This window comes from Streptomyces sp. NPDC059477 (assembly GCF_042749375.1).
In the GTDB taxonomy this organism is placed as follows: Bacteria; Actinomycetota; Actinomycetes; order Streptomycetales; family Streptomycetaceae; genus Streptomyces.
Genome location: NZ_JBHYUG010000021.1, coordinates 30,982 through 82,113, shown reverse-complemented (window position 1 = coordinate 82,113; position 51,132 = coordinate 30,982). Strand labels below are relative to the sequence as shown.

Annotated in this window: 48 protein-coding genes; 35 read left to right on the top strand and 13 right to left on the bottom strand. The window is 71.6% G+C overall.

Translation table 11 applies throughout. The annotated features are described in order from the left end of the window. The first annotated feature begins 313 nt into the window (after positions 1 to 313). The 11 genes from ACFXAZ_RS14015 to ACFXAZ_RS13965 all read left to right on the top strand — a co-directional run bounded on the left by ACFXAZ_RS14015 (position 314) and on the right by ACFXAZ_RS13965 (position 12,971). Complete coding sequence (locus ACFXAZ_RS14015) at positions 314 to 1,147, top strand: IclR family transcriptional regulator (RefSeq protein WP_384589352.1); 834 nt, start codon at positions 314 to 316, stop codon at positions 1,145 to 1,147. Positions 1,148 to 1,437: 290 nt separating this feature from the next. Continuing rightward, positions 1,438 to 2,208, top strand: a complete 771-nt coding sequence (locus ACFXAZ_RS14010) for an aspartate/glutamate racemase family protein (protein ID WP_384589349.1) — start codon at positions 1,438 to 1,440, stop codon at positions 2,206 to 2,208. Positions 2,209 to 2,315: 107 nt separating this feature from the next. Beyond that, positions 2,316 to 3,299 carry a membrane dipeptidase gene (locus ACFXAZ_RS14005; protein WP_384589345.1) on the top strand — a complete coding sequence of 328 codons (984 nt, stop codon included), beginning with the start codon at positions 2,316 to 2,318 and terminating at the stop codon, positions 3,297 to 3,299. Between the two features lie 15 nt (positions 3,300 to 3,314). Continuing rightward, positions 3,315 to 4,955 (top strand): phytoene desaturase family protein, encoded by a 1,641-nt coding sequence (locus ACFXAZ_RS14000; protein WP_384589342.1) that lies wholly within the window; start codon positions 3,315 to 3,317, stop codon positions 4,953 to 4,955. 189 nt (positions 4,956 to 5,144) lie between these two features. Continuing rightward, the gene (locus ACFXAZ_RS13995) at positions 5,145 to 6,887 is read left to right on the top strand and encodes an ABC transporter substrate-binding protein (protein ID WP_384589339.1); all 1,743 of its coding nucleotides are present in this window, start codon (positions 5,145 to 5,147) and stop codon (positions 6,885 to 6,887) included. Positions 6,888 to 6,900: 13 nt separating this feature from the next. Continuing rightward, positions 6,901 to 7,968: an ABC transporter permease gene (locus ACFXAZ_RS13990; RefSeq protein WP_384589336.1), complete on the top strand. Its 1,068-nt coding sequence runs from the start codon at positions 6,901 to 6,903 to the stop codon at positions 7,966 to 7,968. Further along, positions 7,962 to 8,912: an ABC transporter permease gene (locus ACFXAZ_RS13985; RefSeq protein ID WP_384589333.1), complete on the top strand. Its 951-nt coding sequence runs from the start codon at positions 7,962 to 7,964 to the stop codon at positions 8,910 to 8,912. Before ACFXAZ_RS13990 ends, ACFXAZ_RS13985 begins: the two co-directional genes overlap by 7 nt. Positions 8,913 to 8,926: 14 nt before the next feature. After that, the gene (locus ACFXAZ_RS13980; RefSeq protein ID WP_384589330.1) at positions 8,927 to 9,961 is read left to right on the top strand and encodes an ABC transporter ATP-binding protein; all 1,035 of its coding nucleotides are present in this window, start codon (positions 8,927 to 8,929) and stop codon (positions 9,959 to 9,961) included. Next, complete coding sequence (locus ACFXAZ_RS13975; protein ID WP_384589327.1) at positions 9,958 to 11,067, top strand: ABC transporter ATP-binding protein; 1,110 nt, start codon at positions 9,958 to 9,960, stop codon at positions 11,065 to 11,067. The genes ACFXAZ_RS13980 and ACFXAZ_RS13975 overlap by 4 nt, the downstream gene beginning before the upstream one ends. Then, positions 11,064 to 12,578, top strand: a complete 1,515-nt coding sequence (locus ACFXAZ_RS13970) for an aldehyde dehydrogenase family protein (protein WP_384589324.1) — start codon at positions 11,064 to 11,066, stop codon at positions 12,576 to 12,578. Before ACFXAZ_RS13975 ends, ACFXAZ_RS13970 begins: the two co-directional genes overlap by 4 nt. 63 nt (positions 12,579 to 12,641) lie before the next feature. Beyond that, positions 12,642 to 12,971 carry a muconolactone Delta-isomerase gene (locus ACFXAZ_RS13965; RefSeq protein ID WP_384589321.1) on the top strand — a complete coding sequence of 110 codons (330 nt, stop codon included), beginning with the start codon at positions 12,642 to 12,644 and terminating at the stop codon, positions 12,969 to 12,971. A 15-nt stretch (positions 12,972 to 12,986) separates the two neighbouring features. On the opposite strand, the gene ACFXAZ_RS13960 is transcribed toward ACFXAZ_RS13965, so the two are convergent. Continuing rightward, a complete protein-coding gene (locus ACFXAZ_RS13960) occupies positions 12,987 to 13,718 on the bottom strand; it encodes a DUF4232 domain-containing protein (protein WP_384589319.1) in 732 nt (243 codons plus the stop codon). Between the two features lie 483 nt (positions 13,719 to 14,201). Here ACFXAZ_RS13960 and ACFXAZ_RS13955 point away from each other — a divergent pair, with 483 nt between their 5' ends. Next, on the top strand, positions 14,202 to 15,962 hold the full coding sequence (locus tag ACFXAZ_RS13955; protein ID WP_384589316.1) for an alpha/beta hydrolase: 1,761 nt from the start codon (positions 14,202 to 14,204) through the stop codon (positions 15,960 to 15,962). A gap of 69 nt (positions 15,963 to 16,031) precedes the next feature. Here the strand turns inward: ACFXAZ_RS13955 and ACFXAZ_RS13950 are convergent, their stop codons facing one another. Together ACFXAZ_RS13950 and ACFXAZ_RS13945 are read right to left on the bottom strand one after the other, a co-directional pair. Then, a complete protein-coding gene (locus ACFXAZ_RS13950) occupies positions 16,032 to 16,178 on the bottom strand; it encodes a hypothetical protein (protein WP_384589313.1) in 147 nt (48 codons plus the stop codon). Positions 16,179 to 16,873: 695 nt separating this feature from the next. Continuing rightward, positions 16,874 to 17,095 carry a hypothetical protein gene (locus tag ACFXAZ_RS13945; RefSeq protein ID WP_382680729.1) on the bottom strand — a complete coding sequence of 74 codons (222 nt, stop codon included), beginning with the start codon at positions 17,093 to 17,095 and terminating at the stop codon, positions 16,874 to 16,876. 140 nt (positions 17,096 to 17,235) lie between these two features. Here ACFXAZ_RS13945 and ACFXAZ_RS13940 point away from each other — a divergent pair, with 140 nt between their 5' ends. Next, positions 17,236 to 18,438 carry an MFS transporter gene (locus ACFXAZ_RS13940; protein ID WP_384589310.1) on the top strand — a complete coding sequence of 401 codons (1,203 nt, stop codon included), beginning with the start codon at positions 17,236 to 17,238 and terminating at the stop codon, positions 18,436 to 18,438. An 84-nt stretch (positions 18,439 to 18,522) separates the two neighbouring features. Here the strand turns inward: ACFXAZ_RS13940 and ACFXAZ_RS13935 are convergent, their stop codons facing one another. After that, positions 18,523 to 18,678, bottom strand: a complete 156-nt coding sequence (locus ACFXAZ_RS13935; RefSeq protein WP_384589307.1) for a hypothetical protein — start codon at positions 18,676 to 18,678, stop codon at positions 18,523 to 18,525. 294 nt (positions 18,679 to 18,972) lie between these two features. Between ACFXAZ_RS13935 and ACFXAZ_RS13930 the strand changes: the two genes are divergently transcribed. Together ACFXAZ_RS13930 and ACFXAZ_RS13925 are read left to right on the top strand one after the other, a co-directional pair. Continuing rightward, positions 18,973 to 19,281, top strand: a complete 309-nt coding sequence (locus ACFXAZ_RS13930) for a chaplin family protein (RefSeq protein ID WP_384589304.1) — start codon at positions 18,973 to 18,975, stop codon at positions 19,279 to 19,281. Between the two features lie 32 nt (positions 19,282 to 19,313). Continuing rightward, on the top strand, positions 19,314 to 20,567 hold the full coding sequence (locus ACFXAZ_RS13925) for a hypothetical protein (RefSeq protein WP_384589301.1): 1,254 nt from the start codon (positions 19,314 to 19,316) through the stop codon (positions 20,565 to 20,567). A gap of 252 nt (positions 20,568 to 20,819) precedes the next feature. Here the strand turns inward: ACFXAZ_RS13925 and ACFXAZ_RS13920 are convergent, their stop codons facing one another. After that, the gene (locus ACFXAZ_RS13920) at positions 20,820 to 21,686 is read right to left on the bottom strand and encodes a DUF2637 domain-containing protein (RefSeq protein ID WP_384589298.1); all 867 of its coding nucleotides are present in this window, start codon (positions 21,684 to 21,686) and stop codon (positions 20,820 to 20,822) included. A gap of 563 nt (positions 21,687 to 22,249) precedes the next feature. On the opposite strand from ACFXAZ_RS13920, the gene cseB reads away from it, so the two are divergent. The 4 genes from cseB to ACFXAZ_RS13900 all read left to right on the top strand — a co-directional run bounded on the left by cseB (position 22,250) and on the right by ACFXAZ_RS13900 (position 26,513). Next, positions 22,250 to 22,921 carry a two-component system response regulator CseB gene (gene cseB, locus ACFXAZ_RS13915; protein ID WP_384589411.1) on the top strand — a complete coding sequence of 224 codons (672 nt, stop codon included), beginning with the start codon at positions 22,250 to 22,252 and terminating at the stop codon, positions 22,919 to 22,921. Between the two features lie 56 nt (positions 22,922 to 22,977). Beyond that, on the top strand, positions 22,978 to 24,249 hold the full coding sequence (locus ACFXAZ_RS13910; RefSeq protein WP_384589296.1) for an ATP-binding protein: 1,272 nt from the start codon (positions 22,978 to 22,980) through the stop codon (positions 24,247 to 24,249). A 240-nt stretch (positions 24,250 to 24,489) separates the two neighbouring features. Beyond that, positions 24,490 to 25,476 (top strand): D-alanyl-D-alanine carboxypeptidase family protein, encoded by a 987-nt coding sequence (locus ACFXAZ_RS13905; protein ID WP_384589293.1) that lies wholly within the window; start codon positions 24,490 to 24,492, stop codon positions 25,474 to 25,476. Continuing rightward, on the top strand, positions 25,473 to 26,513 hold the full coding sequence (locus ACFXAZ_RS13900) for an endonuclease/exonuclease/phosphatase family protein (protein WP_384589290.1): 1,041 nt from the start codon (positions 25,473 to 25,475) through the stop codon (positions 26,511 to 26,513). The genes ACFXAZ_RS13905 and ACFXAZ_RS13900 overlap by 4 nt, the downstream gene beginning before the upstream one ends. On the opposite strand, the gene ACFXAZ_RS13895 is transcribed toward ACFXAZ_RS13900, so the two are convergent. The 4 genes from ACFXAZ_RS13895 to ACFXAZ_RS13880 are packed head-to-tail and all read right to left on the bottom strand — an operon-like array spanning position 26,503 to position 30,539. Further along, positions 26,503 to 27,777, bottom strand: coding sequence for an FAD-dependent oxidoreductase (locus ACFXAZ_RS13895; RefSeq protein WP_384589287.1), 1,275 nt, complete (start codon positions 27,775 to 27,777; stop codon positions 26,503 to 26,505). The two genes, ACFXAZ_RS13900 and ACFXAZ_RS13895, sit on opposite strands and share 11 nt — an antisense overlap. Before the next feature lie 43 nt (positions 27,778 to 27,820). After that, positions 27,821 to 28,519 carry a maleylpyruvate isomerase N-terminal domain-containing protein gene (locus tag ACFXAZ_RS13890; RefSeq protein WP_384589284.1) on the bottom strand — a complete coding sequence of 233 codons (699 nt, stop codon included), beginning with the start codon at positions 28,517 to 28,519 and terminating at the stop codon, positions 27,821 to 27,823. Beyond that, entirely contained in the window at positions 28,516 to 29,355 is an 840-nt protein-coding gene (locus tag ACFXAZ_RS13885) for a fumarylacetoacetate hydrolase family protein (protein ID WP_384589281.1), read from the bottom strand. The genes ACFXAZ_RS13890 and ACFXAZ_RS13885 overlap by 4 nt, the downstream gene beginning before the upstream one ends. Then, positions 29,352 to 30,539: a cupin domain-containing protein gene (locus ACFXAZ_RS13880; RefSeq protein WP_384589278.1), complete on the bottom strand. Its 1,188-nt coding sequence runs from the start codon at positions 30,537 to 30,539 to the stop codon at positions 29,352 to 29,354. The genes ACFXAZ_RS13885 and ACFXAZ_RS13880 overlap by 4 nt, the downstream gene beginning before the upstream one ends. A gap of 74 nt (positions 30,540 to 30,613) precedes the next feature. On the opposite strand from ACFXAZ_RS13880, the gene ACFXAZ_RS13875 reads away from it, so the two are divergent. Further along, positions 30,614 to 31,396: an IclR family transcriptional regulator gene (locus ACFXAZ_RS13875; protein WP_384589275.1), complete on the top strand. Its 783-nt coding sequence runs from the start codon at positions 30,614 to 30,616 to the stop codon at positions 31,394 to 31,396. A gap of 97 nt (positions 31,397 to 31,493) precedes the next feature. Here ACFXAZ_RS13875 and ACFXAZ_RS13870 read toward each other — a convergent pair whose 3' ends face one another. Next, positions 31,494 to 32,288 carry an IclR family transcriptional regulator gene (locus ACFXAZ_RS13870; RefSeq protein WP_384589272.1) on the bottom strand — a complete coding sequence of 265 codons (795 nt, stop codon included), beginning with the start codon at positions 32,286 to 32,288 and terminating at the stop codon, positions 31,494 to 31,496. A 112-nt stretch (positions 32,289 to 32,400) separates the two neighbouring features. On the opposite strand from ACFXAZ_RS13870, the gene ACFXAZ_RS13865 reads away from it, so the two are divergent. From ACFXAZ_RS13865 to ACFXAZ_RS13830, 8 genes are all read left to right on the top strand, one after another. Then, positions 32,401 to 33,813 (top strand): Rieske 2Fe-2S domain-containing protein, encoded by a 1,413-nt coding sequence (locus tag ACFXAZ_RS13865; protein ID WP_384589269.1) that lies wholly within the window; start codon positions 32,401 to 32,403, stop codon positions 33,811 to 33,813. Continuing rightward, positions 33,810 to 34,454, top strand: a complete 645-nt coding sequence (locus ACFXAZ_RS13860) for a 3-phenylpropionate/cinnamic acid dioxygenase subunit beta (protein ID WP_384589266.1) — start codon at positions 33,810 to 33,812, stop codon at positions 34,452 to 34,454. Before ACFXAZ_RS13865 ends, ACFXAZ_RS13860 begins: the two co-directional genes overlap by 4 nt. After that, positions 34,451 to 34,759, top strand: coding sequence for a hypothetical protein (locus ACFXAZ_RS13855; protein ID WP_384589263.1), 309 nt, complete (start codon positions 34,451 to 34,453; stop codon positions 34,757 to 34,759). Before ACFXAZ_RS13860 ends, ACFXAZ_RS13855 begins: the two co-directional genes overlap by 4 nt. After that, positions 34,756 to 35,541 carry a 3-(cis-5,6-dihydroxycyclohexa-1,3-dien-1-yl)propanoate dehydrogenase gene (hcaB, locus tag ACFXAZ_RS13850; protein ID WP_384589260.1) on the top strand — a complete coding sequence of 262 codons (786 nt, stop codon included), beginning with the start codon at positions 34,756 to 34,758 and terminating at the stop codon, positions 35,539 to 35,541. Before ACFXAZ_RS13855 ends, hcaB begins: the two co-directional genes overlap by 4 nt. Positions 35,542 to 35,606: 65 nt before the next feature. After that, positions 35,607 to 35,804 carry a ferredoxin gene (locus tag ACFXAZ_RS13845; RefSeq protein WP_384589257.1) on the top strand — a complete coding sequence of 66 codons (198 nt, stop codon included), beginning with the start codon at positions 35,607 to 35,609 and terminating at the stop codon, positions 35,802 to 35,804. Further along, on the top strand, positions 35,801 to 37,081 hold the full coding sequence (locus ACFXAZ_RS13840) for an NAD(P)/FAD-dependent oxidoreductase (protein ID WP_384589254.1): 1,281 nt from the start codon (positions 35,801 to 35,803) through the stop codon (positions 37,079 to 37,081). The genes ACFXAZ_RS13845 and ACFXAZ_RS13840 overlap by 4 nt, the downstream gene beginning before the upstream one ends. After that, on the top strand, positions 37,078 to 37,842 hold the full coding sequence (locus tag ACFXAZ_RS13835) for a class II aldolase/adducin family protein (RefSeq protein WP_384589251.1): 765 nt from the start codon (positions 37,078 to 37,080) through the stop codon (positions 37,840 to 37,842). Before ACFXAZ_RS13840 ends, ACFXAZ_RS13835 begins: the two co-directional genes overlap by 4 nt. A 33-nt stretch (positions 37,843 to 37,875) precedes the next feature. Then, positions 37,876 to 38,331, top strand: a complete 456-nt coding sequence (locus tag ACFXAZ_RS13830) for a VOC family protein (RefSeq protein WP_384589248.1) — start codon at positions 37,876 to 37,878, stop codon at positions 38,329 to 38,331. A 117-nt stretch (positions 38,332 to 38,448) separates the two neighbouring features. On the opposite strand, the gene ACFXAZ_RS13825 is transcribed toward ACFXAZ_RS13830, so the two are convergent. Further along, entirely contained in the window at positions 38,449 to 39,846 is a 1,398-nt protein-coding gene (locus ACFXAZ_RS13825; RefSeq protein WP_384589245.1) for an MFS transporter, read from the bottom strand. Positions 39,847 to 40,077: 231 nt separating this feature from the next. Between ACFXAZ_RS13825 and ACFXAZ_RS13820 the strand changes: the two genes are divergently transcribed. Beyond that, positions 40,078 to 41,061, top strand: coding sequence for a TAXI family TRAP transporter solute-binding subunit (locus ACFXAZ_RS13820; RefSeq protein ID WP_384589242.1), 984 nt, complete (start codon positions 40,078 to 40,080; stop codon positions 41,059 to 41,061). A 238-nt stretch (positions 41,062 to 41,299) separates the two neighbouring features. Next, a complete protein-coding gene (locus ACFXAZ_RS13815) occupies positions 41,300 to 42,196 on the top strand; it encodes a hypothetical protein (RefSeq protein ID WP_384589239.1) in 897 nt (298 codons plus the stop codon). 143 nt (positions 42,197 to 42,339) lie between these two features. On the opposite strand, the gene ACFXAZ_RS13810 is transcribed toward ACFXAZ_RS13815, so the two are convergent. Next, positions 42,340 to 44,874, bottom strand: coding sequence for an SdrD B-like domain-containing protein (locus ACFXAZ_RS13810; protein ID WP_384589236.1), 2,535 nt, complete (start codon positions 44,872 to 44,874; stop codon positions 42,340 to 42,342). A 142-nt stretch (positions 44,875 to 45,016) separates the two neighbouring features. Between ACFXAZ_RS13810 and ACFXAZ_RS13805 the strand changes: the two genes are divergently transcribed. Continuing rightward, positions 45,017 to 45,898 carry a hypothetical protein gene (locus ACFXAZ_RS13805; protein WP_384589233.1) on the top strand — a complete coding sequence of 294 codons (882 nt, stop codon included), beginning with the start codon at positions 45,017 to 45,019 and terminating at the stop codon, positions 45,896 to 45,898. Between the two features lie 7 nt (positions 45,899 to 45,905). On the opposite strand, the gene ACFXAZ_RS13800 is transcribed toward ACFXAZ_RS13805, so the two are convergent. After that, entirely contained in the window at positions 45,906 to 47,264 is a 1,359-nt protein-coding gene (locus tag ACFXAZ_RS13800) for a right-handed parallel beta-helix repeat-containing protein (protein ID WP_384589230.1), read from the bottom strand. Between the two features lie 108 nt (positions 47,265 to 47,372). Between ACFXAZ_RS13800 and ACFXAZ_RS13795 the strand changes: the two genes are divergently transcribed. From ACFXAZ_RS13795 to ACFXAZ_RS13780, 4 genes are all read left to right on the top strand, one after another. Continuing rightward, on the top strand, positions 47,373 to 48,548 hold the full coding sequence (locus ACFXAZ_RS13795) for a Dyp-type peroxidase (protein WP_384589227.1): 1,176 nt from the start codon (positions 47,373 to 47,375) through the stop codon (positions 48,546 to 48,548). A gap of 244 nt (positions 48,549 to 48,792) precedes the next feature. Continuing rightward, entirely contained in the window at positions 48,793 to 49,308 is a 516-nt protein-coding gene (locus ACFXAZ_RS13790) for a SigE family RNA polymerase sigma factor (protein ID WP_384589224.1), read from the top strand. Between the two features lie 77 nt (positions 49,309 to 49,385). Then, positions 49,386 to 50,252, top strand: a complete 867-nt coding sequence (locus ACFXAZ_RS13785; RefSeq protein WP_384589221.1) for a hypothetical protein — start codon at positions 49,386 to 49,388, stop codon at positions 50,250 to 50,252. Between the two features lie 416 nt (positions 50,253 to 50,668). Beyond that, positions 50,669 to 51,079, top strand: a complete 411-nt coding sequence (locus ACFXAZ_RS13780; RefSeq protein ID WP_384589218.1) for a hypothetical protein — start codon at positions 50,669 to 50,671, stop codon at positions 51,077 to 51,079. The last annotated feature ends 53 nt before the right edge of the window (positions 51,080 to 51,132 follow it).

Below are 51,132 nucleotides of genomic sequence, written 5' to 3'. Positions count from 1 at the left end.
GGGGGGGGGGGGGCCTGCCCCCCGGCGGCCTCTCGCGCGGGCTTTCTCGCACCCTCGCGGGGGGGGGGGGGGGGGGGCGCCCCCCCCCCCCGCGCCCCCCCCCCCCCCCGCGTCCGCAGTCGCGGTACGAACCTCGGCCCCGCCCACCCCCGCCCGTATCCCGCCCGCCCCGGCCGCTGTTGCCCCCCGCCGGAGTGCCTGTGTGATACTGCCGTTTCGGTGAATCACGGAGCCGGCGTACCACCCGCGTCCGCCACCGCGGCGCACCCGGTCGTGTTCCTGACCCTGCTCATGAGGGAGATTGCCGCGTTCCATGGCGACTGCACCTGATTCCGCGGCCCCCACCGGGGCGGGCTCTCAGCCCGTCGGTCCCGACGACGACCGGCCCGGCGCCGGTACGCGGCCGGTGGGCACCGTGCAGATCGTCGATCACGCCATCCAGGTGCTCAAGGCCATCGCCGAGGCGGACCGGCCGCGCGGTGTCCGGGAACTGAGCCGCGACCTCGGCATCAGCAAGAGTTCGGTGCAGCGCATCCTCGCCTCCCTGGAGCGTGAGGGGCTCGCCGTCGCCGACGAGGGCACGCGCAAGTACGTCATCGGACCCGCCGCCCTCACCCTCGCCTGGAAGCACACCGCCAACAGCGACCTCGTCGGCGCCTCCTCGGCCACCGCTTCCCGCATCGCGGCCCTGACCGGGGAGACGGCGTGCGTCTCCACGGTCGTCGACGGGCGCCGGGTCACCGTCTACGAGGCGGAGAGCCCCCAGCCGCTGCGGCTGATCACCGGCGTGGGCCGTCCCTACTCCCTCTTCTCCGGCGCCACCGGCCGCGTGCTGCTGTCGATGCTGCCCCCCGAGCAGCTCGGCCAACTGGTGCGGGAGCACACGGCCGCCGACGCCGACGCCGAGTCTCTCCTCCTCGGCCGGATCGACGGGGCACGTCAGCAGGGGTACGCCATCAGCCGCGAGGAGTGGATCCCGGGCGGCTGCGGGGTGGCCGTCCCCATCGGGACACAGGGCCGCGTCGTCGCCGCGCTGAGCATCTACGGTCCCCAGGCCCGCCTGACCGACGAGCGCACGGCCGAACTCGTCCCCGTGCTGCGGGCCGCCGCCGCGGAGATCACCGTCCGCTGGCGGCAGCCGGTCTGAGCGGCGCGTAGGCCCACCGGCCACCGGTCGCCAACTCCTGGCCACCGGCCGCCGGCTACCCGCTACCCCCACCCCGGGGGTAGCGGGCTTTTCGCGTTCAGTGCGGTCCCGGCGACCCACCCATGGCCAGAACGCACCCCCCATATGGCGTGTTCAGCGCTTCCCCTCCACCCCATTGACCTGTCTCCACCGTCGTGGGTACGTTGTCCCAACCGATCTGGTCCACTGTCCCAGATTCGGATTCGGGCCGCCGGAGAGTGCGGTGGCCGTACCAGAAAGAGAGATTTCGTATGCTACTCGGCTGGCGTGCCCGTATTGGGCAGATACGTCCCGCGACGGCGATCGAGGGCGCCGAGGAATGGCGTTCCGTCGCCCCGACCGGCGTGGCCTTCGCCGACGCGCGGACCATCGTCCCCCGGGTCGACGCCGACGGGCTGAAGACGATGATGGCGCAGGTCCTGGAGGCATCGCGGCAGCTCGCCACCGCCAAGGTCGACCTCATCGTCCAGTGCGGTGCCCCCGGCACCTTCATCCCCGGGCCGGGCACCGACGAGAAGGTCACCGACGAGATCACCGCGGAAACCGGAATCCCCGCCATCACCATGATGCAGGCCCAGGTGGACGCCCTGCGCGCGGTCGGCGCGAGGTCCGTCGCCGTCGGCAGCATCTACACCGACGAGGTCAATGACGCACTGCGCGACTACCTCATCGCCGTCGGCTTCGAGGTCCCGGTCATCGAGGGGCTCCAGATCACCGACCCGTACGAGGCCAGCGTCCACGACGCCGACAGCGCCTACCGGCTCGGCCGCAGCCTGCACCGGGCCGCCCCGGACGCCGACGCCCTGCTGATCTCCTGCGGCACCTTCCGGACCTTCGAGGTGCTGCCCTACCTGGAGATGGACACCGGTCTGCCCGTCGTCACCAGCAACCAGGCGTCCCTGTGGCGGGCCCTGCGCCACCTCGGTCTGCGGGACGAGATCCCGGCGCTCGGCCGACTCGGCCAGATCCATCAGATCGACCAGATCGACCAGGTCGGTCAGGCCGGTCAGGCCGCGGGCTGATGAGCGCTCACCCCGAACCCGGCGCCGAACCCGGCGCCGGACCTGGCCCCGGACCTGGCTCCGAACCTGGCCCCGGCCCCGACTCCGACCCCAAGGAGACCGCCCCCGTGCTCGTCGACGCCCTGCAATTCGTCAAGCCCTCCCGCCCCCGCTTCGAGGAGTGGCACACCGCCGGCATCACCGCGATCCACGCCACGGTGGCCATCTGGGAGGACTCCACCGAGACCATGCGCGAGGTGGGCCGCTGGCAGCGGCTGCTGGCCGAGCACGCCGACCTGCTGCGCGAGGGCCGCTCCGCCGACGACATCCGCCGGGCCGGGGAGGAGGGACGTACCGCGGTCGTCCTCGGCTTCCAGAACAGCAGTCCCTTCGAGGACGACCTCGACCTCGTGGGCGCCTTCCACCAGGCCGGGGTGCGGATCGCCCAGCTCACCTACAACACCCAGAACTCCGCCGGAGCCGGCTGCTGGGAGGGCGAGGACGCCGGACTCTCCCGCACCTACGGGCGCAATCTCATCCGCGAGATGAACCAGGTCGGCATGCTCGTCGACATCTCGCACTGCAACGAACGCACCTCCCTGGAGGCCATCGAGGCCTCGGAGCGGCCCGTCGCCGTCACCCACGCCAACCCTCGCGCGTTCGTCGGCGAGGACGTCGAACTGGCCCTGCGGAACAAGTCCGACACCGTCCTCAAGCAGACCGCCGAGTCGGGCGGCGTGGTCGGGCTGAGCATGTACCCGAGGATCGCCCCCGACGGCGTCGACTGCACCGTGGACCGCTTCTGCGACATGGTCGCCTACACCGCCGAACTCATCGGCGTCGACCACGTCGGACTGGGCTCCGACTACTACGCCGGCCAGGGCGACGAGGAACTGCACTGGTGGCGCCAGGGCCGGTGGAGCCGCAGCCCGATGGTGCCGATCTCCGGCCCGGTCGAGTTCCCGGACTGGTTCGCCGCCGGGCGCGGCTACGGGACCGTACGCGAGCGGCTGCTCGACCGGGGCTTCACGGCCACCGAGGTCGAGCGGATGTCCGGCGGCAACTGGGTGGACCTGTTCGAGGACGCCTTCACCGCCGCCCCCCGTACCTGAGAGGCACGGCACCACATGAGACGCCCACAGCCCAGCCGTCACCACTACGACGCGGTGATCGTCGGCGGCGGCCACAACGGACTGGTGACCGCCGCCTATCTCGGGCGCGCGGGGCTGCGGGTGGCCCTGCTGGAGTCCCGGCCGGGACTCGGCGGCCCCTGCGGCGCGTACGAGTTCCTGCCCGGCCGCCGGCTGGCCTTCACCAACTCGCCCGGCTCCCTCAACCCGGCCGTCGTCGCCGAACTCGAACTCGCCCGGCACGGCCTGCGGTTCGTCAGGGTCGACCCGACCGTGGTCCACCGCTTCGACGAGGGCTGCTTCATCGGCTGGCGCGACCCCGCCCGCGTCGACGCCCAACTCGACGCCTTCGCCCCCGGCGAGGCGGCCCGCTACCGCGGACTGATCGGCGGCCTGGAGCGGCTGGGCGCCCGGCTCGGGGTCCATCTGGACCGCACACCGCCCGCCCTCGACGTACTGAAGAAACGATTGACCGGGGCCGCGGACCGACGGCTGTTCGAGCTGGTCTTCGAGGGCGGTCTCACCGCGCTCCTCGATGCCCACCTGGTCTCCGACCGGGCGAAGGCGCTGCTCATGCTGCTCGCGCTCAACGCGCAGCTCGTCCCGCCGTCCACGCCGGGCACGGCCGTGGGGCTGATGATGCGGCCCTTCGCGCTCGCCGCCACCGCCGCGGGGAGCCCGTACGCCGGGAGCCCCGACGGTGCCGAACGCCTCGCCCTGCGCGGCTCCACCGGCCTGCCCGTCGGCTCGATGAGCGCCATCGTCGACGCCCTGGAGAGCGCCTGCCGGGCGCACGGCGTGCGGGTGCGCACCGGCACCCCGGTGGCACGGGTCCTGCACGGCCCCGACGGGGTACGCGGTGTGGTCACCCCCACCGGCGAGGAGTTCCTGGCCCCGCGCGTGATCTCCACCGTCAACCCCCACCATCTCTTCCGTGACCTCCTCGACGCGGAGGCGATGGACCCCGGCATCGGGGACGCCGTCCTCGCGACACCGATGCGCGGCTCCGCCTTCAAGGTGGTCCTGGAGGTCGACTCGCTCCCGTCCTACGCGGGACTGCCGGACGACGCCGACCCCGAGGCGGTACGCGCCTGCCAGTTCCGGTTCGGGTCCGCGCCCAAGACCATCGAGGCGGCGATCTCCGCCGCGCTGGAAGGCCGTACCGGTGACGAGATCCTGATGTGGGGACTCACCCCCACCCTCACCTCGCCCGGACTCACCCCCGGCACCACCCACCTGATCAGCCTGAACGCCTGGCACGCGCCCTACCGGCCGCACGACGGCCCCTGGGACACCGCGCGGACCGAGCGTTTCGGCCGGCGCTGCGTCGAGCAGCTGGGCCTGCTGATGCCGGGCATCGCCGACCGGATCGTGGACCACCGCTTCATGAACCCGGTGGAGATGGAACGCGAACTCGGCCTGGCCGGAAGCAACATCACCCACGGCGACATGCTCCCGGCCGGTCTCTTCGGCGCCCGCCCGCACCCCGCCCTCGCCGGTTACCGGACCCCGCTGCCCGGCTTCTACGTCAGCGGCAGCGGCACCTGGCCCGGCGGATACGTCACCGGCACCCCCGGCAGAAACGCCGCCACGACGGTACTGCGCGACCTCGGACAGGAACGGGGGGTGCGCCCATGACACCCCGGAAACAGGGCGCGGCACGCAGGACACCCGCACGCATGACACCCGCACGCACGGCACCTGTGCGTACGACACCCGCAAGCACGGCACCTGTGCGCACCACACCCAGGCGCACAACACCCGCGCCCCTCACCCCCCGCACACACAGACCGCACCCATGAGACTCCCCGAACAAAGGCCGCACTCATGAGGCTCACCCACCCACCCGGGTCACCACCGGGCCCACCCGCCGCGCCCCGTCCGCCGCGCGCACCGCGCGCACCGCGCGCACCGCGCGCAGGCGTCCGCGTCACCCTGCGCCGCACCGCCGGCACCCTGCTCGCCGGCGCCCTGCTGCTCACCGGCTGTGCCTCGCCGCCGAGCTTCGGACGCGACCCGGACACCCTGGTCATCGGCGCCGAGGGCGAGATACCCGTACTCGATCCGCAGCGCCTCTCCGGCACCGTGGGGCTGCGGGTCGTGGACGCGCTCTTCGACCCCCTCATCCGGGAGGACCTCGGCACCAGGACCGACCGGGCGCCCGAGCTGCGCCCCGGCCTCGCCACCTCCTGGGAGGCGTCCCCGGACGCCCTCACCTACACCCTCGGCCTGCGCACCGGCGTCACCTTCGCCGACGGCACCCGCTTCGACGCCGACGCCGTCAAGCTCAACTTCGACCGGATCAGCGACGAGAAGTCCCCGGTGTACGACGCCACCGCCGCCGGCAACATGAAGTTCCTCACCCGCTGGATCGAACGCGTCGAGGTCCGCGGACCGCACACCGTCGCCCTGCGGCTCACCAAGCCGTACGCCGGTCTGCCCCGCGTGCTCACCGACCGGCGGATGTCCCTCATCAGCCCGGCGGTGCTGCGCGCCCACGACCCCGACGAAGTGGGGCTGCACCCCGTCGGCACCGGGCCCTACCGGCAGCGGGCCGCCGACCACGGCAAGCGGGTCGAGCTGACCCGCAACCCGGACTACTGGGGCGGTGTGCCGAAGACCGGGTCCATCATCGTGGAGTCGGTCAGCGACCCGACCACGCTGGCCATCGCCGCCCAGACCGGCGAGGTCGACGCGATCCTCAGCGCGGGCGCCCAGCAGGTACGCCAGCTCGCCGGGCAGGGCACCATGACGGTCCAGTACCCGGAGCCCGCCAACCAGTACTTCCTGCGGCTCAACACCCGTACCGCCCCCACGGACAACGCCGTCTTCCGGCAGGCGCTCAACCACGCCGTGGACCGGGAGGCCATCGCCACCCTCACCGCCGACCAGGTCACCCCGTCGCACGGCCCGCTGCCCCGCGGCAACGAGGCGTACCAGCAGGACCCACAAGGCCAGCAGGACCAGCCGGACCAGCTTGACCAGGGGAGCGCCACGGACGACGGCCGCTACGCCCACGACCCCGCCCTGGCCAGACGCCTGATCGCCGAGAGCGGCGTACCCACCCCCGTACGGCTGCGTCTGCTCGCGCCCGACAGCGGGCCCGGCTTCTCCCAGGCCACCGAGATCATGTCGCTGATCCAGCAGGACCTCAAAGCGGTCGGTGTGCGGTTGGAGGTCCAGTACATGGAGTTCGCCTCGCTCGTCGCCGAGGAGGGCGCCGGATACAAGGACGGCGTCCACGGCTCCTTCAACGGCTGGACCACCGGCGCCGACGCCGGTGACTTCCTGGAGCGGATGTTCAGCGGGGACCTGCATCCCCCCGACGGCGTGAACCGCGGCTGGTACCGCAACCCGGCCGTCGACGCCCTGCTCGACCGGGCCCGCGCCGAACCCCGGGAGACGACCCGGATGGAGCTGTACCGCCGGGCGGCGGACACCATCGCCGCCGACGCGCCCTGGGTCTTCCTCTACCAGGACCGGCTGCCCCGGCTGCTCAGCCGCAAGGTCGAGGGCGTCGTCGCGGCACCGTCCGTCTACATCGACTACACCACCATCCGCCGCCGGTGAGGAGGTTCCTGCCATGAAGGCCACTGTGCCCACCGCACCCGCTGCGGCACCCGCTCCCGTACCACCCCCCGCTTCACGGGCCGCCGCCCGTGTCACCCTGCGCCAATTGCTGCGCGCGGCCCGCGGCGGCAACACCACGGCGGTCATCGGCGGCGCCATCGTCGCCGTCACCGTCCTGGTCGCGCTGCTCGCCCCCTGGATCGCCCCCGCCGACCCGCTCGCCACCGACCCGGCGGCCATCGGTCTGGGCCCCTTCAGCAGCGGCCATCCGCTGGGCACCGACGAGGTCGGCCGGGACATCCTCAGCCGGCTGATGCACGGCAGCAGGCTCGCCCTGCTGGTCGCGGTCGTGCCCACCCTGATCGCCCTGCTGATCGGCGGACTGCTCGGCCTGGTCTCCGGCTACGTCGGCGGCTGGCTGGACAGCGTCCTGATGCGTTTCTTCGACGTGATGTTCTCCTTCCCCGGCATCCTGCTCGCCCTCGGCATCGGGGTCGCCCTCGGGCCCGGACTGACCTCCATGGTGATCGCCATGGTCGTGGTCACCGTCCCCGAGTTCGGCCGGATCGTGCGCGGCAGCGTCGTGTCCCTGCGGCAGGAGCAGTACGTGGAGGCCGCCGGGGTCCTGGGCTACGGGCACCGCCGGATCGCCCTGCGGCACATCGTGCCCAACCTGCTCGGCGGGCTGGTCGTCTTCGCCACCCTCCAGACCGGCCGGAACGTCATCCTCGGCTCCAGCCTCGCCTTCCTCGGCCTCGGCGCCCAGCCGCCCGCGCCCGACTGGGGCCAGATGCTCAGCGGCGGCCGGGCCCTGCTGGTCACCTCGCCCCATGTGGCGACCATCCCCGGCCTGGTGATCGTCGTCCTGGCCATCGGCTTCAACCTGCTCGGCGACGGCGTACGGGACCGGCTCGACCCGCGCAGCCGGACCGGCCGCCCCGGGCGCAAGGGCCGGCTGCGCGCCGCGCTCGGCGGGGGTACCGGTGGAGCGGCCCCGGCCTCCGTCCCCGCCCCGGCTTCCGCTGCGGCTTCGGCCCCCGCCCGCCCGGTCAGGAACAGCCCAGGAGACACACCATGCTGACCTTCACCCTGCGCCGGGCGCTCCAGATGATCCCCGTCGTCCTCGGGGTGACCATCGCCACCTTCGGGCTCGGCCAGATCATCCCCGGGGACCAGGCGACCGCCCTGCTCGGCCCCACCTCCTCCGAGGAGGACCGGCAGGCGCTGCGCGCGGACCTCGGGCTCGACGAGCCCGCCATCTCCCGCTACTTCACCTACCTCGGCAATCTGCTCGGCGGCGATCTCGGCCGCTCGCTCTCCTTCGGCCGCCCCGTCTCGGAGGTGCTCTCCGACCGGCTCCTGAACACCTTCCTGCTCTCCGGCACCGCGATCGTGGTCGCGGCCCTCGCCGGGGTGGCGATCGGCACCTGGGCCGCCATGAAGCCGGGCTCCGCGCGGGACCGGGGGCTGACGGTCGGTGTGCTGTTCCTCAACTCCGTGCCGTCGTTCTGGTTCGGCCTCGTACTGATCGTCGTCTTCTCGCTCCAGCTGCGGATGCTCCCCGCGACCGGCATGACCTCCATCGGCGGGGGCGGCGGAGCCCTGGACGTCGCCGCGCACATGGTGCTGCCGGTGATCACCCTGTCGGCGTGGTCGCTGGCGGTGATCGCCCGGATGACCCGGTCGGCGGTGCTGGAGGTGATCGGCAACGACTATGTCCGCACCGCCCGTTCCCGGGGCATCGGCGAGCTGCGGGTCATCACCCGGCATGTGCTGCCCAACGCGATGCCCTCGGTCGTCACCGTGATCGGACTCCAGGCCGGGTTCCTGCTCAGCGGGGCGGTGCTCACCGAGACGGTGTTCTCCTGGCCCGGCATCGGCCTGGCGCTCCATCAGGCCATCTCCAGCCGGGACATCCCTCTCGTCCAGGGCGGAATCCTGATGATCGCCGTCGCCTTCGTCCTCATCAACTTCCTGGTCGATGTGGTGCAGGCGTACTTCAACCCCAAGATCAAGCTCGCGTAGCGGGAGGCACCAGCGTGTCCGTTCTCGAAGTGGAACACCTCCGGGTCGCCTACCCGGACCGCGCCGGCTCACCATCGGGCCCCTCGCCCGGTGCGAGCTCCGTGGAGACCGTCAGGGACGTGTCCTTCAGCGTCGCCGAGGGCGAGGCCCTCGGGGTCGTCGGCGAATCGGGGTGCGGCAAGAGCCAGACCATGCTGGCCGTGCTCGGCCTGCTCGGGCACGAGGGCGCCGAGGTCCATGGCCGGATCGCCTTCGAGGGGCGGGACCTGACCCGGCTCGGACGGCGGCAGTTGCGGCAGGTCCGGGGCAGCGGCATCGCGCTCGTCTCCCAGGACGCGCTCTCCGCGCTCAACCCGGCCATGACCATCGGCGCCCAGATGGCCGAACCCCTCGTCCGCTACGACGGACACAACCGCCGCCGGGCCAAGGACAAGTGCGCGGAACTGCTCGACCTGGTCGGCATCCCCGGCCCCCGCGACCGGCTCGGCAACTACCCGCACGAACTGTCCGGCGGGATGCGCCAGCGCGTCCTCATCGCCATGGCGGTCAGCCGTGAACCCCGGCTGCTGATCGCCGACGAACCCACCACCGCCCTGGACGTCACCATCCAGTCCCAGGTCCTCGGCCTGATCGACCGCCTCCGCCGCGAACTGCGGATGGCCCTGGTCCTGATCACCCACGACCTGGGGGTCGTCGCCGGGGTCACCGACCGGATCGCGGTCATGTACGGCGGCCGGATCGTCGAGACCGCCCCCACCACCGCCCTCTTCGACGCCCCCGGCCATCCCTACACCCGCGCCCTGATGGCCGCCGTCCCCCGCCTGGACCGCCAGGTCGACCGCCTCCCCGCCATCCCCGGTTTCCCGCCCCATCCGGCGGACCCACCCCCCGGCTGCGCCTTCCAGCCCCGCTGCACGATGGCCCGCCCCGAGTGCGGCGACGCCGTACCCGAACTCCTCCACCCACCCGGCGCGCACCCCGAGCACACGGTCCGCTGCCCCCATCCGGCACCGGCCGGCGAACCGCACACCGAGAGGGTGCCCGCATGAGCACGGAGACGGCCCCGGCCATCGACCCGACCTCCACCACCCCGCCCGACGCGGTGACGGTGACGGACCTCCAGGTCCACTTCCCCCTGCGCACCGGGGTACTGCGCCGGGTGACCGGCAGCGCCCGCGCGGTGGACGGCGTCTCCTTCACGGTGCCCGCGCGCAGCATCGTCACCATCGTCGGCGAGAGCGGCAGCGGCAAGACCACCACCGGACGGGCCCTGGTGGGCCTGTCCCCGGTCGTCGCCGGAGAGATCCTGATCGAGGGCCGCCCGCTGGCCGGGCTGCGCGCCGACAGGTCGCTGCCCCGGGTCGCCCAGATCGTCCACCAGGACCCGTACGCGAGCCTCAACCCGCGGATGACCATCGGGGCGATGATCCGCGAGGTCGTCCAGGTCCACCGCACGGTCCCCCGGGAGCAGGCGGGCGAACGGGCCGCGCAACTGCTCGCCCAGGTCGGTCTCGCCCCCGAACTGGCGGACCGCCACCCGCACGAACTGTCCGGCGGACAGCGCCAGCGTGCCGCCATCGCGCGGGCGCTCGCGGTCGAGCCCCGGTTCATCGTCTGCGACGAGATCGTCTCGGCCCTCGACGTCAGTGTGCAGGGCCAGATCGTCAATCTCCTCAAGGATCTGCGCCGGGACAGCGAGGTGAGTTTCCTCTTCATCTCCCACGACATGAGCGTGGTCCGGCACATCTCCGACCGGGTCGTCGTGATGTACGGGGGCCGGATCATGGAGAGCGGGCCGTGCGCCGAGGTCTTCGCCTCGCCCCGCCATCCGTACACCCACTCCCTGCTCGCCGCCGTCCCGGTGCCCGACCCGAGAGCCCCGTTGCCGGGGGCCGGTACCCGGTCGCGCGCCGAGCCCCCGGACCCGGCCGACCCGCCGCCCGGCTGCCGCTTCCAGCGGGCGTGCCCCTTCGCCACCGAGCTGTGCCGCACCGAGCCGCCGCCGACCACGCAGGTGGCCGGACCCGGCACCCGTACGGACCGGTCCGGCCCCCCTGACCACCCCGATCACCCCGCCCACACCATCGCCTGCCATCACCACGACGAGCCCGCCGTACGCGCCGCGCTCAGCACCGAGAGGACCGCACACCCATGACCTCGCCCACCACCGGGGCCACCACCAGGCCCGCCACCCGGGCCGGCACACCCCTGCCGGTGTGGACCTCGTTCATCGGCGACCGCGCGACGCCCCCCGCCGGCACCGAGGTCCCCCTCCTGGACCCGGCCACGGGCGCCCACTGGGCCACGGCCCACCAGGACCCCGAGGCGGTGACCGAGGCGGTGGCGGCGGCCCGTACGGCACTGCGCACCTGGTCGGCCCTTCCGCAGCACACCCGGGCCGACCTCCTCCACCGCCTGGGCGACGTCCTCGCCGCCCACGGCGACGAACTCGCGGCCCTGGAGACCCGGGCCAACGGCAAACCCCTCGCGGCGACCCGGGCGGAGGTTGCCGCACTGGTCCGCTGGTACCGCTACTTCGCGGCGGTCGCGGAGACCCTGGAGGACCGTTCCCGCACCCTGAGCGCGAGCGCCAGCGCGGTGATCCGCCAGGAACCGCTGGGGGTGGTCGCCGCGCTGACCCCCTTCAACGGCGCGCTGTCCCTGGGCTCCTGGAAGCTGGCCCCGGCGCTGGCCGCGGGCAACACGGTCATCCTCAAGCCCCCGCCCCAGGCACCGGCCTCCTCCGTCCGGCTCGCCGAACTCGCGCTGGAGGCGGGGTTCCCGCCGGGCGTCGTCACCACCGTCATCGGCGGGGCCGCGGAGGCACGGTTGCTGACCGAGCACCCGGACGTCGCCATGGTCACCTTCACCGGCAGCACCGCGGTCGCCCGGGAGATCGGAGCGCGGGCCGCGTCCCGGATGAAACGCTTCGTGTGCGAGGCGGGCGGCAAGTCGGCCCATGTCGTCTTCGCCGACGCCGACCTGGACGCGGCCGTGGCCGCCGCCCGCCAGGGCGCCTTCTCCGCCGCGGGCCAGACCTGCGTGGCCGGCTCCCGGCTCCTGGTCCAGGACGAGGTGTACGAGGAGTTCCTGACCCGCTTCGCCCGGTCCGTGGACCGGCTCCGGGTGGGCGACCCGCGCGACCCGGACACCCAGATCGGCCCGCTGGCCTCGGCGGCGGCGCTGACCCGGGTCGAGTCCTATGTGTCCGACGCGGTACGGGCGGGCGCCCGCGCCCTGACCGGCGCCCGCCGCCCCGAGCCGGCCGGCGGCACGGAGGGCGGCTACTGGTACCTGCCGACGGTACTGGCCGACGTACGCCCCGACATGGCGGTGTGCCGGGAGGAGATCTTCGGCCCCGTCGTCACCGTGCAGCCCTTCGGCACGGAGGACGAGGCGGTGGCCGTGGCCAACTCTCTGGAGTACGGCCTGGCCGCGGGCCTGTGGACCCGTGACGCGTCCCGCGCGCACCGTCTCACCGCCCGCCTGGACGCCGGGGTCGTCTGGGTGAACACCTACCGCCTCCTGCACTGGTCCGTCCCCTTCGGCGGCCACAAACAGTCGGGCCTGGGCCGCGAGAACGGCGTCGAGGCCGTCCAGGAATTTCTCCAGACCAAGTCGGTCATCACGGAGTACGGCATCCCGGCGGACCCGTTCGGCGACTAGCCGGACCGGCGGAACCGAACCGTACCCAGCACACCGCGCGAACTAAGGAACCCGGAAAGAACGATGGAATTCCTCGTCAACATCCAGATCGCCTGGCCTCATGACATGGACCCGGCTCACAAGGACGCGGTCTCCACCGCCGAGCGCGCCCACGCCGCCGATCTGGCCGCGTCGGGTCATCTCGTCCGTATGTGGCGGGTACCCGGCCGGATGGAGAACTGGGGCCTGTGGCAGGCGCCCGACGCCACCGAACTGCACGCCATCATCTCCTCCCTCCCGGTCTGGCCCTGGATGACCGTCACGGTCCACCCCCTCGCCGTCCACCCGGTCGATCCACGGCCGCCGGTACCGGTGGGGACGGCTGCGCGACGCGTGCACGCGGAGTCGTCCTGACCCCGGCGGGTCCGGTCAGCCGAAGGGGACGGCGTCGGCGGGGTCGGTGTGCCAGTTGGTGACGATGGGGTCCTCGACGGTGATGGTGCCGACGGGCAGGGAGACGGGGTTGGGGTCGTCGTCGCCGACGCCGACGATGATGAAGTCGAGTTCCTTGCCGGTGTCGGTGTTGGTGGTCTTGGGGTTCACACCGGCGTAGGCGGTGGTGTCGCCGCTGAGTTCGATCTGGGGCCCGGCGGCCTGTTCGGCGGGGCCGGCCTGGGTGCCGTCGGAGCCGAAGGCGACGGTCGGCAGACCGGCGGGCAGATAGCAGCTGATCCCGTCCTTGGCCTGGGCGATGACGAGGATGTAGCCACCGGCCTGGCTCTCGGAACGGGTGCTCCAGGAAATGTCATTGGCACCGCAGACCTGCCCGACACCATCGCCGCCGTCGGCGTACTCGGCGTCCCCGGTACCCCCGGCCTCCTCTGCCTCCTGTGCCTCCTCGACGGGCACGCGCTCGCCGTCGCCGAGGTCGGCACCCGAGCCGGGCGCGTCGTCGCTTCCGTCACCGGTGACGCCGGAGCCCTGGTCACCGGCCTGGTCCTTGTCCTGGCCGCCGTCGTTGGGGGTGGACGCGTTGCCCACGGGGACGGCGGCGGGGTCCTGCGCGGCACCGGTGTCCGAGTTCTGGCAGGCGGTCATCATCAGGGCGCCGCTCACGAGGGCCGCGGACAGAAGGAGGGCCTTGCGACGGTTGCCGGACATGAATTCCCCCAGGGAGATCGGTGATCGGTGATCGGTCATCAGTGCTTGCTCGATGACTATGAGGGGACAACGGGCCAGGAAGATCCCCCGCCTTCGTTCCAGGACAACGCTGTCACCGCCCGGTGACATCCGTGACAGCGGATGGCCCAAGCAGAACGGTTTCCCTGGTGAATCTCGGAGCGGGGGAACGCGGACAGAAGACGGATGGCAGTGCCATCGGCAGATGCATAGCCCCATGGGTGACCCTGACGCACTGTCCGTCCTCGCCCCCCCTTGCCCCTCTCTGCCCTCCCCGCCGTCCCCTCCCGACCCGGAGCCCCCCGTGGCCGAAAGTGAATCAACCACCTACAACTCCGGTACGAGCGGGGACAGTTGTCTCCTTCCCGAGGGGGAGGGAGACGCGCCCGACTGAGGGATCCGTCCCGTGGCCGACTGCTGAAGGATCCTTCCTGTCCCGAACATGAGACCGGAAGGATCAATATTGTGCGTAGACGACATCTCGCGCCCCTGCTGGCCGTGAGTCTCACGGCAACGCTGGCTCCCGTGCTCGCCACTTCGACGGCCACCGCCGCCGAGGCAACCATCGCCTCGGCGATCTCCGCCGCGCAGGTCTCCCCCTCCGCCACCCAGCCCGCGCTGACCTGGTTCACACAGCAGAAACCGCGGTGGAAGCGGTGCGCACCCGACACCCCGGCGGAGTTCGAGTGCGCCACGATCAAGGTCCCGCTGGACTACCGGGCCCCCGGGGGCGAGCGGATCGACCTGGCGATATCCCGGATCAGGACCACCGCGCCCGGCGAGCGGCACGGTGTCCTGTTCTCCAACCCGGGCGGCCCGGGCGGCCCGGGGCTCTTCATGCCGCTGGACATGCGGGAGGCCCTCCCCCGGTCCGTACAGCGGCAGTACGACCTCATCGGCTTCGACCCGCGCGGTGTGGGACGGAGCAGCCCGGTCTCCTGTGATCTGACGCTGGAGGAGGAGGACTGGCTGCGGCCGTACAAGGAGGAGACGTTCGACAAGGACATCGACTGGGCACGCGGCGTCGCCGACAAGTGCGAGGAGACGGCGGGGGACACACTCGCGCACATCACCACGCGCAACACCGCGCGGGACATGGACCTGCTCCGGGCGATCCTCGGCGAGAAGAAGATCTCGTACGTGGGGTACTCGTACGGCACCTACCTGGGCGCCGTCTACACCCAGCTCTTCCCGGGCCGGGCCGACCGGTTCGTCCTGGACAGCGGGGTCGATCCGGCGCGGGCCTGGCGGGGGATGATCCAGTGGTGGGCGGAGGGCGCGGAGCCGGCGTTCGACCGCTGGACGCGGTGGGCGGCGGAGCGCGCGGATCGGTACGGCCTCGGTGACACCCCGAAGGAGGTCGACGCGACCTTCTGGGACCTGGTCGCGCGGGCCGAGGAGGAGCCCATCGAGCTGGGCGGGCAGCCGATCACCGGGGACGGGATCCGCATCGGTATGCGCCAGCTGGTCTTCACGCCGGAAGTGGCCTCCGAGGCGATCGTGGAGCTGAGGAAGGCGGCGGAGGGCCGCCCCGCCTCGGACGAGAGCCTCACGGCGTTCACCGGATCCGGAACGACCGGGGCGCCTAGGGCCACTGGGGCGAGCGGGGCGACAGGGGCGACCGGGGCGACCGGAGTGAGCGGGGCGACCGGAGTGAGCGGGGCGACCGGGGTGAGCGGGGCGACCGCAGCCACCGAGCCCCCGGCCGACAACATGATGGCGAGCTTCTGGGCCGTGGTGTGCGGCGACAACTCGGCCGCGTGGTCCCGGGACCCCGAGAGCTACCGGCAGGACGCCATCGAGGACAAGGCCCGGTACCCGCTGTTCGGTGACTTCGCGTCCAGCGTCAAGCCCTGCGCGTTCTGGGACGAATCACTCGAACCGGCAACGAAGGTGCGCAACAACGTGGGCGCCCTGATCGTCCAGAACGAGTGGGACTCGCAGACCCCGCTGCCCAGTGGCCAGGCCCTGCACGCCGATCTGAGGGGCTCGAAGTTGCTCACCGTCCGAGGCGGCGAGGGCCACGGCGTCTACCCGAGCGGCAACGCCTGCACGGACGGCACCGTCACCGGCTACCTGCTCACCGGCAGGCTCCCGGCGAAGGACATCACCTGCGAGGCGACCCCCGGCTCGAACGCGCAGGCGAGGCAGAACCAGCAGCCGGACTCCCAGCCGGACACCCTCCCCGGATCCCCCCTCCCGAACCGGGCCCCGGACCGCTTCTGACCCCGTCCGCGACAACCCTGACGACCCTCTGAAAGGCGGGGGCGGGATCTCCGGGCGGGTCCCGCTCCCTCACCACGGCGGGATCTGCCCTCGCCACCACGCCGCGTCCGGACTGTCGGCCGGGATGACCTCGGCTCTGGCCAGGATCTTCCTGTCGAGATCGCGGACGAGGGCGCGCAGTTCACGCGCGCTCTTCGTCGGCAGGGCGTGAAGCACGGTTTCGAGGTGGCCGCGGAAGTCGACTTCGTAGCACCCGCACGCGAGGATGCCGCAATCAGCACCCGCGAAGGAGTTCGCCAGCTCTCTGAGAGGGCCGTGGGCCAGGACCCTCCAGTGCCAGAACGCTTCCTCTGTGGCTTCGGGCCAGAAGCGGGTCCGCTCAAGCCGACGGAGGTCGGCCGCGCAGGATCCTGAGAGCCGATCGATGGACGGATACCGTCGCCGTCTCGGCCGCCGGGCCGGGCGATCGCCCCGAAGGGCTGATGGGCGCCTACGCGGCATTGCCCCTTTGGCTGTCGGTCATCGGGGCAACGTACAGAACGACGTGCCCGGTGGGCCACCGGATATCCGGTGGCCGAGGCCCTGGATCCTGCTCGGTGACCGGTCCAGGGTCCCCGACACGGCATGGATCGGGGACCGGAAGCCACCGTGCCGCGCCGACGCTAGACCCCCTCGCCTCGAACCGAACCCATGTCCGAGAAGGACGACAGCGCCTCCTCGGTCAGGAAGTCGTCGTCCTCCCCGAGATCCGGGGCCTGGAACGGGTTCGTCGCCGGTGGCGGTGATGCCGCGTTGGCGTAGCGGGGCGCCTCTGTCGGGGCGGAGAACAGCGAAGTCGAGTCGATGAGAGGTTTTCCAATCGTTACAGGGCGGTGGTGGGAGCCGGCGGGCGGCGACCGGGCACAGCGGTCCTACAGCTTGGTCATCTTGGTGTACGGGCTCAGGATCCGCTCACGTGACGAGCCGAAATCCACGAGCGCCGCGATCCCGTCCTCGATGCTGATGACCCGGCCGAGGCCGTAGATGTCGTGTGTGACCTGGTCGCCCACGGCGATCTGCTTGGGAGCCGGCGCGACCGGGGCCTTGAAGGGGCTGGTAGGCAAATGACGCTTCGGTGCAGTGGGCTTTGTCATTGCCCCCAGTATGCGCCCGAGAGTGTCCCCTTCGCTGCGCCCGTCCACGTACGGATCGATCCGGGCCCCGACGGAAGGGGCCGGCCGCGGTGGCGTGCCGCACCCGGATACGGGTGGGGGTGCGGGTTACGGTCGGCGGCGTGGACGGTGGGTATCGGCGGTGGCGCGCGTGTTCGCTCGGTGGGGCGGTGTTCGCCGTGTGCATGGCCGGCACCACCCTGCCGACCCCCCTGTACCCCCTCTACCAGGAAAAGTTCGGGTTCTCCGATCTGACGGTCACCGTGGTGTACGCCGTCTACGCCTTCGGGGTCATCGGCGTACTGCTGCTCGCGGGCAATGTCTCGGACGCCGTGGGCAGGCGGGCGGTGCTGCTGTGCGGGCTGGGGTTCGCGGCGGCCAGCGCGGTCTGCTTCCTGTCCGCCACCGGGCTGGGCTGGCTGTACACGGGGCGGCTGCTGTCGGGACTGTCCGCCGGGCTGTTCACCGGGGCCGCCACGGCGTACGTGATGGAACTGGCGCCGCGGGGCGGGACCTCGCGGGCCACGTTCGTGGCGACGGCCGCCAATATGGGCGGGCTGGGCTGCGGTCCGCTGCTCGCCGGGGTGCTCGCGCAGTACGCCGCCTGGCCGCTGTACCTGCCGTTCGCCGTGCATCTCGTGCTGGTGGCAGGCGCCGCCGCCGTACTGCTGCGGCTCCCGGAGACCGTACGGGAACGGCTGCCGCTGAGCACCGTACGGCCCCGGCGGCCCGCGCTGCCCCCGAGCGTGCGGGCGGTGTTCGCGCCCGCGGCGGTCGCCTCGTTCGTGGGGTTCGCGCTGTTCGGGGTCTTCACCTCGGTCAGCCCGGAGTTCCTCGCCGACTCCCTGCGGGTGGCGAACCACGCCGTGAGCGGGCTGGTCGTCGCGCTGGCCTTCTTCGCCTCGGTCGCCGGGCAACTGGCGGTCGGCCCGTTCGGCGTGGCGCGGTCCCTGCCGCTGGGCTGTGCCGTACTGCTCGCCGCGCTCGCGCTGCTGGCGGGGGCGCTGCGGTGGGACCTGATGTGGCTGCTGGTGCTGAGCGCGCTGGCCGGCGGGGCCGGGCAGGGGCTGGCGTTCCGTGGTGCGCTGTCCGCCGTGGCCGAGGCGTCTCCGGCGGACCGGCGCGCGTCGGTGATCTCCTCGCTGTTCGTGGTGGCCTACGCGGGCATCTCGCTGCCGGTGATCGGGGTCGGGCTGCTGACGGGCCCGCTCGGCCTGGAGGACGCGGGGCTGATCTTCATCGCGTGCATGGCCGTCCTGGTGTCGACCGCGGCCGTCTATCTGCTCCGGTATCCGCTCCGGTCCGAGGCGAAGGCCGGCTCGTAGGCACCGCACGGGGGATCCGTGTGAGGTGACTCACATGCGACACATGCGACCGGCCGATCTCGTCTCGCCTCCCCCACGCGTCCGTCAGAGGGCCTGGATCAGGCCGACGCCGAGGGCGATGAGGGCTGCGGCGATGAGGACGGCGCCGGCGCGGGTGACGTGGGTGCCGACGGAGGACCGGCCCTCGGCGCCGAGAGCGAGGTGGAGGAAGAAGCCGCCGGACCGGGCGAGCGCGCCCACGCTCGCGCAGGGGCGTGAGCATGCCCTGGCGCGTGGTGATGAACCCGAGCAGCGCGTCGCCGCCGAACTCCACTGTGACCAGCAGGGGTCCTTCCGGTCATGGTGATCAGGTCGGTCGCGACGATCACGCTGGTGGGGGTGACCAGGGGCGGTCCGGGTGACCCGGGGTGGTCAGGGTGACGCTCTCGTGTCGGGAGGCGGGCTTCTTCGTTGGGGGGAGTGCGGTCGGGGTTTGTCCGGCTTGCGTGGTCTGTGTGGGTGCCGGGACACGGTGCCGGGCGAAGGAGGAGCGCGATGGGTGTCGAGACGCGGAGCACGGGTGGCGGCGCGGGACGTGTGGGTGTGCGGGCCGTGGTGCTGGGTGCGGTGGCCGGGGCGGCGCTGGTCCCGGCCGGTGCCGCGCACGCGAATGTGATCGGGATCGGGAACGCGGTGTTCGGCAACACCTGTGTCAGCCACGGCGGCGCCCGGACCGCGGGCGCCACGGTGGGCGGGAGCGGGGTGGCGAGCGGCAACCAGGCCGGTCTGCCGCTGAGCCTGCCGCGTAACCACTGCGGCAACAGCGGCATCATCTGCACCGCCCTGATCCCCGCAAGCGTGTGAACCGCGCCGGCGAGCGGGCCGGTGAGCGGCGCATGACCGACCCGAAGACGCTGGAGCAGCGGGCGGTGCGGGCCCTGCTGTCCCTGAGCGGGCGGACGCTGCCGTCGCTGCGCGAGTGGGTCGGTGCGGACCCGGGCTGTGGTGTGGCGCGGGCGCTGCTGGCGCTGGCGACGGGTGACCGGTGGGACGACGCCGTGCTGAAGGAGCAGCTGGCGCTCGCGCATCGGGACGCGCTGGGCGCCGGTGAGCGCGAGGCGAGCCTGGTGTACGGGGTGTTCCTCCACACCCACCGGCAGTACCGGCTGACGGCCGATCACCTGACCGGGCACTTCGCCCGCTGGCCCGCCGACGAGCTGGCCGGGCTGATGCTCGGCGCGTTCTGGGCCTGCGAGGACGCCGACTACCGCACCCACGGCGACACCCTGACGGAGGAGCAGGCGGCGGTGGCGGGCCCGGAGAACTGGCCGTGGACCAGCTGGCTGGCCGCCACCCGGGCGGAACAGGGCCGGACGCGCGAGGCGTACGAACTCGCCGAGCGCGCACTGGGCCTGCATCCCCGCTCGGGCGTCGCCGCCCACGCCCTCGCCCACGCCGGGCACGAACTGGGCACCGGCCCCGCCGGCACCGCCTTCCTCGACCAGTGGCTGCGGGCGGACCCGCAGGCGGTGCAGTCACGGCACCTGAACTGGCACGCCGCCCTCCAGTCCCTCGCCTGCGGCGACTTCCCCGACGCCCGCAGGCGCGCGGACACGGCACTGGCCCGTACGGATGTCGGTATGCGGGCCGCGACGAACTGGCGGCTGCTCCTCATCGGGGAGTCACCGGCCGGTCGCAGCGACCCCGGCCACGTACGGGAACTGCTCGCCGCGCCGGGCGGGACGGCGGAGATCTTCCACACCTTCAACCTGGCCCTGGCCCTGGCCGTGGAGGCGGCCACCGACGACCTGCACGCCCTGGCCCGCCGGGCCGCCACCGATGAACGCCCCGACTACCGCGATGTCCTGGCGCCCGTCGTCCAGGCACTGGCCGAGATCACCGCGGGCCGCCCCCGCGCGGCGGTGGACCTGCTGACGGCGCTGGGCGAGCGGGCGGAACGGATCGGCGGGGTACGGGTCGAACGCGAGATCATCCAGGACACCCTCGCCCGCGCCCTCGTCGACGCGGGCGAACCCGTCCGCGCGGCCGGCCTGCTGCACCACCGCACCACCACCCGCCACCACCACACCTACGAAGACCTCCTCCTCACCGCGCACACCCCGGCCGGCGAGCACCCCAGCACGGGTTGAGGCGATGCCAGGTGCCGTACGGGGACGGAGTTGTCCCGGGCTCAGGGGGTCTCGGCGAGTGTCGCCCGGGTGAGGGCGGCGGAGCGGCACCGCCCGGCGTCGCGGTGGGCGGCCGAGTCGCGTAGCACCGTCAGTCCATGGGCGGAGTTCCCCGTACGTGGGTCGAGGGATACCCCGCATCAGAACAAAGTCGTGCCCGCGTTGAAAGCCCGGGGCCGCGCCACCGCTCGTACCCGACCCGCCGGGGTGTGGCTAATGCCGATGACGGGACGCGCTCTTGCGTGGCGGCAGGGTCAAGGTGATCTGCCGCACAAGCTGCTGGAAGCACGCCAGGGACGCGAGAGCAGGCAGGGCCGCTCCGGCGATACCGGCGATGGTCCGCTCGGCCTGAGTGACGCACAGCATCATCGCGACGGCGGAGAAAATGAGGACGACGGACCAGGAGTGCAGCGCCCGGCGCCGATGCAGGGCGGTGCGCAGAATGGAGAGCGAGCCGACAATCCAGGGGCCATAGACGAGAAGGGGCCACCAGGGAATTTCCCCGCCTTCGGCGTCGGACGTGATGCGCTGGAGAGGCCCGTAGGCCGCCATGGCACCGAAGACGCTCACCGTCGCCACGATGACGGCGACGCAGGCGACGATCACAAAGCTGCCGGTCTGCAACCACTTGAAGCGCGGTTTGCGGGTGCGGGTCTTGCGATGTCCCATCGCGGAGCGTCTCGTGGCGGAGCGCCGAATGGGCGGCAACTGCGCCGTGATCTGGACCAGATTCTCCAGCGATTCGGAGAAATCGGCGCCGGACGACGGCTCGCTGTGCGGCGGCGGGACGACGTGCGGCGGTGGGACGGCATGCGAATGCGGTACCGCGTGCGGGGGTGGCACGGCGTGCGGCGGCGGCACGCCGGTCGCCCGCTCGGCGGGCCCGGCGTCCTGCATCAGATAGGCGAGTTCCTCGACCGGGTCCCACCCCGGATCCGGGGGTTCCAAGGGGCCCTGCGGGTGCGGGGTGTCGATGGGACCGCCGTGCCAGCCGGTACCCGGCCCCGGAGGGTATGCCTCGGGGTACTCGGGGTACCACTCCCGCTGCGCGTACGAGAGATCCATATAGTCATGATTCATGGTCATTCACCCACGTCGCATGCGGTCCGTGTGGCAGGCGGCGTTTCCCTGACCGCTCCACCGCTGATTGAGTTCCTCCTGCGTCGCGTCCAACAGGCTGAGAAATTCGACGAGCAGCGACTCGGTATCCCGGGTGTCATGCCCTGCGTCCTCCGCCCGCAGGGCACCCGCCTTCGCTCCGCGGCGACGTAAGGCGAGGAGCCTTGATTTCGTCATGTCCCGCTAACGCTCCGCTCGGTCCTCCAGTTGCGCGGCAAATGAGTGACCGCAACGGAGAAAGAACATTGTTGAGAGCATTTTTTAACTTGTGTAATACGCGCCTTGCGGGGCACTTTATGGTTCGAGCGGTTTGTCTTCTAAAAGATCAGCGAGCGGCACGGTGAATTCACTGCCGATGGGCGGACGACCAGCGCCCGGCCACCCTCACCCCCCGAAAAATCCGATAGGTAGGCTGTCCGATCCGGACATGGGGAACAAGCGAGGGGGGATCAGTGAGCGCGGACAACGATGGTGCGGCCCTCCTCCTGGTCGAGGACGACGAGGTGATCCGTACCTCGGTCGCGATGGCGCTGGAGCGCTACGGGTATCACGTCCGGTCGGCCGCCGACGGACTCACGGGCCTGGAGCACTTCCGGGAGCGGACGCCCGACCTGCTGCTGCTGGATGTCATGCTGCCCGAGCTGGACGGCATCGGTCTGTGCCGCAAGGTACGGGAGACCAGTCAGGCCCCGGTCCTGATGATGTCGGCCCGCGGTGACGCGCTGGACGTCGTGTCGGGCCTGGAGGCGGGCGCCGACGACTATGTGGTCAAGCCCGTCGACACCCCCGTACTGGTCGCCCGGATCCGGGCCCTGCTGCGCCGCGCCACCTTCACGCCCGGCCGCCCGGAGCAGGACGGACGAGCACCGGGACCGGCGGCGGCGCCCGCGTCGGCCCCGCCCTCCGGTCCCGATCGGCTGGTCTTCGGCGATCTGACGATCGACACCCGTGGCCTTGAGGTGTTCCGGGACGGTGAGCGGATCGCCCTGGCCCCCACCGAACTGCGGCTGCTGCTGGAGTTCGCGGCACACCCCGGGATCGTCCTGGACCGGCAGAGCCTGCTGCGCAACGTATGGGACTACGGCTGGGACGGCGACAGCCGGGTCGTCGACCTGTGTGTGCAGCGCCTCCGCAAGAAGATCGGCGCCGACCGCGTCGAGACCGTCCGTGGCTTCGGCTACAAACTGCGGCGCTGAGCGCGGTGACCGCACGGAGTAAACGGAATAACCGAGACAAGTCGAGCGTACGAAGCATGACGAGCGCATGGAGCACGGTGTGGCGGCGCCTGTCGAACTGGCGATCGTTGCGCTGGCAGATCGCCGCGCTCGTGGTCGCGGCATCCTGCGCCGTCGCCCTGGCCGTCGGCCTCCTCGTGCACAACGCCACCGCCGAACGGCACCAGCGGGAGGGCGCGGGCCGCGCCACGGAGTACCTCACGGCCGCGGCCGACGAGTACCGGCGCGGCGGCGGCACCCCCGTGGAGGGGGCGATCCTGGACGAGGCGGAGATGCCGCCCGAACTGCTGAGCCAGGTGCGCACGACGGACGGACCCGCCATCTGGTACGACACGCAGAGCCGCAACGGCCCGTGGATGTGGGCCGCTCAGCCCCTGGACGGCGGGACACTCGCCGTCTCGCTCCACCTGGGCACCGAGAAACTGGAACTCGCCGCCCTCGACCGGACCATGGTCAAGGTGTCGGGGGCGACGCTCCTGGTGATCGTCCCCCTCTCCCTCGTCGTCACCGAACTCCTCAATCTCCGTCTGCGCAAGGTCGCGCGGACCGCCCGCCGTATCGCGGACGGCGAACTCGACGCCCGTACCGGAGCGGACGCCCGGCGCGGGGACGAGATCACGGAGATCGCGGGGGCCGTGGACTCGATGGCCCACGCCCTCCAGCAGCGGCTCCTCACCGAACAGCGCTTCACCGCCGACGTGGCCCACGAACTGCGCACCCCGCTGATGGGCCTGGTCACCTCCACCGAACTGCTCCCCGACGGCCGCGCCACCGATCTCGTACGGGACCGGGTAGGCGTCCTGCGCGCGCTGGTCGAGGAACTGCTGGAGATCTCCCGGCTGGACGCGGGGGCGGAGGCGGCCGACGCGCGGCCCGTCCCGGTGGGCAGCGTCGTCGAGGCGACGGTGGCCCGGACCGGGCAGCCGACCCGGACGGTGATCGTCGACAACCGGCGGATCTCGACCGACCCGCGCCGCCTGGACCGCATCATCGCCAATCTCGTCCTCAACGCGCACCGTCACGGCCGGGCGCCCGTCGAGGTGACGGTCGACGGCCCGACCGTCGTGGTACGCGACCACGGGCCCGGCTTCCCGACCCGCCTCCTGGCGGAGGGCCCCCAGCGATTCCGTACCGGCGCCCCGGAACGGGGCCACGGCCATGGACTCGGCCTGACCATCGCGCTGGGCCACGCCGGGGTCATCGGGGCGACGCTCGACCTGGCCAACGCGCCGGACGGGGGCGCGATCGCGGTCCTGAGGCTGCCGGGCGGGTACGCGGACGACATCTGATCCGGGGCACGGAACGGGCGCAACCGGAACCTGAACCGCCACCGCCACCGCCACCGGCACAGGCACCGCCACCGGCACAGGCACCGGCACCGCCACCGGCACCGGCACCGGCACCGGCACCGATACACGGCGGACACATTCCCGAGCGGCGATGGATGAGCCGTCTCAGCGGTACGGAGACTCCGCCTTTGCAGGGTGGGTGACGCGTGCGGTCCCGTGCGCTCGACCCGGAGGCAGCCCATGCGTGTCCAGCTCCGCCCCAGCCCGTTCACCGACCGCCGACGGCCGGCCAGGGCGTTCGTCCTGTGGGGCACGTTGACGGCCCTGCTCCTGACGGTCACCGCGGGCTGCTGGGTCAGCGGCACCGAGGCGGCACGGGACGGCACGGGGACGACGGCCGACTCCGCGCGGGTCACCGGTCCGCTGGTGCTGCCGTGGCCGAAGGAGGGCCAGGCGAGCGTCACCGACATGGAGAGCGGCCGTTCCGGGACGAGCGGCGCGCAGAACCCCGTACCGATCGCGAGCCTCGCCAAGGTGATGACCGCGCATGTGATCCTCACCGGCCATCCGCTGGAGAAGGAGGAGTCCGGTCCGCTCGTCACGGTCGACCAGCGGGCTCAGGACGAGTCGTTCTCCTCCGTGGAATCGACGGTGATCGTCCAGCAGGGGCAGCGGCTCGGGCAGCGGCAGCTGCTGGAGATGATGCTGCTGCCCTCGGGGAACAACATCGCGCGGCAACTGGCCCGCTGGGACGCGGGCAGCGAGGACGCCTTCGCCGCGAAGATGAACCGCGCGGCGGCCGACCTGGGGATGACCCGGACCACCTACACCGACGCGAGCGGTATCGACCCCAGGAACACGAGCACCTCCGAGGATCAGCTGAAGCTCGCCCGCGCGGTCATGGGGGACGAGGTCTTCCGGGCGATCGTCGCCACCGATGAGGTCACCATCGGACAGGGCGTGGGGACGATCGCCAACACGAACAGGCTCCTGGGGACCTCCGGCATCGTCGGCGTCAAGACCGGTTCGAGCACACCGGCGGGCGGAGCCCTGATGTGGGCGGCCAGGACGGGCGGGGGGAAGGACGACGCCGGGGACGAGACCGGTCTGATCCTCGGGGTCGTTCTCCACCAGGACGCGGACACCACACCCGCCCAGGGTCTCCAGACGGTCTTCGACGTGTCGGAACGCCTCGTCGCGGCGGCCCAGCGGGGAGCCCGGCGATGACCACCACGGAACCCGCGCCCACCGAACCCGAACCCGCGCCGACCGCCTCCCGGACACCAGCCGAGCCCGAGCCCGGACCCGAGCCTGGACCCGGCCCCAGACCCAGATCCGGACCATGGACGAACTGGCGCGCAGGACGCCGCACCGCCGCGCTGAGCGCCCTGTACGCGGCGACCCTGCTCGCCCATCCCGTCCTCCCCGACACCCCCGGAAACATCGGCAGCCTCGTCGAGACCTTCCTCCCCTGGTCGGTGCTGGCGGTCCCGCCGCTGCTCCTGCTGGGCCTGTTCCGCCGCTCGCCGCTCACCGTCATCGGCGCGCTCCTCCCGGCCCTGGCCTGGCTGACCCTGTACGGGGACACCGTCACCGACAAACAGCGTCCGGGCGGGACCCTGACCGTGGTCACCCACAACGTCGGTGAGGACAACCCGGACCCGGCCGGTACGGCCCGCGCGCTCGCGGCGACCGGCGCGCAGGTGATCGCGGTCCAGGAACTGTCGTCGGTGGCCCGGGACCCGTTCCGCCGGGCGCTCCCCGACCGCTACCGGCACTACACGATCCAGGGCGGGGTGGGCCTGTGGAGCACGTACGAGATGACCGGCGCCGAACCCCTCGACATCATGCCGTGGCCGCGTGCCCTGCGCGCCACGCTCACCACACCGAAGGGCCCGGTCACGGTGTACGTGGCCCACCTCGCGTCGGTGCGCGTGACGCCGGGAGCCGGTTTCGCCACCGCCCGCCGCGACGCCGCGGCCGGACTGCTGGCCGACGCCATGGACCGGGATCCCGCGGCCCGCACACTGCTCGTCGGTGACTTCAACGGCACGACGGACGACCGCGCGCTGGCCCCGCTGCTGCACACCATGACCTCGGCGCAGGAGGCCGCGGGAGCCGGTTTCGGCCTCACCTGGCCCGCCGGCTTCCCCCTCATCCGCATCGACCATGTCCTCGCCCGTGGCCTGGACCCGGTCTCGGCGGGGGTGCTGCCCGCCACGGCCAGCGACCATCTGCCGGTGCGCGCGTCGTTCAGCTACTGACGACGACCGAGTCCAGCGGAACAGCCGGATACATCGGGGGCTCCTGGTCGGGGGTCAGGGCCGTGGGGCCGTAGATCCAGTCCATGAAGGAGTAGTCGTAGGTGTCGCGGGCGCGCATCACGGCGTTGCGCTGCTCGCGCCTGATGCCGACGTGGTGCCACAGCTCGCCCCAGGAGCGGGCGGTGAGGACGACCCGGCGGCAGTGCTCGGGGCGTACGGCCTCGTAGGCGGCCAGGGCCGTCCCCCAGTCGACGCCCGAGCCGGTCCCGGTCCGCCGGGGACGCTGCGCGGCCACGTGGCGGGCGAGGACCCAGCCGTCCTCGACGGCCATGACGGCGCCCTGGGCCATGTACTGGAGCGGCGGGTGGGCGGCGTCGCCGAGCAGGGCGACGCGGCCGGTGACCCACTTCATGAGCGGATCGCGGTCGAACATCCGCCACCAGCGGTCCCGCCACATCAGCGGCAGGCCCTTCTGGATCTGTTCGCACGTCCCGGCGAAGGCACGGTCGAGTTCGTCCGGGGTGCCCCAGTCGTCCGCGCCGGCCAGCGCCTTGGGCGACCGGAACACCGCGACCTGGTTGAACATCTCGCCGCCCCGCAGCGGGTACTGGACGAAGTGCGCGTGCGGGCCGACGTACAGCACGACGTCCTTCTCGTGCACCCCGTTGGCGCGCACCCGCTCGAAGGGGACCGCGCCGCGATAGGCGACGTACGCCGAGTTCACCGGCTCGTCGTCGATGAGCAGCTCACGCGCGACCGAGTGGAGCCCGTCGGCGGCGAGGACGGCCTCGGCCCGGTCCTCGCGGCCGTCGGCGAGGGTGACGCGCGCGCCGTCCGGCACGTTCTCGTACGCCACCACGCGTGCCCCGGTCACCAGTTCCACGCCCGCCCGGCGGCAGCCGCGCAGCAGGACGCCGTGCAGGTCGCTGCGGTGGATCACCAGGTAGGGGAAGCCGTAGCGGCGTGCCAGGTCCTTGAGGTCGACGCGGGTCAGTACCTTCCCGTCCAGCGCGTCCTTCATGAGCATCCGCTCCGGGAGCACGCCGAGCCGGACGGCCTCGTCCAGGAGCCCGTACTCGTGCAGGATCCGGGTGCAGTTCGGGGCCAGTTGCAGGCCCGCGCCGACCTCGCCGAACTCCGGGGCCTGCTCGTAGAGGCGGACGCGGAGGCCCTGCCGGGCGAGTGCCAGCGCGGCCGAGAGCCCGCCTATGCCGCCTCCGGCCACCAAAACGTCCGGACGGGGTGGTGTGTTTCTGCTGCTCATCCCAGGTGCTCCTCATGTCGGTCCGCGCCCGTCGCCCGGCCGGTCACAGCCATGGACCCAGCGGCTCGGCGGGCAGGCCCTCGGCCGTCGTCACCCCGGTGTACGGGCGGCCCGCCAGGTACGCGGTGACCTCGGCGTCGGTGCCCCGGACGGCGTCGGCGCCTTGTACGACGGGGTTGCCCGGTACGGCGTCGTCACCCCGTACGGCGGCGACGCCCCCGGCACCCCGCTTCGCGCGGATGTCATGGCGGAGTTCGGCCAGGAACCCCCCGGGCAGATCCGCGAACCGGATGCCGGTGCCGAGGTCGACGGCGTGCACCATGACCTCCCTCGCCCGCAGCCACGGCACCTCACCGGCGGGGATGATCCGCTGCTGGGCGGTCACCACCTCCACCCGCCACTGCGCGGCGGACAGTGAGGCCATGGCACGGTCCAGCGCCCGCGCGGAATCCTCGAACCGGACGGTCAGCCGGTCACCGGGCAACTCGGCGCCCGACGCGATGTCGATCAGCCGCCGCTCCGGCGAGCTGTACATCGGGGTGATCTCGCCCGTACGCGCCCAGCGCACCAGATTCAGCAGGGCCGAGGCGTTGCCCGCCAGATGGGCCACGACGTGCTTGCGGGTCCAGCCGGGCAGCAGCGAGGGCGCGTCGTACGACGTCTCGTCGAGGTCGGCCAGCGCCGCGCGGCACAGGTCCGTGCCCTCGGCCACCCAGGTCAGCGCCTGTTCCAGGGTTCTCATCGCGTCCCCTCGGCGACGACCCGGTTCTCCAGGCGGCCCAGGCCCTCGATCTCGGTGACCACGGTGTCGCCCGGCTGGAGATACACCTGCGGCTCGCGGGCGTGGCCCACGCCGCCGGGGGTGCCGGTGGCGATGATGTCGCCGGGGTCCAGCCGGATCATGGTGGAGATGTAGCGGACCAGGTGGACCGGGTCGAAGAGCAGGTCGCCGGTGGTGTCCTGCTGGGTGACCCGCCCGTTGACCGCGCAGCTGATGTCCAGCGCGGGACGCGGGCCACCGGCCTCGTCGGTGGTGACGAGATGCGGGCCGAGCGGGGTGGTGGACTCCCAGTTCTTGCCCTGGAGCCACTCACGGGTGCGGAACTGCCAGTCGCGGCAGGTGATGTCGTTGAGGAGGGTGAAGCCCGCGATGGCGGCCTGCGCCTCGGTCTCGTCGGCCCGCCGCACCGGGCGCCCGACGACCACGGCGAGTTCGGCCTCCCAGTCGAACCGCTCGGTCTCGGCCGGACGCCGGATGTCGTCGGTGGCGCCGATGAGGGTGTCCGCGAACTTGGCGAAGAGGGTGGGGTGGCTGGGCAGATCGCGGCCCATCTCGGTGATGTGCCCGCGGTAGTTCAGGCCCACGCAGATGACCTTGCCGGGCCGGGGGACCAGCGGGGCGAAGTCGGCACCGGTGGCCGGGTGGCGCGGGCCGTCGGCCGTCGCCGCGGCCTCAAGACCGCCGGGTGACGCCAGTACGGCGCCCACGTCCCCGAGGCCCAGACCGACGAGGGAGTCACCCTCGACGCGTACCGCCGTGGTGGTGCCGTCGCCGAGACGGAGGGTGGCGAGTTTCACGCGGGGTTCTCCTCGATATGGCCCATGTGGGTGCGGAACAGCTGGAGCTTGGTGAGCAGCGGGGCGTCGCTGAACTGGAACAGGTCCAGCGCGCCGGAGTCGGAGTCGGACGGCGTGGCCTCGGACCGGATCGACAGCGGCTGCCAGGAGGGGACGACGAACAGGTCACCGCGCTGCACCGACCACGAGCGGTCGCCGACCGTGACCCGGCCCGAGCCGTCGAAGACCTGGTAGACGGAGGAGCCCGTCTCCTGGCGCGGTGCCGTCTCGGCGCCGCCGCGGACGCGGTGGAACTGGGCGCGGATGGTCGGCAGGACATCACCCGCGGTGGCCGGGTCGGTGTAGCGCACCAGGGCGTGACCGGGCTCGACCGTGCCGGGATGGCCCCGCCGCTCCAGCTCCAGCTGGCCCGCGAGGGCGGCGTCGGTGTCCTCCCAGCGGTAGCGCAGCAGCGGAGTGCCGCCGCTACGGCGCTCGCACTGCGACACGGGCACCAGTCCGGGGTGACCCCACAGGAGTTCGGCGCGTGAGCGATCGGGGGCCGTGCGTTCCTCCGCCGGGAGGGTGTCCCGTCCGAAGTCGAAGAACTGCGCCTCGATGTCGTACTGGAGGGGGATGTCCAGGCCGTCGAGCCACGCCATCGGCCGGTCGGCCGCGTTGTGGTGCGCGTGCCAGTTGAGGCCGGGCTGCGGCAGGAAGTCGCCGCGCCGCATCGGCACCGGGTCGCCCTCCACCACCGTCCACACGCCCTCGCCCTCCACGACGAACCGGAAGGCGTTCTGGCTGTGCCGGTGCTCGGGCGCGTCCTCGCCGGGCATCAGGTACTGGATGGCCGCCCACAGCGTGGGGGTGGCGTACGGTCTGCCGCCCAGGCCCGGATTGGCCAGCGCCATGGCCCGCCGCTCGCCGCCCCGGCCGACCGGCACGAGATCGCCGGAGCGGCCCGCCAGATCGAGGAGCGTGCGCCACTCCCAGCGGTGCGGTCGCGCCCGCGACCTGGGACGCGCGGGCATCAGATCCCCGATCCGGGTCCACAGGGGTACCAGCAGGGCCTGCTCGAAGCCGCGGTAGAGATCCGCCAGCCCGTCGGTCACCGGCGGCTGATCCGGCCCGTCCTCGACGGTCAGGGACACCGGGGACACCCAGGAATCCACCGGGGGGTCCACGTCGTCGTGTTCGCTCATACGGCGACGATGCCGGAGATTGTCTGATCTGCGATAGTGGATTCTGGCTTGCAGAACAGAGGACGGTGGTCGGCTTGCCCAGGTCCATGAAGAACCCGCCCGCGTACGGCGTCGCCAGCGTGGATCACGCGCTGCGACTGGCGGTGATCCTCCAGGTCGAAGGGCCGCTCACGGTCGCCGAGGCCGCCCGCAGGCTCGGCGTGGCCCGCTCCAGCGCCCACCGGCTGCTGTCCACGCTGGTGTACCGCGACTTCGCCGCGCAGAACGCGGACCGCAGCTACCGCGCGGGCCCGGTCCTGGAGATCGCCGACACCGCGCACTCGACCGTCTCGGCCGTCCGGGCCGCCGCGCTCGCCCCGCTGCGCGCCCTGGTCGACACCCTCGGCGAGACCGCGAATCTGAGTGTGCGGACCGGCCGGACCGTACGGTTCATCGCCTCGGTCGAGTGCGCCCGCGCGCTGCGGGTCGGCAACCGCGAGGGCATGGTCTTCCCGGCACACCAGGTGAGCGGCGGGCTGGTGATGCTCGCCGCGCTCCCCGACGACACCCTGAGCGCGCTGTACGCGACCGCCCCGGCCGACGGGTCGGAGGAACTCCCGGACCTGACGGAACTGCGCGCGACGCTCGGCGCCGTCCGCAGGAGGGGCATCGCCGTCAACCTGGGGCGCTCCGAGCGCGGGCTCGTCGCCGTCGGGCGCGGGGTGAGCGACCCGGCCGGAGCCACCGTCGCGGCCGTGTCCGTGTCCCTGCCCAGCGTGCGGTACTCGGCGGCCCGGGTGCGCGAGATCATGCCCGCGCTGGCGGCGACCGCGGAACGGATCTCCGCCGGGATGGCGGCGGGGGGCGGACGCCGATGAAACGGCGGGTGGGCAGCGGGTACGCCGGTGCGGCGGCCCGTACGTCAATGAGGCGCCGCGTCCGTCAGCCCAGCACCGAGCGGAGGCGCCGCCTCCGTCAGTGCAGCACCGAGCCCGCCTCCTCCACCGTCGCCCGCAGCACCTCACTGATCCGGCGCAGATCGGTCCGGTTCATCCGGCTGACCGGGACGGACACATTGAAGGCCAGCTGGAGGGAGCCGCGCCGCGCGGGGAAGGCGGCGGCGACCGAGGCGACGCCCTCCTCGCTCTCCTCGCTGCTGGTGGCGTACCCGAGCCGGCGCACGATCTCCACCTCGCCCTCCAGCTCGGAGCGGTTGCGGATGGAGTTGGGGGTGAGCCCGGACAGCTCCTCCTCGGGGTACAGCCGGCGCAGGTCCTCCGTCGGCAGCTGGGACAGCATCGACTTGCCGGTGGAGGTGCAGTGCGCGGGCATGGAGCGGCCCAGCCGGGAGGCGACCCGTACCGCGCGGGGGCTCTCGATCGCGTCGATGAAACGCACCGTGGTGCCGTCGAGGATGCCCAGATGGACCGTCTCGGTCAGCTCGGTGTTGAGCCGCTCCAGAAACGGGTGCAGGGCGTCGCGCACATCGAAGCGCTGGAGGATGGAGAGGGCCACCCCGGTCAGTGCCGAGCCCGGTACGTACGTCTTCCCGCGCTCGGCCTGGCGGATGAAGCCCCGGTAATGGAGCATCGCCAGCAGCCTGTGCGCGGTTGAGGTGGCCACCCCCAGGTAGGTCGCGACGTCCGTCAGCCGCAGCTCGCTCCGCTCCCCCAGCAGCAGCAGGATCTTGAGGGCGTTGTCCACCGACTCGATCGGGTACTGGGGCTCCGGGCCGCTGATGGACGCCGTCTCCTCCTCGTATTTCTTCATAGCAGAAGACTACGCCACAGAAAGAGCCCCCCGGCTCATGTTCTGTTGACGCTTCAGCCCCTATTTGCTCTACTGACCAGAGAAAGTATCTGCTGGATAGAAAAGGGTCGCAATGACCGACCACGCCGAGATGCTCGACGACCTACGCCGAGGGATGATCCCCGCGTACATCTACAACGACGAAGCGGTCTTCGAACTGGAGAGGACGCGCCTGTTCAGCCGCTCCTGGCTGTTCGTGGGCCATGAGTCCGAGATACCGCAGCCGGGGGACTACGTCGTGCGGCGCGTGCTGGAGGACTCCTTCATCGTCACGCGGGACGAGAAGGGTGACATCCACGCCCACTTCAATATGTGTCTGCACCGCGGGATGCAGGTGTGCAGGGCGGAGATGGGCAACGCGTCCCACTTCCGGTGCCCGTACCACGGCTGGTCCTACCGCAACGACGGCCGGATCGTCGGCCTGCCCTTCCACCAGGAGGCGTACGGCGGCGAGGCGGGGTTCCGGCGCAAGGGACAGCGGCTGCTGCCCGCGCCGAGCCTGGACACCTACAACGGCCTGATCTTCATCAGCATGGACCCCGACGCCCCGCCGCTGCGCGAGTACCTGGGCGACTTCGCCTTCTACCTGGACTACTACACCCGGCAGAGCCCCAGCGGCATCGAACTGCGCGGACCCCAGCGCTGGCGGGTGAAGGCGAACTGGAAGATCGGCGCGGAGAACTTCGCCGGGGACATGTACCACACCCCCCAGACCCACACCAGCGTCGTGGAGATCGGCCTCTTCCGTGAGCCGAAGGCCGAGAAGCGCAAGGACGGCTGCACCTACTGGGCGGGCAACGGCGGCGGCACCACGTACAAACTGCCCCCCGGCACGCTGGAGGAGCGGCTGCGCTACGTCGGCTACCCCGACGACATGATCGAGCGGATGAAGAAGTCCTGGTCGGCCGATCAGCTCAGGGTGATCGGCGACGACGGCTTCATGATCTCGGCCGCGTCCGTGTTCCCCAACCTCAGCCTGGTGCACAACTGGCCCCGGGTGGCCGACAGCGAGGACGTCCTGCCGTTCATCTCGCTGCGCCAGTGGCAGCCCATCAGCGAGGACGAGACCGAGGTCCTGTCCTGGTTCGCGGTCGACGCCGAGGCCCCGCAGGAGTTCAAGGACCTGTCCTACAAGGCGTATCTGATGTGCTTCGGCTCGACCGGCATGTTCGAGCAGGACGACGTGGAGAACTGGGTCTCGCTGACCAGTACCGCGGCCGGCTCGATGGCCCGCAGGCTGCTGCTCAACAGCCGGATGGGCATCCTCGCCGACGACACCGAGGTGGTGCCCGCGCTGACCCCGGAGCAGTTCGCCGGTCCCGGGACCGCGCACACCGGATACGGCGAGTACAACCAGCGCGAGCTGCTCAACCGGTGGGCCGACCACCTGACCGACCCGGCCACGACCGCGGCGACCGTCGAGGTCGGCTGCCCCGCCCCCATGTCGACCGAGCCCACGAGTCCCCCGGCGGTGAAGGAATCATGACGACGCAGACCAGCACGTACCGGGCGGGCATCCTCCCCGCCGACCCCGCCGCCACCGCCGGCCGCGCGGACACCCACTCCGCCCGGTCCCCCCTCGGCGCGGGCGCCTCCCGCCTCCGGCGCACCGGCCGCACGCTGCCCTTCGGCGACCCCCGCCATCTGCTCGCCCACCAGTGGCTGACCGACGAGACATACCTCCTCGACGCCCAGCAGTACGAGGAGTGGCTGGGGCTGCTCACCGACGACATCCACTATCTGATGCCGGTCCGGGTGACCACCGCGCTGGGCGCGGGCTTCGACACGGCGCCCGGCATGGCCCACTTCGACGAGGACAAGTACTCGCTGTCCCGCCGGGTGGCCCGGTTCCGGACCGAGCACGCCTGGACCGAGGACCCGCCGTCCCGGCTGCGCCACCATGTGACCAATGTGCGCACCTTCGCCACCGACGACGAGGACCATCTCGTCGTGGACTCCGGGATGCTGCTCCACCGCAGCCGGGGCGATGTCCAGGAGGCCGCCCAGGTGTCCGCCGGCCGCGAGGACCTGCTCCGGCGCACCGCGGACGGGTGGCAGCTGGCCCGCCGGACCATCCTGGTCGACGACTCCGTGATCCGGATGCAGAATCTGGCGATCTTCCTGTGAGGCTGCACTGGAGCGGCGAGGAGGAAGACGCGCGGGCCGCGCGGCGCACGGCGGACCAGCGGGCCGGACTGGCGGCCCGCACCACCGGCGACCCCCTCACCCTCGGCAACGAGTTCTCCGAGATCAGGGTGAGCCGGGTCGAGACCCGCAACGGCTCCCGGCTGCTGATCGAGTCCACCCGCTCCGGGCAGTGGGTCGCGCTGTGCCCACTGGAACTGGAGGCCCTCACCTGGCAGAACACGGCCACCTTCTCGGCGATGATCGGCAAGCCCTTCGGGCCGATGCTGGCGGAGGACGAGTCATGAGCGGCTGGGTCGAGGGCAAGCGGGCCCTGGTGGTCGGGGCCGGTTCGGGGATCGGCCGCGCGGTCGTGGACGCGTTCCGTGCCGAGGGCGCCCGCGTCGCCGCGCTGGAACTCGACCCCGCCAAATGCCGGGCCCTGCGCGAGGCCGCGCCCGATGTGCCGGTCACCGAGGGCGACGCCACCACGAAGGACGCCAACGAGCGGGCGGTGGCCCGGGCGCTCACGGCGTTCGGGGGACTGGACGTCCTCGTCAACTGTGTCGGGATCTTCGACTACTACCAGGGCCTCGCGGAACTCGACGCGGACCTCATCGACACGGCGTTCGGCGAGATGTTCGCCGTCAACGTCAAGACCCAGCTGCACTCCGTCAAGGCCGCCCTGCCCGCCCTGCGCGCCTCCCGGGGATCGGTCGTCCTCACCGAGTCGACCTCCGGGTACTACCCCGGCCGGGGAGGCGTCCTGTACGTGTCCTCGAAGTTCGCGGTACGGGGTCTGGTCACCGCCCTCGCCCATGAACTCGCCCCCGACATCAGGGTCAACGGTGTCGCCCCGGGCGGCACCCTCGACACCGACCTGCGCGGCCTGGACAGCCTCGGTCTGCGCACCCGCAGCCTCGGCGACACCCCCGGCCGCGCCGGGGAACTGGCCGGCCGGGTCCCCCTCAAGGTGGCCCTCACCGCCACCGACCACGCCTGGAGCTATGTGTATCTCGCCTCCGACCGGGCGCGCGGGATCACGGGCGGGGCCGTCCATCCGGACGGCGGCATCGGCGTGAAGTCCTGAACCCCGTCCGGTCCTGACCCCCCTCACCCCCTCACCACCACCCCAGCACCGAAAGGAGCCGGATCATGCCTGTGCTCAAGGCGGACTTCAGCATGTGCCAGGGATACGCGAACTGTGTGGTCGCGGCACCCGACACCTACGACATCGACGACGACGGCGTGGTCGTCCTGCTCAAGGACACCATCGCCGCGGAAGACCTGCCCCGCGTCCGGGAGGCGGCCCGCAGCTGCCCGGTCTCGGTGCTGACGATCGAGGACGCATGACAGCCCACACAGAAGGAAGCACGAGTGGACGCCCGCGCGGCACCGTGGTCATCGTCGGCGCCTCCGTCGCCGGTGTCCGCGCCGCCGGGGCGCTGCGCGACGAGGGGTACGACGGACAGGTCGTCCTCGTCGGAGCCGAGCCGGAACTCCCGTACGACAAGCCCCCGCTGACCAAACACCTGCTGTCCGGCACCTGGGACCGCGACCGGATCACCCTGCTGACACGGGAAGCGGCGGCGGCGCTCGACATCCGGCTCCGGCTGGGTGCCGCCGCCCGGCACCTCGACCCCGCCGGGCACCGCGTCCTGCTCGCCGACGGCAGCCACCTCGACTACGACACCTGCCTCATCGCCACGGGCGCCGCCGCCCGGCCCGCGCCCTGGCCCGCGGCCTCCGGTGTGCATGTCGTGCGCGGTCTCGGCGACAGCCGTGCCCTGCGCGCCGAACTGCGGCGCGGCGGCCCGGTGGTCGTGGTGGGCGCGGGCTTCATCGGCGCCGAGGTGGCCTCCACCGCGCGCGGGTACGGATGCCCGGTCACCCTGGTCGACCCCCTGCCGGTCCCCATGAGCAGGCTCCTGGGCACGGAGGTGGGCGGGTACTTCGGCGAGCTGCACCGGCGGCACGGGGCCACCACCCGGTTCGGCACCGGCGTACGGGCGATCCATGGCGCGGCCGGTGACCTCTGGGTCGAGCTGACCGACGGCCACACGCTGGCCGCCGGGACGGTGGTCGTCGGCATCGGCGCCGTACCGAACGACGGGTGGCTGGCGTCCTCGGGCCTGCCGCTGGACGACGGGGTCGTCTGCGACGCGTACGGCCGCGCGGGCGGCAGGGCGGACGTCTTCGCCGCGGGGGACGTGGCCCGCTGGTTCAGCGACCGGCACCAGGAGCACGTACGGGTGGAGCACTGGACCAGCGCCGTCGACCAGGCCGTCTGTGTCGCCCACAACATCACCCACCCCGGGTCCCCGCGGACCAACCCCGCCCCGGAGTATGTCTGGAGCGACCAGTACGACTGGAAGGTCCAGATCGTGGGCACCCCCGCACGCGCATCGGGTCACCGGCTGATCGGCCGGTTCTCCGGCCCCGCCGCCCGCGCCGCCGCGCTCTACCACGACCCGGCCGGCGACCTCTGCGGCGCGGTGACCGTCAACTGGCCCCGCGCCCTGGTCGAGTGCCGTCGGCTGGCCGCCGGGAACACTCCCGCCGCAGCCGCCCTGGACCGCCTGCGCGGCCTCGCCGCCGGACCCGTAGCCGCCGCCGGAGGGGTGACATGACCGACCGGCCCTACGGCGACCTGCGGCACCTGGTCTCCGACGCGTGCCGGGTGCTCGCCGCACGGGGGCTCGCGGACGGCATCCTCGGACACGTCAGCCTGCGCGTCGGCGACGGCACCCTGCTCGTCCGGTGCCGCGGCCCGCGCGAAAGGGGCCTGCGCCACACCACACCGGACGACATCCACCTCGTGGACCTGGCAGGCGCACCGGCCGGTGCCGGAGAACTCGACGGGGGATGGACCCCGCCGAACGAGCTTCCCCTGCACACCGAGGTCCTGCGCAGACGGCCCGATGTCCAGTCGGTGGTCCATGTCCATCCCCCGGCCGTGGTCGCGGCGGACCTGGCCGGGCTGACGATCCGCCCGATCGTCGGGGCGTACGACATTCCGGGCACCCGGACGGCCGCGGGAGGTGTGCCGGTCTACCCCCGGGGAGTCCTGGTCCGGGACCGCCGCCTCGCCGCCGAGATGACCGAGGCCCTGGGCGCCGGGCCGGCCGTGGTGCTGCGCGCCCACGGGCTCACCAGCACCGGCGCGAGTGTGCCGGAAGCCGTGCTGCGGGCCATCTCGCTCGACACCATCGCGCGGCTCTCGCTGCACATCGTCCAGGCGGGCGGCACCCTGACCGACCTCCCCGAGGACGACCTGGCCGAACTGCCCGACCTGGGTGACACCTTCAACCACACGACGGCCTGGCGCCATGAACTCACCCGCTGCGCGCCCGATCCCGGCCCGCACCCGTACCTCCGCCCAGAGAACTGAAGAGAACTGAATGGAACCGAAGAGGAGAATCTGATGACCATCACGCTCAACCACACGATCGTGGTCTGTAGTGACAAGCACGAGTCGGCGGCCTTCCTCGCCGGCGTCCTCGGCCTCGAAGCCTCCGCGGTCTGGGGCCCCTTCATCTCCGTCGTCGTCCCCCCGGTGGCACTCGACTTCATCGACGTCGCCGACTACCAGGCCGCCACCTCCGACGCCATCGCGCCCCAGCACTACGCGTTCCTCATGGACGAGGAGGAGTTCGACGGGGTCTTCGGCCGCATCGAGGCGTCGGGCATCGCGTACTTCGCGGACCAGTTCCTGGAGGAGGCCGGGAAGATCAATCACCATTACGACGGACGGGGCGTCTACTTCCGTGACCCCAGCGGGCACATCATCGAGTGCCTCACCCAGCCCTACACGGGGACTCCGCACGGCGCGGAGAAGGGGCGGTGGAGCGGGGCGCTGGATCAGGCGACCGAGGGCTGACGGGACCGAGGGAACGGCAGATAGGGGTGAGGCCGGGTGGGCTGCCGCTGAGATGCGGTGCCCGCCCGGCCTTTCCCTTGTCTGCGTTCGTTGCCGTTCCCCCGCCCGTTCCGGGTGCTACTCGGTGCTCTGCCGAGCGGGTGCGGCGGAGCCGACCGGGCCGGCGGGGACACCCGGGGCCGACGCCGCCGACGCCGACGTATCGACGCCGTCGTGCAGATCGCGTCGGGTGCCTTCGCGGGCGAACGGGATGACCAGCAGGCCGAGCAGGAAGCCGCCCGCGGTCAGCAGCGCGACCGGCAGAAAGCCGTGCTGATCGGCGAGGGCGACCGCGATGAGCGGGATGACGCCGCCGCCGAGGGTCCCGCCGACCTGGTAGGCCAGGGACGACCCGGTGTAGCGGTGCCGGGTGTCGAACATCTCGGAGATGAACGCCGCCACCGGCCCGTAGGCGGCTGCCTGGACGATCGCCAGGCCCAGCAGGTAACCGGCGAACAGCAGCACCGGCGAGCCCGCCGAGATCATCCAGAAGACGGGGAAGGCCGCCACCAGCCCCAGCGCGGAGCCGGCCATCAGGACCCGGCGCCGGCCGATGCGGTCGGAGAGATGGGAGCAGAGCGGGATGAGCGCGACCTGGAGGATCGCCCCGACCGACAGCGCGGTCAGGGCGAGCGACCGGCTGTGACCGCCGTCCGTGGTGGCCAGGGTGAGGCCGTACGAGGTCAGCAGGCCGGCATTGGCCGAGGCGCTCAGGGTGCCGAAGATGCAGATCAGGACCGCCCGCCAGTGCCGGGTCAGGACGCTGCGCAGCGGGGCCGCCGCTTTCTGCCCGGCCTCGCCGCTGGCCTGGAGCTGGGCGAACAGCGGCGACTCGATCATCCGCATACGGATGGCCAGGCCGATCAGGGTCAGCACCGTGCCGATCAGGAAGGGGATGCGCCAGCCCCAGGCGAGGAAGTCGTCCTCGGGCATCAGGCCGAACAGCGCGAGCATGGCGGAGGCGAGCACCGAGCCGCTCGGCGCTCCCATGTTGACGAACGAGGCGACGAAGCCCCGCCGTTCGCCCGGCGCCGTCTCGACGCTGATCGAGACCGAACCTCCCCAGTCGCCGCCCACGGCCAGGCCCTGGACGACGCGGATCGTGACGAGCAGGATCGGCGCCCACACACCGATCGTCGAGTGGGTGGGCAGGACGCCGATCAGGCCGGTGGCCGCCCCGGTGATACCGAGGGTGACCAGCAGAATCCGGCGGCGGCCGTACTTGTCCCCCAGCATGCCGAAGAGCACACCGCCGAGCGGACGTGCCAGATAACCGGCGAGCAGAGTGGCGAAGGCCAGGATGGTCCCGGTGCCCGAGTCGACGGGACCGAAGAAGATCTTCCCGAAGACGAGGGCGGCGGCGGCCGTGTAGATGAGGAAGTCGTAGTACTCGATGGTCGTGCCGAAGTAGCTGGACAGCATCACCGTGCGTACGTCGGACTTACGAGGCATGGCCCGGGGGCTCTGCTCGGTCATGGGGTTCTCCAAAGGGAATGCGCGGCCAAGCGCGCACCGAGGACACGATTGCTCTGGTCAGTTTTTCTGTTCTACAGAGCAGTGCTCTGGAGTTGTCTACATCACGCCACATGGGCCGTCAACAGGTTCGCCAGGTACTTGACTATCTCGACAAACCGGGTCCAAGGTGCCTGTATGGCAGAAGTGTCTTCTGTTCACTAGAACTACAGGCTGACGAACGGAATGTGACTGATGAGGGAACTGACGGACGCCGTGCACATCCGGATGCTCGGCGCGGGCCAGAACTGGATGGATGTCACCAGCCTCGCGGCAGTGGGAATGGCCGGCTACTACAGCAAGCTCCCACCGGGTTCCACGGCGGCGGCCATCACGGGCAACCCCGGCGAGATGTGTATGAAGGCCCCGCGGCTCGTGGCGGACGGACAGTACGACATGGCCGTGACGACACCGCTGTGGTACCTGAGAATGGCGATCGAGGGACGCGGGCCGTTCACCGAGCCCTTGCCCCTGAGCGTGCTGGCGGTGTTCCCTCACGACGACCGCCTGGCGTTCGCCGTGAGGCGGGAGACCGGGCTGAGGAGTCTCCACGACATCCGCGAGCGGAAGTACCCGCTGCGCCTGTCCATGCCGACCCCGGAGATGCACCATCCGGCGGGGTGGGTGATCGACGAGATCCTCGGCCGGTACGGGCTGACCCGCGAGGACATCGAGAGCTGGGGCGGCGAGATCCTCCATGACCGCCCCCAGGCGATGAACTCGGCCACGGAAGCCCCGATCGACCCCACGTTCGACGCCATCTTCGACGAGGCGTTCATGACGAGGCGGTGGCGGCGCGTGGCGGAAGCCTACGACCTGCGCTTCCTGCCGGTCGATGACGATGTTCTGGCTCACTGCGAGACGCTCGGCATGGAGCGTGGCGTCATCGAGCGGGGCCGTCAGCGCGGGGTGGACGCCGATCTGCCGACGGTCGACTTCAGCGGCTGGGCGCTGTTCTGCCGGTCCGACCTGCACGAGCGGATCGCCTACCTCACCGCAGCCGCGCTCGACGCGAAGTCGGCGGAGATCTCCGGGCGGTTCACGGGTGAGTTCGCGGCGATGACGCGACCGATCGACCTCACCCGGCTGACCGACACCGATCTGCCGATCCACCCTGGCGCGGAGGCGTACTACCGTGAGGGGCGAACGTCGCAAACGCCCCAGAACTCACCGTCGTGACGGGACATGAGACACGGGACCTGAAACAGCCGACCCCGATCCGAGGAACCGAATGCCGGCAGAACCGACCCGCGAAGGCCACGGTGGCCATGGAGGCCACGGAGGTCATGGAGGTCATGGAGACCCCGCAGTCCATGGCGCCCCCGGTGTCCCCGGAGCCCATGGAACCCCTGGCCACACCCTCGTACTGAGCCGTGCGGAGGTCGAGGATCTCCTCGATCTGCGACAGGCGATGCGGGTGACCGAGGACGCGCTGCGGGAACAGGCCGCGGGAATGGTGGTGGCGCAGGCCCCGACGCACCTCGACGTGGGCGCCGGGGCGCTGCGGGTCGTCAGCGGCGCGCTGACCGGATCGGGGCGCATGGGTCTGCGGGCCTCGGGTGCGCAGGCCCTCGCGTCGGACAACGGAGCGGCCCTGCTCTTCGACTCCGGAACGGGCGCGTTGCTGAGTGTCCTCGCCTATCCGTTCGCGCGGCTGAGGACGGGCGCGATGTTCGGGCTCGCCACCGATGTGCTCTCCGCACCGGACGCCCGCCGGCTGGCCATGGTGGGAACCGGCCGCAACGCCCTGGGCCTGGTCCAGGCGGCGTCCCTGGTGCGCGAGATCGAGCACGTCCGCGTCTACGGCCGGGACGAGGAGCGCCGGGCCCGGTTCGCGGCGGCGGTCACCGAGGAACTGGGCATCGCCGCGGAGGCGTCGGACTCCCTCCAGGGCGCGACCAGGGACGCCGAGATCGTCTTCGTGTCGACCAACAGCAAGCGCCCCGTCCTGCACCACGGTGACATCACCCGCGGCGCCTTCGTGGCCGGCATGGGCACGCCCTGCGAGTTCGGGGAGGACCTCTACCTGGCGGCCGACCAGGTGGTCGTCACCGCCGTGGAGCACGAGCGGCACTTCACCGATGTCTGGCGGGACGGCTCGATGCACAGCACCTTGGTGGACCTGGACCGCACCGGAAAGCTCCCCTGGAGTTCGGTGCTGGAACTGGGCACGGTCATCACCGACAAACGCCACTGCGAAGGCACCACCGTGTTCCGCGAATCCTCCGGCGGGTACGGAGACATCGCCTTCGCCGCCTGGGTGTACACCAGGGCCCGGGAAACCGGCCGGGGCACGGAAGTCGCCTTTACGTAGCGAAGGGCTACCCCATGCGGCGGCCACCCCATGCGGCGATGTGACCCCGGTCGACAAGAAGAAGCCCCCAGGTCTTTGACCTGGGGGCTTCGTGCGGGGTACGGGTACTTCTGGTGTTGCGGGTACTTCTGGTGCTACGGGTGTCAGCGGTGTCGTGCGCGCCGCTGGCGGGTGACGAGAACCGCTGTCGTGCCCGCGCCGAGCAGTACGGCGACGAGGGCGAGAGTGCCTCCGATGCCGGACATGCCGGTTTCGGCGAGGCCGCCGCCCGGGCCGTTCGGTGCGGGGATGTTGGGCGCCGGGCCCGTCGGCTGCGCCGGGGTCGGCGTCGGGGTCGTGGAATCGGTCGGGGTCGGGGACGGGGACGGGGATTCGGATGACGTCGGGGTCGGCGTCGGGGACGGGGATTCCGGCTCCGGGATGTGCACACCGGCGTCGATCGTGTGATCGACCCCTCCCGGTACGGCCGGCGCGGTGACCGGGGCGTAGCCGTTGCAGAGCGGGCCGGTCGTCGGCGGGGTCACATTGGAGTCATGGACCTGGTCGTCACCGGCGCGCGGCAGTGTGAACCGCAGGTCGGCGGCGTCCGGCCGGCCCGGCACCTCGCTGGTGTCCGCCGTGCACACATCGAACTGCACGGTGTACTCGGCGCCCGGTGTCAGCTCGTACTCCGCGCCGACCCCGCCGAAGTAGTACTCACCGGCGGCATCGGTCGTGGTCGTGGCGACCTGCTCGCCCTCGGCGTCCAGCAGGTTGATCGTCGCGCCCGGCAGCAGGACGTGCCCCGGGTCCTGGAGGCCGTTGCGGTCACCGTCGTACCAGACCACGTTGCCGATCTGGATCGGTGCGTTCGCCGCGGCGTACGCGATGTCGCCGAGGCCGCCGGCCTTGCCGAACCCGCCCTGGTCGTCGGCGACGAACTCGTACGCGTTGTTGATCGGGTCGTTGCCGGGGCCGAGGCCCGTGGCAACGTCGTAGTAGCCGGTTCCGCTGGTGACGACCTGGCCGGCCGGGTCCATCTGGGTGCTGACGACCCACTGCTGCTGCGGGATGTAGGCGACCGATCCGAGGGCGGACTCCTGGTGCGGCCCCGGCTGGGTCGCGGAGCCGCCGTTCGGGAAGAAGTCACCCGGGAAGTACTCGACGACGTCGGCGGACTGGACCCCGTCGAGGGCCGGGTCCGTGGCGTGGTCGGGGCAGCTTCCGGTGCCTTCCCAGTCGTAACCGCCCTCGGGCCGGGCACAGGCCATGTTGATGTCACCGCCGGCCATGCCGTTCTGCGGTGTGTCCTTGCCCGGCCTCGGGTCGAGGCCGCCCCAGCTCACGACGTCCATGAACCGGTCACGGAAGCCGAGGATCAGCGAGCCGTCGCGGGCGAAGGCGATACTCGCCAGCGCGGGCTGCGGATTGATCATCGGACCGCCCAGGCTGAAGCTGTCCCAGTCCGCCAGGTCGGTGTTCCACGGGTTCCAGTGCGTGGCCTGGTCGTTCTGGGCGAGGCCGGCGAGCACGGCCCCGCGCTCGAAGTCCAGCGGCTGGGACAGCACGGTGGTGAAGTCCTCGCCGTCATAGGTGGCGACGACGGCCTTCAGGTCCGCCCGGTTCTGTGTGCTCTCGGCGCTGCACACACCCCCGACATACAGTTTGCCGTCGTGGGCCGCCACGCTGAACGGCCGCCAGTCCCCGTCCGCCGCGCAGCCCGGGTCGGGGATCGGCACGGTGTCCTCGGGCGCCGCGGCCGTGGGCCCCGTCGCGTCGAAGCTGACCAGGCTACGGGTGAGCAGATTCACCGCGTACAGGGTCGAGCCGTCCTCCGACAGGGCCAGGCCGCCGATGCTCTCCTTGCCCGGCGCGTCGGTGAATCCGGCGTCCTTGATCAGGTTGGCGGTGTCGTGCGGTGTCTCCGTGGCGTCCGGCACCGTCGCGAAGAGTGTCGGGGTGCCCCCGTCGGCGGGCTGGATGTAGATCGCGTCACCGCCATCCGGCCCGTACTCGGTGTACCGGCGGGCGAACGACGACTGGAACAGCTGGTCGCGGTACTGGTCGTAGGCCAGTCCGTAGGTCGTACCCACCTGGTCCTGGGTGTTGAGGACGTCCGGGCACGCCGCCGGTTCGGGGCAGATGCCCCGGACGTCCGTCCCGAACGCCACCAGTGCCCGGGTGTCCCCCCCGCCCGCGCCGTTCTGGATCGGTACGAAGTACCGGGTGTCGGGCAGCGCGTAGTCGGCCGGGTTCCAGACCCCGGTGGTCACCGAGTCGTCCTTGCCGTCCGAGACGTCCACGAACGTGGTGAAGCTGTCGAAGTGGTTCGGCGCGGTCGACGCGGGCGCCGGTCCCAGATAGTCGCTGTAGGGCGCCGGGACGGTGACATCGACCCGGTACTTGCCGCCGGTCAGCTCGCTCGACGGCGGCACGATGACCCTTCCGGTGACATCCGTGACACCGGTGACGCTGTTGCCCTCAAGGTCGATGACATCGACCTGCATTCCCTGCTGGGGTACATCCATGGTCGTGTTGATCACGCCGGTGCCGAAGAAGTCCCGTAGTACCTCGACGGTCAGGGTGCCGTCAGGGGCCGCGGCTCCGGCCTGCCCGGCGCCGGTCAGGATCGTGCCCGCGCCGCCCCCCACCACCAGCAGGCCGGACAGGCCCATCCGCACCAGTACACCTAGTTGCATAACGCTCCTTTACCTCGTCCTAAGCTTACGCAAATCCAGCAACTTCCGCGCAGAGACTACAGTTGACGGCTCGTCATGTCCGGCGGGGGCGGAGTTTGGGGGCGCACGGGCGGGAGCTGTACGCTCGCGCCGCGTGCGGAGCATGTGGAGCAGCAGAGCGCGGAACAGCAGCGCGGGGCGCGTCAAGGCGCGGGGCATCGACACCGAGCGGCGTCGCCGGTGGCCGCGGTCGCGCTGGGCGGCGGCCGTCGCCCTCTGCCTCGCGGCAGCCGCGACCAGCGCGTTCGTCCTCCTCGGTGACGGCGATGACCCGGCCGCGCCAAGGGCGCTGACCTCGGACGAGGTGAACCGGCTGGCGATCACGCGCTTCCTCAACTACCAGGCGGGCGGCCGGGCGGTGACGATCACCGTGCCGAATGTCACCGGCGGGTTGGTCATCACCGGATCCATCGACTACCGCACCCACACGGGGTACGGGGTGGTGCGTGGGACCGGGCGCGACACGTCCAGCGACGGGCTGATCCAGTGGACGGCCACCACCGTCCTCGTCCATCCCCTGGCGGACCCACCGGCAGCCGCACCGGCTTCGCCGCCCGCCTCCGGTTGGGTCAGCCGTCCGTTGCAGACATCCGGTATGACCCTGGACAGCGCGCTGGCCATCGTGCTCGACCTCGGCAGCGACCGCCCGGACAACGCCGCGCTGCTGCCGCAGAACGGCGCCGGCTGGGTCGGGGAAGAGGAGGTGCGCGGTCATCGGACGGACATCATGAACGGACCGCGAGCCGAGGCCGATTCCGGTGCCAGTGCCAGTGCCAGTGCCGGTGCTGATTCCCGCGCCGATTCCGATGGCGGCACCGGCGGCACCGATACGTCGCAGACCGTGCGTTACTGGCTCGGTTCGGACGGCACCATGTACCGGGTCGAGGCCGCCATCGCCTCCGCGCCCCAGCCGGTGGTCTTCGAGTTCGACACCCAGGCGTACGTTCCCGTCCAGCCGCTGCCCGGAGCCACCCCGGCGCCGTAGCCGCCGTTCACGAGGTTTGTACGCGCGCGTTGTCGGCGAGCAGTGACGGCGACGGCAGCGCGATGTCCGCGAGGACCGGCAGCTCCGGAACGTCCGGTACGACGGTGGCGCCGAGCGTGCCGGCTCCCGGGAACTCCGGCTGCGGGCCGGGCGCGGCCACGTCGGTGAAGGGGATGCCCGCGGGCGCCACCGGGCTCTGCCAACTGCCGGAGGGCGTGGGGGAGGTGGCGGGGAGCGGGCAGGACGCGGTGGCCGCGAGCCCGTCGGGCACGGTCGTGCGAAGCTCGTTGCCTTCCAGGCAGTTGCCCTGTCCCCGGGTGGCGGTGGGGAACGTCCAGCCGATGTCGATGCCGTTGTCGGTGAAGGTGTTGTCCGTGATCCGGTTGCCGTCGGCCGTCAGGTCGGCGGTCGCGGTGATCACCAGTCCGGCGTTGGTGTTGCCGGTGACCAGGTTGCGGAGGAACCGGTTGTCGCTGCCGCCGTCGATGCCGATGCCGATGCCCCAGCCGCCGTCGGCCTGTTCGGGGGTCTGGCGCTGCTGGTTGTCGGCGATCAGATTGCCCGCGATGACGGCATCGCGCTGCGGGAGCAGTTTCTCCTGGTGGTCGGAGTTGGTGGTCAGTCCGACGCGGTTGCCGGTCAGACGGTTGCCGACCACATACAGGTCACCGCTGGCGTTGGTGCCCTCGTAGCCGACCGCGTTGAGTTCGGAGACGTTGTCCCGCACCACGATCCGGCACGGCCTGCACTGGCCGACATAGATGCCCGAGTCCGCCCCGCCCGAGGTGTAGGACCGCTCGATGACACCGTTCTGCGCGGAGAACGCGTAGATGCCGTAGAGGCCGTTGCGGGTCGCGGTCACATGCGACACCAGGAACGAATCCAGGAGGCTGACGGGTTCGTCGCCGGTGTCGTAGCCACTGCTCCCCGGCAGCGCGGTGACCGCCGCCGCGGAACCGGTGACCAGCACCCCGTTGTGCGTGTTGTTCCGCACGGTCAGGTTCTCCACGGCCACCCCGGGCGCCGTGACGATCACACCGTTCGGCCGCCGCACCTGCCCGTCGATGATCACCTCGGCCCGGGACTCACCCCGCAGAGTGATGCGCTCCGTGTCGATCCGCACCGACTCGTGGTACACCCCCGGAGCCACCAGTACCAGGTCACCGGGTTCGGCCAGGGACACCGCGTCCGAGATCGTCGGGGCGTCGCCGGGCACCCGGATCGTCACCTGCGCGCCGTCGGGCCGCCGCCCCTCGCCCGATCCGTCGTCGCTGCCGCCACCGCCACCGCCACCGCCGCTACAGCCGGTCACCAGTGTCAGCGCGCCCAGGGCAGCCGTCATCACGCGAAGAGCCAATCGAGACATGATCCCAGTCTGGCACGGTGCCCACCCCCTCGTAGAAGCGTCGAACTCCGGCTCAAGGCGGGGAGGTTGAGCGGCAGGCGCGGGCCGGGGTGTGGCACTGTACGCATCATGCACCGCGCCGACCGCTCCCCGTCCCGCCGCGCGTTCCTCGATGCCACCGGCGCCACGGTGGCCGCGGGTCTGCTCGCCGGGTGCTCGGGGGACTCGGGGGATCATGGGGACTCGGCCCAGCCCAGCCGCCCCGCCCCTTCCGCGTCGGCCGCGCCCGCGCCGGTCGCGGTGACGGGCCGCCATCAGGCGGGCGTGACGCTTCCCGGGTCGGCCCAGCCCCATCTGCTGGCCCTGGTGGCCGACCTCGGTGCCACGGTGGCGCCGGGCCCGTTGCTGGCCGAACTCGGCGAGGCCATCCGTACCATCGCCGCCGGGTCCGACCCACGGCTGCTGGGCCTGTCCCCGGGCGATGTGACCGTGACCGTCGGCGTCGGCCCACGGCTGGTACGGGCGGCCGGTGCCACGTTGCCCGGCGCGGCCGACCTCCCGGCGTTCTCCCGCGAGCGGATCACCGCCCAGGCGCGCGGCGGTGATCTGCTGATCCAGATCTGTGCCGGTGACGCCCTGCTCGTACCGGTCGTCGCCGCCGCGCTCCTGGACCAGGCCGGCGACCGAGTCCAGGAGCGATGGCGGCAGTTCGGACGCCGGGGTACGGAGGTGTCCGTGGCCGAGGGCCGTACCGCACCGCGCAACCTGCTCGGTTTCATCGACGGCATCGTGGGCCCGCACACCACCGCCGAGCAGGAACGTGACCTGTGGCTGGCCGGCCCCTCCGAGGTCGCCGACGGCACCCTGGCCGTACTGCGGCGCATGGAACTCGACCTGCCCCGGTTCGCCGCGCTGTCGGTCGCCGAGCAGGAGGCGGTCTTCGGCCGACGCCGGGCCAGCGGCGTACCCCTCTCCGGCGGCGGCATCGCCGCGGCCCCCGGACTGGGCGCCAAGACGCCCGACGGGCGCTACCTCATCCCCGTGGACGCCCATGTACGCAGGGCGAACCCCACCGTGGTCGGCGTCGGCCACATGCTCCGCCGCTCCTACAGCATCGACGACCCCGCCCCCGGCCTGCTCTTCATCAGCTTCCAGAACGACCTGCGGACCTTCACGGCCACGCTCGCCCGCATGGACACCTCCGACGCGCTGCTCCCCTTCACCACGACGACCGCCAGCGCGACCTTCCTGATCCTTCCGGGCTACGACCAGCGACGCCCGCTCGGTTCCACTCTGTTCGGCTGACGCGCGATCGGGGGCGCCGGTCGAGGCGGCGGGGCGGCGGGCGCCGCCGACTGCACCGGTTCCCTGGGATGCCGGCATCACACTCGCCGTCCTCGAAACCGCCGACCGCCCGGACGACCGGGCCGGCCCGGTCCCGTCGGCCGGGCGTCGGGAAAACAGATTCCGGCACAGGTGTGACACAGACCCGGGGCCGAGGCGTCTTACGGATGTGCAGGAATCAACGGCAGTGAGAGGGCGGGGACGGGTGACGGCTGCAAGCGCTCTCGACGAGTTCCAGGGCTTCGCACGTGCCGCCACGCCACGATTGTTCCGTTCCGCCCTGCTCATGAGCGGCGACTGGCATCTGTCCGAGGACCTGGTGCAGACGGCGCTCGGCAAGATCTTCTCGTCCTGGTCCCGGGCCCGGCGCGCGGACAACCTGGAGGCGTACGCGCACACCGTGCTGATGCGCACCTACCTGTCCCATCGGCGGCTCCGGCGCTCGTCGGAGCATCCGGTGGCGGCACTGCCCGAACTGTCCACCGCCACCGCCACCGCCCCGGACACCGCGCTGCGCGTCACCCTGCTCGCGGCGCTGGCCGAACTGCCCCCGCGTGACCGTGCCGTCGTCGTCCTGCGCTACTGGGAGGACCGCAGCGTGGAGGAGACCGCGTCCGTACTGGGGATGACCCGGGGTTCCGTACGCAACCGCAGCAGCAGAGCGCTGGCCAGACTGCGCCGGACGATAGGCGACGGACAGGACTCCATCGCCATGCGCTGACCTCGGTCCGGCCCCGCCGCCCACCCGACCCCGCCCGCGTCCCGGACCCCCGCAACACCAGAAAGGACGGTGCACCTGTGCGGCACGACGAGTCCATCCCTCTCGATGACGACCTGCGGTACGGCTCCGAGCTGTCCCGCGCTCTCGGCACCGCGCTCACCGATGTCTCCCCGCGCACCGAGTTCCTGGTGGCGGGCGCGGTGGCCCGGGGCACCCGTACCCGGCGCCGCAACCGGGTGGCGCTGTGGGGCTCGCTGGCGACGGCGGCGGCGGCGCTGACCGGTGCGGTGCTGCTCCTGACACCGCCGGCACAGCAGGACACGGTCCAGACCGTCACCCTGCCCGATTTCTCCGCCGTCGGCGACGACCCCGTACCGGCGGGCAAGGAACCCCTGACGGGCGCCGCCACGCTCGCGCTGCTGACCGAACTGCTGCCCGGCGAGCCGTCGGTGGCGGACACGGACGCGCGGGACAGCGACCCGCAGTACACCGCCGTACAGACCTACGGTGAAGTGACCCTGACCGGCGGGGGACAGGTGGCGGTATGGCTGCAAGGCGCCTACGTCCAGCAGGCGGAGCGGAACGACCAGGCCGGTTCCGGGTTCGACCGTCCCACGAGCAAGCCCGAACTGAGCGACCCGGCCCACATGCCGTCGCGGTCGGAGCTCGGGCGGCACTACTCCTGCGAGGCCGGGGACGACGGCTGCCGGATCACCAAGCTGGGTGACGGATCGGTACTGCTCCTCCAGGAGCGGGGCAGCGGCTCCGGAACCCAGCTCACCGCCGATGTGCTGCGCCCCGACGGTACGCGCGTGGTGGCGAAAGCGACCGGGACCGCCTACCGGGCGGCCCAGGTACAGGCCCTCGCGACAAATCCGCGCTGGCAGGAATGGGTCGATCCGGAAGTGAACGACGCCGCGGAAAAAAGATTCACGCCAGAGTAGGGCATTCCACATACATAGAATTCCGAATTCCATCGGGAGGCATTTCGTGGTCAATGCGCACATACCGGACGGAGACTTACCGCAGCGCACTCGCCGGGAACCGGGATGGTCGGTTGATTTTTGGACACCTGGGAAGAAAAGTGAACGGCATTCCATGGAGTCTCGACCTACTCTTGCGGTAGCTGCTTCACGGCAGCAGGCAACCCATCCCGCATTCGGTGCGGAAGAAGCGTCTCCGAATGCCCTAGGAGCGGTGCAGCTGTCCGCGCAATGGGTACGTTCTCTCGATCTTTCTCGGTACGAAGCTCATTCAGTTTCGCCTGCTTCAAAGGCGTATCAGCACCATGTCAACGGGGGACTGCTCTTTCCTGTGCGCGGATGCGGAGTAATCCGAACTGCGAAGGAAGAGGATCGGCATGCGAATAAGGAAGCTCACGGCGACCGCGCTGGCGGGCGGCGCGCTGGCCGTCGGCCTGGCGACGGCGTCACCCGCGGCGGCGGCGATCGAGTACGACTGCGGGTCGGGCGAGGTCTGCCTGTACTACAACTCCTCGGACTATGGGTACGGCGCGGTCTACGTGCAGTACGCCAGGATCCCGGACTACGCGGGCTTCTACTTCAGCACCGGAAGAAACGGCAGCAGCGGGGCCGGACGCGAGGTCAAGAACCAGGCCGCCGCCGTGGACAGCTGGATCAGCACGAAGTTCCGCGTGTACTACAACAGCAACTACAACTGCACCGTCGCCTGCCAGGACATCCCGGCCTACGGCACCCGGGATCTCAACTCGTCGCTGAAGAACCAGAACGCGTCGGGCAAGGACATCTGATTTCCGACCAGGAGATCCGGGGGTGGGGGGGGGGGGTGGGGGCGCCCCGCCCC

Coding starts and splice junctions, on each gene's coding strand:
- ACFXAZ_RS14015 (WP_384589352.1), top strand. CDS start 314: ATGGCGACTGCACCTGATTCCGCGGCCCCCACCGGGGCGGGCTCTCAG.
- ACFXAZ_RS14010 (WP_384589349.1), top strand. CDS start 1,438: ATGCTACTCGGCTGGCGTGCCCGTATTGGGCAGATACGTCCCGCGACG.
- ACFXAZ_RS14000 (WP_384589342.1), top strand. CDS start 3,315: ATGAGACGCCCACAGCCCAGCCGTCACCACTACGACGCGGTGATCGTC.
- ACFXAZ_RS13995 (WP_384589339.1), top strand. CDS start 5,145: ATGAGGCTCACCCACCCACCCGGGTCACCACCGGGCCCACCCGCCGCG.
- ACFXAZ_RS13990 (WP_384589336.1), top strand. CDS start 6,901: ATGAAGGCCACTGTGCCCACCGCACCCGCTGCGGCACCCGCTCCCGTA.
- ACFXAZ_RS13985 (WP_384589333.1), top strand. CDS start 7,962: ATGCTGACCTTCACCCTGCGCCGGGCGCTCCAGATGATCCCCGTCGTC.
- ACFXAZ_RS13975 (WP_384589327.1), top strand. CDS start 9,958: ATGAGCACGGAGACGGCCCCGGCCATCGACCCGACCTCCACCACCCCG.
- ACFXAZ_RS13970 (WP_384589324.1), top strand. CDS start 11,064: ATGACCTCGCCCACCACCGGGGCCACCACCAGGCCCGCCACCCGGGCC.
- ACFXAZ_RS13965 (WP_384589321.1), top strand. CDS start 12,642: ATGGAATTCCTCGTCAACATCCAGATCGCCTGGCCTCATGACATGGAC.
- ACFXAZ_RS13960 (WP_384589319.1), bottom strand. CDS start 13,718: ATGTCCGGCAACCGTCGCAAGGCCCTCCTTCTGTCCGCGGCCCTCGTG.
- ACFXAZ_RS13945 (WP_382680729.1), bottom strand. CDS start 17,095: ATGACAAAGCCCACTGCACCGAAGCGTCATTTGCCTACCAGCCCCTTC.
- ACFXAZ_RS13930 (WP_384589304.1), top strand. CDS start 18,973: ATGGGTGTCGAGACGCGGAGCACGGGTGGCGGCGCGGGACGTGTGGGT.
- ACFXAZ_RS13925 (WP_384589301.1), top strand. CDS start 19,314: ATGACCGACCCGAAGACGCTGGAGCAGCGGGCGGTGCGGGCCCTGCTG.
- ACFXAZ_RS13920 (WP_384589298.1), bottom strand. CDS start 21,686: ATGAATCATGACTATATGGATCTCTCGTACGCGCAGCGGGAGTGGTAC.
- cseB (WP_384589411.1), top strand. CDS start 22,250: ATGGCGCTGGAGCGCTACGGGTATCACGTCCGGTCGGCCGCCGACGGA.
- ACFXAZ_RS13910 (WP_384589296.1), top strand. CDS start 22,978: ATGACGAGCGCATGGAGCACGGTGTGGCGGCGCCTGTCGAACTGGCGA.
- ACFXAZ_RS13905 (WP_384589293.1), top strand. CDS start 24,490: ATGCGTGTCCAGCTCCGCCCCAGCCCGTTCACCGACCGCCGACGGCCG.
- ACFXAZ_RS13900 (WP_384589290.1), top strand. CDS start 25,473: ATGACCACCACGGAACCCGCGCCCACCGAACCCGAACCCGCGCCGACC.
- ACFXAZ_RS13895 (WP_384589287.1), bottom strand. CDS start 27,777: ATGAGCAGCAGAAACACACCACCCCGTCCGGACGTTTTGGTGGCCGGA.
- ACFXAZ_RS13890 (WP_384589284.1), bottom strand. CDS start 28,519: ATGAGAACCCTGGAACAGGCGCTGACCTGGGTGGCCGAGGGCACGGAC.
- ACFXAZ_RS13880 (WP_384589278.1), bottom strand. CDS start 30,539: ATGAGCGAACACGACGACGTGGACCCCCCGGTGGATTCCTGGGTGTCC.
- ACFXAZ_RS13870 (WP_384589272.1), bottom strand. CDS start 32,288: ATGAAGAAATACGAGGAGGAGACGGCGTCCATCAGCGGCCCGGAGCCC.
- ACFXAZ_RS13865 (WP_384589269.1), top strand. CDS start 32,401: ATGACCGACCACGCCGAGATGCTCGACGACCTACGCCGAGGGATGATC.
- ACFXAZ_RS13860 (WP_384589266.1), top strand. CDS start 33,810: ATGACGACGCAGACCAGCACGTACCGGGCGGGCATCCTCCCCGCCGAC.
- hcaB (WP_384589260.1), top strand. CDS start 34,756: ATGAGCGGCTGGGTCGAGGGCAAGCGGGCCCTGGTGGTCGGGGCCGGT.
- ACFXAZ_RS13845 (WP_384589257.1), top strand. CDS start 35,607: ATGCCTGTGCTCAAGGCGGACTTCAGCATGTGCCAGGGATACGCGAAC.
- ACFXAZ_RS13840 (WP_384589254.1), top strand. CDS start 35,801: ATGACAGCCCACACAGAAGGAAGCACGAGTGGACGCCCGCGCGGCACC.
- ACFXAZ_RS13835 (WP_384589251.1), top strand. CDS start 37,078: ATGACCGACCGGCCCTACGGCGACCTGCGGCACCTGGTCTCCGACGCG.
- ACFXAZ_RS13830 (WP_384589248.1), top strand. CDS start 37,876: ATGACCATCACGCTCAACCACACGATCGTGGTCTGTAGTGACAAGCAC.
- ACFXAZ_RS13825 (WP_384589245.1), bottom strand. CDS start 39,846: ATGACCGAGCAGAGCCCCCGGGCCATGCCTCGTAAGTCCGACGTACGC.
- ACFXAZ_RS13820 (WP_384589242.1), top strand. CDS start 40,078: ATGAGGGAACTGACGGACGCCGTGCACATCCGGATGCTCGGCGCGGGC.
- ACFXAZ_RS13810 (WP_384589236.1), bottom strand. CDS start 44,874: ATGCAACTAGGTGTACTGGTGCGGATGGGCCTGTCCGGCCTGCTGGTG.
- ACFXAZ_RS13805 (WP_384589233.1), top strand. CDS start 45,017: ATGTGGAGCAGCAGAGCGCGGAACAGCAGCGCGGGGCGCGTCAAGGCG.
- ACFXAZ_RS13800 (WP_384589230.1), bottom strand. CDS start 47,264: ATGTCTCGATTGGCTCTTCGCGTGATGACGGCTGCCCTGGGCGCGCTG.
- ACFXAZ_RS13795 (WP_384589227.1), top strand. CDS start 47,373: ATGCACCGCGCCGACCGCTCCCCGTCCCGCCGCGCGTTCCTCGATGCC.
- ACFXAZ_RS13780 (WP_384589218.1), top strand. CDS start 50,669: ATGCGAATAAGGAAGCTCACGGCGACCGCGCTGGCGGGCGGCGCGCTG.